We start from the raw sequence: 57,671 nt of genomic DNA, 5'->3' as shown, positions 1-57,671 counted from the left end.
ATATATTTATGACTATTTTAGTGATTTCTGTGTTTGTTTTCTTTGGAGCTCATACTATACTTTGGTGCTTGCGTTTAATTGCTATGCGTATAAAATATCCTAAAGAATGGAAAGAAGCAAGAAAAGCAGCACATGAAGATAAAGTAAGAGTAAGAAGATTTAGCACTTTCCATAGAATTCAGCATTTCTTTATGGCAGCTAGCTTTTTGGGTCTTGCATTCTCAGGCTTACCGCAAAAATTCTATGATTCAGCGTGGGCTAAACCTATGATTGATTTAATGGGTGGAGATATCATTAATGCAGCAACCATACATCATATTTCAGCCATAGTAATGTTTGCAGTATTTTTCTCTCACATTGGAGAAATCATCATTGTAAATTGGAAACGCCGTGATGTAGCAAGGGATCCAATCACTGGTAAAATAAGCTTTATGAAAGTTTTAAAAGCTACTTTTGGGCCTGATTCTTTAATGCCAAATTGGCAAGATTTTAAAGATATGAAAGATCATTTTAAATGGTTCTTTGGTTTTGGGCCAAGACCACAATTTGACCGCTGGACTTATTGGGAAAAATTTGATTATCTAGCAGTATTTTGGGGTATGTTTATCATTGGTATTTCAGGGTTTATTTTATGGTTTCCTGCTTTCTTTGGTAAATTTTTACCAGGTGAAGCAATCAACTTAGCAACCCTACTTCACTCTGATGAAGCTTTACTTGCTACAGGATTTATTTTTGCAATTCACTTCTTTAATACACATTTTAGAGCAGATCGCTTCCCTATGGATATGGTGATTTTCTCAGGAAATGTTAGTGAAGAAGAGATTAAACAAGAAAGAAGCGTATGGTATAAACGCTTAAAAGAAAGTGGAAAATTAAACACTTTATATGAAAATAAAAGTAATTTCAAAGCATATCAATGGCTAGCTAAACTTGCAGGATTTGCAATGCTAATCACTGGTTTGGTGTTTTTATTTTTAATGCTTTATACTTTCTTTAACACTATCTTATAACCTTATTCGCTATAATAGCGAATAAGGACTTTTCCTAACTTTTTCAAGGATTTTAAATGTTTAAAACAATACTCACACTTAGTTTTTTAAGTATTTTTTTTATAGCATGTTCTAATGAAGAAAAACTTGATTCTAATTTAATCTCAAATGGCACACAATTTTCTAAAGAAAATTTGCAAAAAGCAAATGATTTAGATAAAAAATCTTATGAAGAAATAGCTCATTTATTTAAAGATAATACAAATATAAAAAGTGATGATAAAAATATTTTAATCATTTTTAGCGCAAATCACTGCTTATATTGTGATAAATTAAAAGAAGAAATTAAAAATGATAAAAAAATACAAGAACTTATAAAAGACAAATACAGCTCATATTATATAAATATAAGCTATAAAAAAATTCATACATTTTATAAAAACCATAAAAGTGACTTAAGCACAGCTGAACTTTCTAGTATTTATGATATAGTGGCCACCCCTACTATTGTAATTTTAAACAAAAACAGCCAAACTTTGTTAAATTACCCTGGTTTTATTAGCGCAAAAAGATTAAGCGCTACAATGGAGTTTTTAAACCAAAAAGAAAATCAAAATTTAGATGAAGCAGCCATAGCGCAAAAACTTATACATTTTTATAAAGAAAATAATATTTAAAGGTTAAAAATGCAGTATTTTTTTTCTTTTGCGATGAGTTTTTTACTAATGAGCATATACGCCATAGCTTGTGCTGTGGCGACCTTTATAGAAAATGATTTTGGTATTAGCGCAGCTAAAGCTTTGATTTATAATAATGCTTGGTTTGATATGTTGCATTTATTACTAGGTTTAAATTTAATCGGAGTGATATTTTATAACAAGCTTTTTCAAAAGAAAAAATACTCTATCTTGCTTTTGCATTTATCTTTTATAGTGATTTTAATCGGTGCTGGACTTACTAGATATTTTGGCTTAGAAGGAGGAATGCATATAAGAGAAAATGAAAGCTCTAACACCATAGTTACTAGAGAAGAATTTATAAAAATTACTGATTTTGATACTAATGCTAGTTTTGAATTTCCTATTAGCTTTACCCCACTAACTCAAAAGCATTTTGAAAAAACTATTGACTTAAATGGCGAAAAATTAATCATAAGCTCCATCAAATACACTCCGCAAAAAGATTCTATTACACCTGCTAGCTTAAAATTAAACATTAATTATCAAAAAGCAAATACACAAATAATCTTAAATCCAAATTTTACAAATAAACAAGCAGTGCATTTTAACTTGCAGGGAAAAAATTTTACTATCAATTGGGGGCCCAAAGAAATCAAACTTCCTTTTGCGTTACACTTAAAAGATTTTATACTTGAGCGTTATTTAGGCTCTATGAGTCCATCTTCTTATACTTCAAAAATTCAAATTATAGATGAGCAAAATAATATTAACTTAGATTATGATATTTTTATGAATAATGTTCTTGATTATGGTGGATATAGATTTTTTCAAAGCTCTTATGATCAAGATGAGCAAGGCACTATACTTTCAGTCAATAAAGATCCTGGTAAAATTCCTACTTATATAGGTTATACTTTATTGATTTTAGGATTTTTATGGGTTTTATTTGACAAAAACTCAAGATTTCATCGTTTAAGCATTTATTTAAAAAAAGGCCAAAGTTTTGTATTGTTTATTTTGCTTTTTGCAAATTTACAAACCCCGCTTTTTGCACAAGAAAATAAAAATGAAATTTTAAATTTAATCTCAAATTTGCAAAAAAATTCCTATGAACATTCTTTAAATTTTGCAAGATTACTTGTGCAAGATCATAATGGTAGAATCAAACCTTTAGATACTTTGGCAATGGAATTTGTTTATAAAATCACTCAAAAAGAAAAATTTTTAAATCTTCACTATGATCAAATTTTTCTAGCAATGATGATTTATCCTAAAGAATTTAGAAAAATCAAAATGATAGCTACAAAAACAAGCAAGCTAAGAGAATTAATAGGCGCAGATATAAATGAAAAATATATAGCATTTGATGATGTGTTTGATAATGGAGTATATAAACTTAGTAATTATGTTGAGGAAGCTAACCGCAAAAAGCCCTCGCTAAGAACTAGCTTTGATAAAGATTTGCTAGCCTTAGATGAAAAAATAAATCATGCATATTATATTTATAGTGGTCAAGCTTTAACTATTTTTCCTGATATTAATGAGCAAAGTTTAAAGTGGTATTCTCCGGTGCAAATTTTACCTTTTGCGAAAGAAGATGTAGAGCGTTTACAAATGCTTTTAGTTAGCTATTTTTTACAAGTTCGTAATGGTGTTGAAAATAATCAATGGCAAGATGCAAATGAAATTTTACAATCCTTAAAAGACTTTCAAAATCATTATGGAAGCAGTGTTTTACCGTCAAAAGAAAGATTAGATCTTGAAATACTGCTTAATCATTATAATATCTTTGATAATCTAACTTTTGTTTATATTAGCTTTGCATTAGTGTTTTTCTTTTTAAGTTTTTATACTATATTAAAAAATATTTCTTTATCTGTCTTTGTATATAGATTTTTTTACATCATTTTAAGCATGTGTGTAATCATACATGCACTAGCTTTAATCATTCGTTGGTATGTAGGTGGGCACGCTCCTTGGAGTAATGCTTATGAAAGCATGATTTACATAGCTTTTGCTTGTGTGATAAGTGCTGTGATATTTTTTAAAAAATCACTTTTGGCTTTATGTAGTGCGAGCTTTTTAGCAGGTATTTCACTTTTTGTAGCTCATCTTGGCTTTATGGATCCTCAAATTGGAAATCTAATACCTGTTTTAAAATCATATTGGCTTAATATTCATGTATCGATTATAACAGCAAGTTATGGATTTTTAGCACTTTGTTTTATTATAGGGATTTTGAGTTTAATTCTTTTTGCTTTAAGGGGTAAAAATAAAAATATAGATTTAAATATCACTAAACTACACTGCGTTAATGAAATGTCCATGATAATAGGGCTTGCAATGCTTACAATAGGAAATTTTTTAGGCGGAGTTTGGGCTAATGAAAGCTGGGGAAGATATTGGGGTTGGGATCCAAAAGAAACTTGGGCTTTGATTTCTATTGTAGTTTATACCATGGTATTACATTTAAGATTTATTTTCAAAACTTATTTTATTTTTGTTTTTGCAAGTGCTAGTGTTTTAGCCTTTTATAGTATATTAATGACTTATTTTGGAGTAAATTTTTACCTTTCTGGGCTTCATTCTTATGCAAATGGCGACGCCTTCCCTATACCAACTTTTATATATGTTTTGATTGTGCTTAATTTTGTTTTAATTATTAGCGCAGGAAGAAAACGGGATTTAAATACGCCTAGTTTCTAAACTAGGCTTTGCTTTTTTCTATTTCTTGAAGTGCTAGGATAAGATCTTTTAAATTTTCATAAGGAATATGAACTTTCCAATCTATTCCATTTTCCTTTTTTAAAGCCACACCTATACTTAAGACATCATTGCTTCCTATACCATAAGGATTAGAAAGATTACAAAGGCTTATTTCTCCACTTTTACTACCATGTAATTCTATAGTTTTAAATACTTTTTTACTCATGTTTATCCCTAAAAGCTGTGATAATTTTTGCTTGAAATTTTAGCCAATCTTTTTGAAGCATGATAGGAAAACCACCATAAACCCTAGCACCTTCTAAATTTTTAGTGACCCCGCCTCTTGCGGCTATGGTAGCAAAATCTCCTATTTCTAAATGCCCGCTTGTAGCACTTTGTCCACCCATAGTAACATTTTTACCTAAAATACTTGAGCCTGAAATTCCACTTTGAGCTACTATAAGACAATTCTCCCCTATTTCACAATTATGTCCTACTTGAACGAGGTTATCAATCTTTGTACCTTGCTTTATGATAGTACTTTCAAAAACTGCTCTATCAATAGTCGTACAAGCTCCAACTTCTACAAAATCTTCTAAAATAACATTTCCATTATGATAAATCTTATAATGCTCGCCATTTTTTGTATGCGCATAACCAAAACCATCACTACCTATAACACAATTTGCCAGCAAATGGCATTTTTTACCTATTTTAGTGTCATTATAAATCACAACATTTGGATGGATTATAGTATATTCACCTATACTTACATTATCGCCTATATAAGCACCTGCCATTATCACTACATGATCAGCTATTTGGACATTTTCGCCTATATAAACATTTGGCATAATCTTAGCACTTTTGGCAATATTAGATTGTTTTTTTTCACTAGAGATTAAAGGTTTAGCAAAAAGCTTACTTAAAAGTGCAAAAGATAAATGTGGATTATCAACGACTAACTTAATGCAATCTTTTGAAACTAAATTTTCAAATTCTTTTGAGATTAATATAGCCCCAGCTCCACTACTTGCGATTTTTTTAGAGTTTTTTTCTCCATCACAATAACTAAGTTCAGTAAAACTTGCATTATTTAATGAATTTAAAGCTGTAATTTCTATATCTTCTCCGCAATATTCTATACCTAAAAATTTAGCAATTTCACTAATTTTCATTTTACCTCCATTAAAATAGAACCACTTCTAACTACACTAATAGGATTATACTTTTTCATAGTTTTTAAAAAGTTATCAATATTTTTTGCATCATCACTTGCCATTACTATAATAAACTCACCATCACTATAAGTTACACTGCCATTATAAGCTTTTAATATAGCATCTAAGCCTGCAAAATTTTCATTTAAAGCAATCTTTACCAAAGCTGTTTCTTTTTCTATAAAATCACTAGAATCAATTACCTTATAAGTAGGTATGAGTTTATGAAGTTGCTTTATGATTTGCTCAAAAACTTTTTCATCGCCTAAAGTAACGATATTTATCCTTGAGAATTCTTTATCATCAAGTGGAGCAACCGTAAGAGATTCTATATTATAACCGCGTCCTGAAAAAAGCCCAACAACGCGTGATAATACCCCATGCTCATTTAACACAATGACAGAAATTACTCTTCTTTTCATTTTTTATCCTTGTTTTTATAGCTAGGTAAAATCATATTATAAATAGCTCCGCCCGCAGGCACCATAGGTAATACATCTTCATAACGATCTATAGCTACATTTAAAATGTAAGTTTTTTTAGATTCTAAGGCTGCTTTAAAAGCTTTTTGAAATTCTTCTTTATTAAAAACATTATAACCCTCACAATGAAAACCTTTAGCAATAGTAACAAAATCAGGCTGGCTTGTTAAATCTGTATTAGAAAATCTTTCTTTATAAAACATACTTTGCCATTGTCTTACCATACCTAAAAAAGAATTATTTAAAATGATATTAATCACTTTGATTCCATAAGCACTTGCTGTCATTAGCTCTTGTATATTCATTAAAAAAGAACCATCGCCTACAAAATTTATCACCACTTCTTCATCTACAGCTAATTTAGCTCCAAGTGCAGCTGGTAAAGAATAACCCATAGTCCCTTGCCCACCACTTGTTGCAAGTTGTCTTGCATAATTAAAAGGATAAAATTGTGCTACCCACATTTGATGTTGCCCTACATCAGTAATTATCCTTGCATCAGGAGCTAATCTAGCGCATTCTTCTATAACCCATTGAGGTTTTAAAACTTCATCACTATCTTCATAGATTAAAGGATATAACTGCTGATATCTTTGTAAAGTTTTAAACCATTCTTGGTATTTTGTATTATCAAAACTTTCTTTTTTTAATTCTTCTAAGGTATCTAAAATAACACTCTTAATATCCCCAACTATAGGAAAATGCGCTTCGATGATTTTAGAAATAGAGCTTGGATCTATATCAATATGAACGATTTTTGCACCCTTGGCAAACTCACTTGTTTTACCAGTAATCCTATCATCAAACCTAGCACCCACAGCAATGAGCAAATCACACTCACTTAAAGCAATATTTGCACAATAACTCCCATGCATACCTGCCATTTTTAAATTAAGCTTATCATCACTTCTTAAAGTCCCTAGAGCCATCAAAGTTTCAACTGCAGGAATTTGACAAAAATGAATTAATTCTCTTAATTCATCACTAGCATTAGAAGCTACACAACCTCCACCTAGGTAAAATAAAGGTTTTTGAGCATTTTTAATCAAACTTACCAATTTTTTAATTTGCTTAATATTTCCTTTATAGGTTGGCTTGTAAGTTTTCATAGAAATTTCTTTAGGATAATGCCATTTACCTATAGCTGCAGTAACATCTTTAGGTATATCAATATGCACAGGCCCTTTTCTACCTGTGGTTGCAATATAAAAAGCTTCTTTTAAAATTTTAGGTAATTCTTCAATATTTTTTACTAAATAATTATGTTTTACGCAAGGTCTTGAAATACCTATAGCATCGATTTCTTGAAAAGCATCGGTTCCTATTAAAGAATTTGCAACTTGAGCTGAAATTAAAACCAAAGGTATAGAGTCACTATAAGCAGTAGCTAAACCTGTAACTGTATTAGTAAAACCAGGTCCACTTGTAACTACTGCCACACCAACCTCACCACTCATTCTAGCATAAGCATCAGCACTATGTAAGGCTGCTTGCTCGTGTCTAACTAGGATATGTTTAAAATGAGTTTGCTTATAAATTTCATCATAAATATTTAAAGCCGCGCCACCAGGATAACCAAAAACTACTTTAACATTTTCTTCTTTTAATGCTTCACAAATCATTTGCGAGCCATTTAGCTCTTTCATTATTTTACCTTTTTGCTTAAAATGGAAAATATTATAACGATAATTTAATAAATATTATTTTATAAGGAGAGTTTCTTGAAAAATCAAGAAACTACTTGTGCTTTTTTAGCGTATTCTATACCTAAATCAAAAGCTTTTGCATTTGCTTCTTTAGTTTTTGCAGGTACCATATCAAGCATAGTTTGTTTTAATGCATCAATATCAATACATTTGCTCATATAAGCAGCTATAGCTAAAGCGACAACTGATTGAGTAGCTACATTACCTACTTCTTCTTTAGCTATAGTAATAATAGGAATTTCAAAAATTTTCCATCTAGCATAATCTTCTTTGCTTGGGTGAACTAAATTTGGCTCTACAACTATAACTCCACTATCACAAACACCATCTTTGAAACTATGATAACCCTTATCAGCAGTTGAAAGCATAAAACTAACTTCACCTTCTACTGCATAAGGAAAAAAGATTTCACTTTCATCAATGATAATATCAACCTTAGTTGGTCCGCCTCTAACTTGAGAAGTATAAGTAGAAGCTTTAAAAGCATTGCGCCCTTCTTTAATGGCAGCTTTAGCTAAAATTTCACCTGCAGTGATAACCCCTTGTCCACCTTCACCGCAAAATCTTAATTGATATTTCATTTTAATGCTCCTAAATCAACCATTCTTTTTTCTTTCAAGGCTCTTCTAACTTCCTCATAAGCTTCACAATATTCTGTTTTACTTTCATCTTGGTGTAAAATTCCTGTAGGGAATTTATCCGCTCTTTGCTCATAGTCTAATTGTTCAAATTTAGACTTTTCAACACAACGATTTTTAATCCAATCAAGCATGCTTACAGCTTCGCCCATTTTATTTTTTCTACCAAGATTAATATGGCAGTTTGAAAATACATCTACAAAACTATAACCTTTGTGTGATAAAGCTTTAAAAATGATATTTTCAAGTTTATTTGCTTCAATAACATTTGTTCTTGCTACAAAAGAAGCCCCAGCAGCTTTAGTAAGCTCACAAGCGTCAAAATTTGGATCTATATTACCTGCTTGAGCTGTAACAGTGTAAAAGCCTTGTGGGGTAGTTGGTGAAGTTTGTGAATTTGTAAGACCATAAATAAAATTATTAATTAAAATATGAGTTAAATCTATATTTCTTCTACATCCATGGATGGTATGATTTCCACCAATTGCTAAAGTATCACCATCCCCACTTACTACGATTACATGTTTTTTAGGGTTTGCCAGTTTAATCCCTGTTGCATAAGCAATAGCTCTACCATGGGTAGTATGCACTGTATTACAATTTACATAAGAACTCATTCTACCACTACAACCTATACCTGAAACTAAGCAAACATCATCCATATTCCAGCCAAGTTTTTGAATGGCCCTAATAATAGCTTTTAAAACAACTCCATCCCCACAACCCCAGCACCATTGTGTTGGAAGTTTATCCACTCTTAAATATTCATCGTAATTAAAAGCCATTTTACATATTCTCCTTTACTTTAGCAATAATTTCACTTGGGGTTATAGGGCGACCATTTGCACGGTGTAAGCTAATAAAATCATTTCTTTTGCTTACTCTTTGAATTTCTTCTAAATATTGCCCCATATTAAGCTCGCTAACCATAACTTTTTCAAATTTAGATACCACTTGAGCTATTTTTTTCTCAGCTACTGGATAAAGTGTGATAGGTCTAAAAAGCCCTACTTTTAAACCCTCTTCTCTAAGTCTTAAGATAGCTTCTTTAGCAGATCTTGCAACACTACCATAAGCAATGATTAAAAACTGCGCATCATCACACATAAACTCTTCATAAGTGCAAATTTCATCGGTATTATTTTTAATCTTACCAAACAATCTTTTCATATTTTTATCTACTATCGCTCCATCTTCAGTTGGAAAACCTATATCTCCATGATGAAGTCCTGTGATATGATAACGATAACCTTCAAAGAAAGGATTTAGTGTAGCAGCTTCATTTTCCCCTGCCGCATAAGGTTTATAATCTTTTTTATCTCCTGTAAATTTTTTACGGTTAATAATTTCTAATTCTTCTAAATCAGGTAATTTAGCCTTACCATTCATATGTCCTATGGTTTCATCTAAAAGCAAAAATACCGGGGTCATGTATTTTTCAGCTAAATTAAAAGCTCTAATAGTTTCAGTGTAAGCTTCCTCTAATGAAGCAGGAGCTAAAGCTATACTTGCATAATCTCCATGTGTTGGAGCTTTTGCTTGAAACAAATCTCCTTGTGCAACTCTTGTTGGAAGACCAGTGGATGGACCACCTCTCATAACATTTACAATTACTAGTGGAATTTCAGCTATAAAACCCAAACCAATTTGCTCAGCTTTTAAAGAAATTCCAGGTCCACTACTTGCTGTCATAGACTTAACACCACTCATAGAAGCACCCAAAGCCACACTAATACCTGAAATTTCATCTTCCATTTGTATAAAAGTACCATCATTTTTTGGTAGCATATGGCTTAATTCATGTGCTATTTCAGAACTTGGGGTAATTGGATAACCACCAAAAAATTTACAGCCACAATCAATCGCAGCTTTTGCTACTAAAACATTACCTGTTGATATCACTTCTCTCATTGTTTTTCCTATGCGTTTAATTTTTTATATTTATTTTCTTTAACAGCTTGTGCTCTTTCTTTGGCTTCTGGCGTAAGCTTTGCAAATTTAAACTCATCTCTTTTTGCAACAAAAATTGCAAAATCAGGGCAGTGACTTTCACATTCACTACAGCCTATACAAGAATCAGGATGAACCACTTCTATCATCTGTCCTAAAACTGCACTGATTTCATCTCTCATTGCTAAAACTCCAGCTGGACAATAGCTAACACAGATATTACAAGCTTTACATCTTGCTTCATCAACCCAAACCGGTGTATTTTCTGGGGCTACCATTAAAATTCCTTTCTAATTTTTTGTTATTTTTAATGATTTTTTATCAAAAGTTATTTTTAAAACAAACTTTTTATTATAGCGAATTTATAGCATGAGTAAATATTATTTAAGATATAAAGTAAAACAAATAGGTATTTATAACGCAAAGTAACATTAGGAGTAAAAAACTCCTAAAAATTATTTATAATTATATTGAATGAGAGAATTTTCTAATGCAATTTGTTCTTGATCGTCTAATTTTAACTCCAAAATTTCAAGCACCCCATCAAGACTTATCCTTGCCATAGCACCAAAAGCTTTTTCTTTTATGCCGTATTCTCCATCTAAAATCACACATATTGGTAAAAATTCTCCACTTTTTAAAGCCTCTATCATCCTCACACAAGCACTTGCAGGGGCTAAATATGCTGAAGTTTTTAAATATTTTATAATTTTAGCACCACCTGTTTTAACTTCTTGTTCTATTTGAGCAAGATCATATTCATTTAAAACCTTATTTAATGCTTTGTTTTGAACTTTACTTTGAGATTTTACTAAAACCATGCTATCATTGTGAAAACCTATAAGTTTGGTATCTATACAAGAAGTTTTTATATTTAATTTTTTACCAACTTCATATTTAAATCTAGCATTATCCAAAACGCCTGCCATAGCAATGATTTTCTTTGATGAGAATAATTTACTTTCATAAAGAGTATCCAGTAAAAAATCTACAGGATTACTTACTATGATAAACAAAGGATCGTTGTTAAATTTTTTGATATTATTAGCACACTCAAGCATAATTTTAGCATTAATAGCAAAAAGCTCATCCCTGCTTTGACCTTCTTTTCTAGCTACACCTGCACTAAAAATAACCACTTGAGAATCTTTTGAGTGCACATAATCATCCGTGCAAGTTATTTTAGTATCAAAATTAAAAGCAGCTATGCTCTGACTTAATTCCAATTCTCTAGCAAAAAGCAAATCTTTATTAATATCAATTAAAACAATCTCATCAACCAACTCTCTTAAAATCAAAGCATAAGCAGTACTTACACCAACATTTCCTGCGCCTATGATAGTGATTTTCATTTTTTCTCCTTTTTGCGTTTATTTCACTAAATTAGCTGGTAATTCAAAAATATTTTTAATTAAATGATAAGGAAGTTGCAAGCTTTGTGCGATAAGCTGGGTCTTAAATTCAGGTTCATCCACTGTTCCGCTTAATTTAATTTGTGTACTAATTTGTCTATCTTTACCTAATATAATTTGATTGATAATTGGAACTTTGGAAATAACCGAACTGGCTGATTTTAGTGTTCTAAGTTCTAATAAACCATCCACTTGATTGCTTCTTAAATTGATTTTAACTCGACCTAACACATCTGCACTATCACCATTAAAATTAAGTGCGTCTATTTCAAAAAGATCTTTTTTACGATTAAAACTTATACCAGCATTTTCAACACTAAAGCCTTTTTCATTAAAGGTAGGCGCCTTAAATAAAATTAAACTAGGTATGGTATCAATAAAACTTAAAAGCTGTTGATGAAATTTCAAATCTTTTAAATAAGTATCTTTAAATAAGAACTTACCTTTGAAAAAATCAGTACTATTGCCATCTACATAAAGATTAAACTCACCTTTTTCAAAAACATTTTGGCGCATAAAGGTGTTTAGAAAATCATCATCCATTTTTAAAGCTCTAATTTGCATTTGATTGTCTTTAAACAAAAAATCAAATCTAGATTCATTTCTATTTGCCCAAGCTTTTACGGAATCTTTTTTAATTTTAGCGTCAAATTGATCAAAATCTAAGGTTTTATTAAAATCTTTTAAAATCAAATCTATATTTTTACCACTAATATTATAAGTTGAATTTTCAAGAGTATCTAAAGTATTTTCCGTATCTTGTTGAGAAATCAATAAATTAATATTATTTAAAGTAATATTTACATCATCATTGTCTTTTTGTGCAAAAATACTACCACTTGCACTAGTTAAATTAAAATCATTATCTTTTATTTTTATATTAAAACTATCATATTCATAAGGATTATTATCTTTATAGAGCAAAAATGATTCAAAAGTAGTATTATTAATATCTACATTAAAATCTTGGAAATTTAAAGTATTTAAAGATAATTCCCCATCATGCACTTTATTTTTTTGCATTAATTTAGAATAATTTTTATATTTTGCAAGTTTTTCAACATAAACAGACATACCTTGATCAAAATTTAAAGTTGTGGTAAATTCTTTATTATATAAACTAATATTTTTATCAAAATCAAGGCTTAAATCAAGAAATTTATTTTCCATTTTTAAGCTCTCTTGTGGTAGTTCTAAGTTTGTTATAAAGGTTTTAAAATCACCTTTTTTTTGCTTCAAATCAACACTTGCATTAAAATCACCATTAATCATACTACTTTGCACGCTTACATTTTGTATATCCAGCTTATCTTTTTTTAAAGTAAGATTTGCTTGAGTTATCTTAAAATCACTTATATTTATATTTGAATTAATAATATTAAAACTACCATTATAAGTAATTTTCTCAGGATGATCAAAAGGAATTTTCAGTGTTAAATCAGTCTTTGTGACACCATTATTTTGTAAAAATGGTAATTTTATATCATATAGAAGCAAAATTTTATTAACCCTATAATCAGCTCTAGCATTATCACTTTTAATACGTATATAAATTCCTGCTTTTTCATTTAACATATTATCTATATAAATTTGACTTTGAGTTAAATCATAATTATTAAAACGCAAATCATCATAAATAAAATCAAGTCTTTGTTTAGCAAATTCAAGTCTTACAAAAGGACTTACGATAGGATCTATGCCTTTATCTAAAACTACTTTTAAATTATTTACATAACCTTTGGCATTGATATCGTTTAAATAATATCTATGCTTTCCAAAGTCTGCAAAACCGCTTAATTTTTCTATAAAATAAAAATCAGCCTTTACCTTACCACCCACCCAAAGAGCAAGATTAGAAGGCAAATGTACTCCATTTTCTACTAAAATATCAAAAATTTGCGAAATATTATTTGAACTGATATTTTCTAATTCATAAGCAATCTCTTCTCTTTTGAGTGAAAATTTAACATCACTTTTTAAAAAATCACTATCGATTTTACCTTTAAAAGTATAAAATTTTGTCTTAGGATTAATAAGCAAGGAGCCAATTATGCTAAGATTATGATCTTTTAAAAGAAAATTATCAATATTAGCTTGTATATTTTTATCACTAATTTTTAAATTCACTTTTACTAAAAGATTTTTGCTGTTTACAAAAAATAAATTATTTTTATAAATTAACTCCACAGGATAGTTATTGACAAACATTTCATCAATATTGATTTCTTGAAAAAACCAATAAATATATTTTACATCTTTAATAAGCTGCACAGCTTTACTTGCGCTAGTTTCATTTTGAGCACTTTGACTTTGAGAATTTACTACGACTTTTTTAGCATTTAAAATGAGTTTTTTATCTAATTTAATATATAATTTCTCTAAATTAATAGAAGAAAATTCTAATTTTTCTATATAAATTCCATTTTTGAGGTAAATAAACAAAGCAATGAAAAGTATCATAGGTAATGCTAAAAATTTAAGAATTTTTTTAATATGTTGTGACTTGATTTTAATTTTTCTTTTATCCATTTTTTATTATCTACTTTTACCTATAAAAACAAACTCTGTGGTTTTTATACCACAAGGTTCTGTTAGCAAGATTATAACGCAATTAGATAAAAATAACTATAAAATGAGCAGTATCGATAAATATACTTTATATTTTTTGGGCCATCCACAATCTGGCTGGATAAATATAGGCACAAAAGAACTAAATAGAGCTGAATTTTTACATAAGCTTACCGTCGCTAAGGCAGCGCTTGAAACTATTACTTTAATTCCTGGAGAAACGACTGAAATTTTCTTTGAAGAATTAGCACCGAAGTTAAATTTAAATGCTAAAATCTTAATGCAGGAATTTTACAAACAAAGTCCTTTTAAAGAAGGTATGCTTTTTCCTGAAACTTATAAAATTCCAAAAGGTATCACAGAAGAGCTTTTGGTAAAATATCTTTTGGCTTACTCTGTAAGTGAATTTAAAAAGCTTTCTTATAAAATTTTTAGAGAATATAATGAAAAAAAATGGCATGAGTATATCATCATAGCTTCCATTATACAAAAAGAAGCAGCGAGTAATGAAGAAATGCCTATAGTTTCATCTGTAATTAGAAATCGTTTAAGAAAAGGTATGAAGCTTCAAATGGATGGAACATTAAATTATGGAAAATACTCTCATGAAAAAATCACTCCACAAAGAATAAGATCAGATAATAGTTCTTACAATACTTATAAATTTAATGGCATACCAAAAGAAGCTGTATGCAATGTTTCATTTGAAGCTATCAAGGCAGCTATTTTTCCTGCTAAAACAGAATATTTATACTTTGTAAGAGATAAAAAAACTAATAAGCATATTTTTACCTCTACTTTAAAAGATCATAACAAGGCAATAAGAAATTGATTATAAAATTTCTCTTTGGCCTTTTGCATCAGGTTCGCTTAAAACACCTGTTTGTGAAAGTTGTTCTATGATATTTGCTGCGCGGTTATAGCCTATTTTTAAGCGTCTTTGCAAATAAGAAATACTAGTTTTTCTATCTTCTAAGATTACAGCCTTTGCTTCTTCATAAAGTTCATCTAAATCCCCATCATCAAATTCACTTCTTTTATAAACTCCATCTTGACTATCATCTTTTAAAAAACTCTCATCATATTCTACTACTTGTTGAGCTTTTAAAAACTCTACTATATTTTCAATTTCATTTTCGCTTGCAAAAGGTGCATGCAAACGCACTAAACCACTCATACCAGGAGGGGTAAATAAACAATCTCCACGCCCTAGTAAGCTTTCAGCTCCCATAGAATCTAAAATAACCTTAGAGTCTATCTTTTGCCCTACTTTATAAGAAATTCTACTTGGTAAATTTGCTTTTACAACCCCAGTAACAACATCCACTGAAGGGCGTTGTGTAGCTACGATTAAGTGAATTCCACTTGCTCTTGCCATTTGCGCTAAACGACCTATATAAAACTCTACATCCTTACCCGCAGTCATCATTAAATCAGCCAACTCATCAATAATCACTACAATAAATGGTAAGATTTCTCCACCTTGTTCTTTGATTTTTTCATTGTAATTTTCTATATTTTTAGTTTTTGCTTCAGCCATCAAACGATACCTGCGTTCCATTTCAGCTACCATATTTGATAAAGCATTTACCGCCTTTTTAGGATCAGTAATTACCGGTGTAAGCAAATGTGGTATATCATTATAAATACTAAATTCAAGCATTTTAGGATCTATCATCATAAGTCTTAAGGTTTTTGGTGAATTTCTATAAAGCAAAGATAAAAGCATAGAGTTAATTCCCACACTTTTACCACTTCCTGTAGTTCCTGCTATTAAAAGATGAGGAAGCTTTTTAAGATCTGTGATGAAAGGATCACCTACTATATCCTTACCTAAAGCTATAGTTAAAGGTGAGCTAGAATTTTTAAATACCTCACTTTCTAAAATTTCTCTTAAGTAAATCGTATCGATTTTTTCATTTGGGACTTCAATTCCCACTACATCTTTACCTGGGATTGGAGCTTGAATTCTTATAGTTTGAGCTTTTAAAGCCATAGCTAAATCATCTTGTAATGATAAAATTTTACTTACTTTAACATCTGCTGCTGGACGAAATTCAAAAGTAGTTACAACAGGACCTGTGTAAGTTCTAACTACATCGCCACCTATTTTAAAGCGTCTTAATTTTTCCAATAAATCATAAATTTTTCTATCGATTTCTTCTTCATTGATTTCACTTTTGCCTTCTTTTGGCATGGTTAAAAAATCTAAAGGTGGTAAAGAAAAATCTTTTGGTTTTTCAAAATTTCCAAAATCAAGATCTTTCAATAAAGCTTTATTTTCACTCACTTCATTAGTGATAGAATGGTGTGTTTTGTTTTCTACTACTTCCACTATAGGCTCTTGAGTAATTTCAAATGGAACTTTTTCTTCTTTAACTTCAATTTGTACTTCTTCTACCACAAAAGGACTTTCATAGTTTCTTTTACCTCTTAGTTCTTCTATACTAACAGGCTTAGCAAAATCATCTTCACTAAAATCAAGTTCTTTTACTTCATTTTGCGGAATAAAATCTTCATCTTTAAAATCTTTTACCCCTAAAAAGCTAGTTTTATTTTGAATTTTTTTAAACTCAGCTTCTTTTTGTGCTTCTATAGCATTTAATTCTTCAATTTTTTTAAAATCCTCATTAAGTTCTTCTAAAATTTTTTCTTTTTGTAAAGCTTTATACTCTTCTAGCAATTTAGCTTTTTGCAGCATTTGCTCACGCTCTTTAAGCTCTTTGGCAAATAAAGAATTTTCTTCTATCACTTCTTCTTTGTTTTCATTTAAGTCCATATTGCGTCTTTTATAACTTGGCTCATCTAAATTTTTACTTTTTAAAGTTTGAGTATAAATATCTTCACTATTATTTTTATATTTTGACAAATACTCTTCAGGGGTCATTTCATCTTCCTTTATATTTATTTGACTAGCTTTTTGAGCAAAACTTGCAATAGGCTCTGAAAGCTCATGAATATAACTTGAGCTTAATTTTTTATCCTCTTCACTAATTATCACTTCTTCTAATTCTTGATTTTTCAAATCTTCAAGATTGAATTTTTTATTTTCTTGAACCTCTTGTTTTGGCAACTCTTCTTTCTCAATGAGTTCTTCTTTTTTTTCTTTAATTAAAAGCTCTTGCTTAAGTTTTTCTTGCTCTTCTTTGGTTTCATTTTCATACTTATCACCACCAAAAAAGCCAAAAATTTTATTTTTAATTAAAGTTTCGAGTTTTAAATAAAAATCAAAATCAAGATCTATTTTAAACACTTCTTTGATAATTTGCGGAAAAGAAATACTAAAAGCAAAAGTTAAAAGCAAAATCACCAAGATTAAGCTACCTATTTTTCCAAAAAGTCCATCTAAAATCACAAACATAGCAGAAGCTATATAACCTTTATCTTGCAAAAATGCTGAAGCAAAAATAAGCGAAGCAAAAATGCAAGTAAAGATAGCTACACTAAATCTACGCTCAATAAGTTCAAAGTTATAATCATTTTTATATAAAAGATAATTAAACCAAAAAAAGACAAAAGGATAAAATTTAGTCAATGAGCCAAATAAAAAATAGCTAAGTTTTGCTAAAGAGTATCCTATAATACTTACTAAAGCTTGATCAGGTATCAAAGCACTTAAACAAAAATAAAAAATAAAAACATTAGAAATGATAAAAATAGCTTCTTTTTTTATAACACATCCTTTTATAAAGAAAAAAGCTATTATATCAAAAATTATAAGTAGTTTAATAAACTCATTTGAGAAATTTTAGAAGTAGCTGAAAGCATAGCTTGATAAGAAACCATAGTTTGCATAAACATCATATATGTTTGCCCATAATCAGCATCAGTCACTCCACTTTTTATAGAAGCAACATTAACATTTAAAAAAGTCATTCTTTTGTTTGTTTCTTCTATATTGTTAGTATAAGCTCCTATGGTTGTTTGCATTTTTCTAACATGATCTTGTAAATGATCAATCCTTTCTAATGCTCCTTGTAAACCTGTATTTCTAGGATCACTTCCTTCTGAATCAGCCCTCATACTACCATTTAAAACTGCATCTATCATCTCATCTAAATCTTTAATCAAATCAATATTTGGATCATCGATAGTTAAAGAATTATTTGCACTAAATACAAAACCTGAACCATTGCTTACTTCTCCTGCTGGGGGAAAGCCGCTATTTGAATTTGAATCTTTAATGGTAAGACCTATATTTGTATTAGTTGAAAATTTATCAGTAATACTTATACGACCTTTATAGTCCATACTAACTTCAACAAAACCCTTAGAATCAGCTATGTCTTGCTGAATAGTTTGAAAATCATTATTATTAATAGTTCCGTTTGCATTTGGAGTAATAGTTGCTGTAGGAACATTATCGCTTGCAAACATACCTATAATATCATTTAACTGACCATAAGTAATATCTTCAGGTCTTGTTTGCATACCCACTGAGGTTCCAGTTGCTTCATTATATTGAGAATGAGTAATAGGAAAACTTATGGTTTGACCCGGATTATTTGGATCAGGATAACTTACAGTAGAATTTTCTAAATCAATAGTTACATTATATTTTTGACCGCTTCTAGAAGTGATTTCCATTTGAAGTTGTTGGCCATCCATACTGCCATTAGCATTTGCAACGACTTCACTTAATTTTGTACTATCGGTAGCATACTCACTAGTGCCTTTAATCACTTGAGAAACATTTCCAAAAACAGTATTGCCATCTTTTTCAAAAGGCACATCAAAATCAGCTCCATTGGTTTTATTACCATTGATATTGCTTTTTATAAAGTCTGTTTTGTAAATATCAACAGTAAATTGCTTTCCATCTACTGTAATAGTTACTGGACTTTTAGTATTATTTAAATCTCCATTATGTGCTGCTTGCATAATACGATTAGTTACATCCTCCATGCTGATACCTTCAGCTTTAGCAGCATCACTTAAATCTTTAATTTGCTCTGCGTCTTGAAGTTGTGGTGTCATGGCAACTGCGTGAAAATCTAAAGAACTACTTCCTTCTTTTAAACTCTTTATTTCTATTTGGCCACTATCATTCAATGCGACCTTAACAACCTCATTTCCCTCTGTGTTGCCATATAGCTTTCCAATATTTTCTAAAACATCTTCAATTTTAGCATCAGGATCTATATCCAAAGTGGCTTTAAAACTTGTTCCATCGGGTCTAACGCCTTGAATATACATTGATGAGTGTGGAAAAGGAAGTTTATCATCATAATTATCGCCAAAATGCTCGTCCGGTTTAAGTTCTCCATTTTGCACATAATTTTGTCCTATTAAATGCGAAAATTTAGACTCTCCTGTTAAATATTCTTTTTTATCCGGATAACGAGCATCAGTAAAAGAAACATTTGTTGAAATGATTTTATTTATATTTGAATCAGGCTTAAAAAATAAATCCCAACCAGGTATATTATAAGGAATTTGCGTGCCAGCACCACTAACTACAAAAATATTATCTTTATTGCCAGTATAGTTTCCATATTTATCAAAAGGCATATTAGCACTATTTGATCCTGCAAACAAGTACTGCCCATTAATGCTAGTATTGGCAATATTTACAATAGAATCTCTCACAAGTTTAAGTTCTTTTGCTATAGCTTCTCTTGATTCTTGAGAGTTACCATCGCTTGCAGCTTTTGTTAAGAGTGTTTTAAATTTTTCCAAAAGTTCAGTGATATTTTTTAAAGCCGTATCTGTGTTTTTTGCTAATTCCATAGCTGATTGAGTTCCTTCAATTACCTGACCTATATTAGCTAGTTCATATTCTAATCTTGAACCATTAATATAAGTATTGGCATTTTCCCAAGAGTGCTGTATAAGTTGACCTGTTTGTAATTGCAAATTATATTTATTAAGTAAAGACTGACCATCCGTGTAGTTTTGTATAGAAGTGTAGTAAGTATACTGGTTACTAATTCTCATTATCTTGCTCCGCAAATAAATTTTTTAATTATTTACAAGCAAAAAAAGTTCCAATTTTAAAGATATTTTAATTTACTATATAAATATTTTTATATTGCTTTAATTTTTTTTTAGTATAATTTTACATTCTATATTTTTAATCTAAAATCTTAAAAAAAGCCCGAGTGGTGAAACTGGTAGACGCGCCAGACTCAAAATCTGGTAAGGGCAACCTTGTGTCGGTTCGAGTCCGACCTCGGGCACCATTTGTTTTTTTACTCCCAAGTGTTATTTTTCAATAAATTATCTTTAAAATACTATATTTAAGGGATTATATAAACATTCTTTTTTATTCTATTTTGTTATTTTTTGTGTTAAAATATTGCAAAAAAAGTGGGTTACTTTTAAAAAAGTGGGCTACTAAATGGGTTACTTTTTACAATAATACAAAGAATAAAAATGGCAAAAATTAATAAACTTACAGATAGTTTCTTGAAAAGCGTAAAATGCGATAATGGTAAAAAATTTATAAAATTTAGCGATCCTAGTATAAAAGGATTATATGTTTTTGTTTATCCTAGTGGTAGAAAACTATTTAAAACAAGACAAGCTAATGATACTTATATAACACTTGGGGAATATCCCTTGCTTTCCCTAGCAGAACTTAGAGAAATAGCTATAAATTCACACAAACTAAAAGCCAAGGGTCAAAACATAAGCAATGCAAAAAGATTGAAATTTGGCGTATTATATGATGAAGTATTAGAAAATGCAAGAAAGAGTAATTTAGCAGCGAAAACAATCCAAAGAGGACTAAGCTACAAAGAAGGTATTTTTAAATCTTTAGAATATAAAAATATTAATGATATAAAAAGAGTAGATATTGTTAATATTTTAAAGACCATAGAGCATAAAAGCGCTACGCTTCAAAAAGCAAAGATATGGATAAATAAAGTATTTGAATATGCTTTGCAACTTGAGATCATAGAAAACAATCCCGTAGCTTCTATCAAAAATAATATTGTATTTAAAAAACCAAATCAGGTTATACACCAACCTACCCTATTAGATGAATCTGATATTAAAGAATATATAAATACTCTAATACATTCAGATATCAAACAAAGTCATAAAAATTTAATGCTTTTTGTGCTTTTAACAGCCCAAAGACCTGGCAATGTTATAAAAGCTACTTGGGATGAGATAGACTTTAAAAATGAAATTTGGACTATATCAGCTCAAAAAATGAAAATGCGTAAAGAGCATAATATAGCATTAAGCAAACAAGCCATAAGTATATTAAAAAATCAATATGCGATTAAAGTCAATGATTATGTTTTTGCTGGTTCTTCTAAAAAAGGATGTAATAGTGAAAATATCACATGCAATACCAATAAACGCTTAGGATATAAAGGAATTCAAAGCGCGCATGGATTTCGTGCTATGTTTAGAAGCATTGCAAACGAAAAGCAATTAGAACATGGAATAAGTATGGATATAGCAGAGCAATGCTTAGCTCATGAGCAAAAAAATGCAATATTGAAAGCTTACAATAGAAGTAAAAATATAGAATTAAAAAGAAGATTAATGCAGTGGTGGGGAGATTATATAGAAAAACTTGCAGGAAAGCTTAGCTAACCTTGCAATATTTTATCCAATCATCGATTTCTTTCTTTTCATACATTAAAACTTTTCCCACTCTAACACCCTTTGGAAAGTTATAAATGGCTTGATTTTTTCTCATTCTCATTTTTCTTATCCTATCAACGCTAAAACCCAAATACTGTGCAACTTCTTTTGTACTTAATAATTTCATATCAATCCTTTTTAATGTTTGTTTCTAAATTGAGTGATTTTATAATGGCTTTTTGCTCTTCATAACTTAAAGTATGCGCTAATAATACTTTGACATTCTCAAAATCAAAACTATTATAAGAAACTCTTGTATCTATAAGCTTTATACATATTCTTTTAAGCTCTACATCAAGCCAAGCCTCTATCTTCCAATAATGTCTAATTTCTTCTTCTAAAGAGTTACATCCATTAGAAAACGAAAGATCATTTCTTATAGAAAGAAATTCTTTAAGCATTTTTGATAATTGTTGTTTTATTTCTCCTAAGTGTTTTTCTATCAAATTTCTTTGATCTAAAAAATCTTTCATCATTTGTAACATGTAATATCCTTTTGTTTATTCCTCTTTATTTTCTTGATTGAAAAGATTAGGTTCTTTCATTTGCTCAAGCTCTCTTATAGCTGTTTTTAAATCTTCTTTATACTCTTTAATGGCTGAATTTAAAGCACTTCTTTCATACTCTGCATGCTCTATAGCTTTATGTAAAGATACAATTTTCATAGATAGCTCTTTTAGATTATTTTGATTATCTATGTTTTCCATTTTTACTCCTTTTTATAATATTTTCAAGCATATCTATACCCCTTTGAAGTATTTGTTTTTCTTCTGTTGTTCTTGATTTAAGCTCATTAGTGTTTTTTGAGCAAATATCGTAAAATACAAAATCAATGCGTTTATAAAGTTTGATTTTTTTCTTGTATTCACATCTTAAGTCATTTTTGATACTTTCTTTGTTTCTTTCAAACAAATCTATAGCAAAAGGATTATCAAAATAAAAACACAACATTCTTTCATTTGCACTATTGATAATCCTTGCTTCTTTCAAACTATATTTTAAGTCATTTTTTAAACATGCACGAGCTATTTCATTAGCTTCAATTATATGTGTTATGATACTCATGCAACATCCTTTAATGCGTATGGTTTTATATCTTTTGTCCATCTTGGATTGATTAAATATTTTGTTTGTTTAATAAGTAATAATTCTTTTGTAAAGCTATATGTTTTACCTAGTAAAGCTATAAAATCATATATAAAATCCAAAGCATCGTGAATGTGTTTATGCTGTATGTATTTTAAAAATTTATAGTTTAGTTTGAAAGTTAATTCTAATCTTTTCCAGTCTTTAAATTCTTCTTTGATTTTTTCTTTGTGATAACTAGTCTGCTTTTCATACTTATCATAAATCAAAATTCTATCAAGATCAAAAAAATTACTATGCACCCCATTTACATAAAGAGATTTTTTATAAAAAACCATTTCGCCTTTGATTTTTTTATTTAAAGACAACTCATGCAAATGTTCTTCATATTTTCTCATAGAAGCACTTTCATCACAAAAATCACAAGCTATATCAAAACTATAAGCCTTAAACCTCTTAACCATTTTACTTAACACCTTATACACATCAGCTACCACACTTTTGCTAGGCTGAAAAAGACCATTAAACTGTACTTCTACATAAAAGTCTTTTTTCTTTTTATTTTTTCTAGCAACTTCATGGGTGTCTTTTGAATTTTCTATCACTATTATGGTATTTGATAAACTTTTATTTCTAGGTTTGATGTTTATGTACCTAACCTTAAACTCATAAAACTTATCTTTTGTTTTGATATTTTTAAACTTCTCTTTTGTGTATTTTTCTATAGCTTTATTGCGGTTTGTTTTTCTAAGCTTTGTGTGTAAATCATGTTTTTTAAGAAATTTATAAAATGCAAATTTTGGGATTACAAATTTGATACTATCATAGCCTATGTTTTGCATTTTATTCCTTTCTTTTTTGTTATTTTGCTACCTTATCAAAACCTTTTTTCATAACTAAAGATTTTGAATTTGCCTTTGTAAGTTTAAATCCCTTTGAGCTAAGCTCACTTATTAAACTTTCTATTTCTCTTGCTTTTTTAAATGCATCATTTTCTTTTTGTATAGGCTTAAAATTCATTACTATCCTTTCAATGATTCTTTTGCTTTTATCAAGAGTTTTTTTAAGTCATCTAAGTTAGATCTTAATTCATCCTCATCGCACTCTTCCATGTAGTCAATTAAATCTAAGCATTCTTTGTTAATTAAAGCCAAAGCTCTTGCGTGCTCTATGGCTGTATTAATTTTTTCTTTAAAAGACATTTTCTTCCTTTTTATAGTGCATAAATGGAAGTTAAAAACCACCATAAAGGTGGTTACTCAAAATAAAGAAAGCTAATATGGCTTATAAGGGAGTTTAACTCCCATTTAAACACTACTTATGTCAAAACATAGAACCTGCATTCAAAGTTATTTAAACTTTTGGTATTTTGACCATTTAACAAAGCTTTTTAAAAAAGCCCACTTTCCCACCCGTCGCCGTGGAGTGTGATAAATAAAGAACACGCTAGCTTGATCATCAAGCTAGCTATAAGGAAATTCACTTAAAACCTAGTTTCAAGCTTTTAAAAACCTTTTAAGCACACTTAGAAAATGTGCTTAATGAGGTTTTCAAGCTACCTCATCAATTTCTTTTAAAAGTTCAGAAATCTCCTGTATGGTTTTTGTTTTTTCTTCTACTAAAGCTGTAAATTTTTTATGCTTTAGTTTTAAATCTTTCAATCTCTTAGATAATCTCAGATCCTCATTCAAAAAACCAAGTCTTAAAAGTGCTTTTTCTACTTTAGAATTTGTTTTGCTTTTATTGCTAAGCCAAACCTTTAAAGTTTGATTTTTCAAATTGAGTTTTCTTTCCATTTCATCAAAAGTTTTTAACCCTAACTTTTCTTGAATTTTCTCTTTAATGCACATTCAATTACCCTCATAATGAACTATAATGGTTTCAAATAAACCATCACTAATAGCTTCTAGTTTTACAAAATTATGATCAAGTAAAAAATTCAAAGCTTCATTAAATTCGCTTTCTTTTATGTTCATTCTTTTAAAAAGCGTGTCTTTTTTTATAGATTTTTCATTGCTGAGTATATTTGATATGGTGTTTGCATATGCTCTTATCATTTTGTTTCCTTTATCTTTGTGATTACAAACATAACCGATAAGATAGCTATAATCACACCAGCTATAATCCAATCTTGCATTATGTATCCTTTTTTATACTTAAGCAAAAAGTTGGTATTCTTTTTGCTAAAAAATAATTATTTTTATGTTTTAAAATTAATTATTTTGTGAAATTATAAAAAAAATATACTCATTTGTCAAGTTATATTTTACATTTGAAAGGTATCTTTTTATGGAAGTAAAAGAAATATTGAAAAAATGGATGCTAGAACAAAATTTGAAAACCTATAAAGAACTAGCAGATTACCTAGGTGTTGCCGCAAATACCATAGATGTTTGGAAACAAAGAGGTTATATACCTGAAAAAAATATACTTAAATATACTCAAATGAATATAAATAACACAAACGACATAGAAAATACAGTTAAAATCAGATATTTTCCTAATGTTTATGCTAGTGCAGGTTTTGGAAACGATAACAGCGATGAAAACTTTCAAACTATATATCTTGATAAAAATTTTTTAGTAGAAATATTAGGTATTCCTTACAAAACACAATATGATATGATAAAAATATTTGGCGATAGCATGGAACCTTTTATACAAAATGGAAGTTTTGTTATAGTTGATACTAGTAAAAATTCTCTCGATAAGATCAAAAATGCTGATGTGGCTATTTTTAGATACGATGGTGAATTATTTTGCAAACGCATAAGAAAAAATGTCCTTGATGATGAAATTATCATAAGTAGTGATAATATAGGTTTTGAAGACAAAAAAATTAAAAAATCTGCATTAAAAGACTATGTATTTTTAGGTGTTGTAATTTGCTCGTGTAACACTAAAATATTCTTAAATCAAATAGAAAGGGTTTAAAATAAAATATTATATTCCTTCTAAACTATCAAAATTTATAGATGACAATCTAGGTTATCATGTTCTTTATTTGATAGGAATTGTTTTTATTTTGTGTTTTAAACTACATTCTTTCTTGCTTATTTTGGGTTTTATATTAATTACTATTGTAACAATTATAGATTTATATCATATTATTAAAAAAATTAATCTTACCAAACTATATAATATCTTGGTATTTTTTGGGTTGTATTATATAGCTGAATTTTTTTCAAGAAATGTAGTTTATATAGTTGTAGATAATGTACCAGATAGCTATAGCTATGCTATTAATATTTTAAATATTATACATATTATTTCAATATTGATTTTTTTTATATCACTCCCTTTGATAGTTATTTTATTAATATCTACACTAATATATATATTGCAAACTATACTTAGCACTATAGGTATAAAATTTAATTTTATAAATCAAATAATTTTTAGTTTTATACTTAAGCGAACTCATTTTAAAAACGAACTCCATGTTATTTATTTTGCATTTTTTGGTACTTTATCCATGCTGTATTTTTTAATTTTTTTAACGAATGTGTATTTTAATGCACTTAGTTTTACTCCTAATATTATTCATATAAGTTCATATTATCAAAATAATAAAATATGCTCAAAAATATCACCTGATTCATATATACATATACTAGGAGATAATAAAGTATCTATATCCCCTTTTAACACTAAATTTGCATTTAACTTAATTACAAACAAGCCTAATTTCACAACCCAAGAATGCAATTAAAAAAATAATGATTTTAAAATATATAAATAATATCTTTTTAAATATAGCTATAATATAATTACCAAAATTTTATTTGGTAATTATATTAAGGGGTAAAATATGGATTTTGAAAATTCTATAAATTCTATAGCGGAAACAATAGCAGAAAGAAAAAATTTAGTAAATACTGAAGAATCAACCAAAATGACTTTCATCATGCCGTTTTTAAAAGCATTGGGGTATGATGTGTTTGATCCAAGCGTAGTAGTCCCTGAATACATAGCCGATATTGGAACAAAAAAAGGTGAAAAAGTAGATTATGCTATTTTCAAAGATGGAAAACCTTTTATATACATAGAAGCTAAAAATCACACTGAAAATTTAAGCAATCACAATAACCAACTAACTAGATATTTTAACACATCACCTAGTGTTAAATTTGCTATTTTAACAAATGGAATAGAATATAGATTTTTTACAGATCTTGATCAAATAAATATAATGGATCAAATTCCTTTTTTAACAATTAATCTTGAAAAATTAAAAGCTAGAGATATTAAAGATTTAAAAAAATTTATATGTTCAGATTTAAATCTAGATGAGATACTAAACACAGCAAAAGAAAAAAAATATTATCAAAGTATACAAGATATCTTCAAAAGAGAGATAGAAAACCCAAGTGATGATTTTGTTGTTCTTTTTGCAAAACAACTCACAGACAAAAGAATGACCGCCTCAACTATTGAGGAATTTAGAACTTATATAAAAAAATCTTTTAAAGAACTTATAAATGATATAGCATATGATAAAATCACTAGTATAAAAAACAATCTTCAAGAAATTAACAACGATGAAGATGAAGAAAGCAGCGATGATGAAAAAGAAATTATAACAACAGAAGAAGAACTTCAAGGCTTTTACATAGTAAAATCTATTCTTGCTAGCGCGGGTGCTAACTTGCAAGATATATCCTACAAAGATACTTTAAGCTACTTTGCAATCTTGTATCAAAATAGAGTAACAAAATGGATATGTAGGTTAAATTTTACAAAAACAAAAAAATGGGTAAGTTTCCCAGATGACACATACGAACAAATAGAAAAACTAGAAGATTTGTATAAATTGCAAGATAAGATCATCAAGTCATATAATGATAGAAAGTAATTTCTATCATTAAGATAAAATACAATGTATATCATAGGTGCTGTTTTATATTGGATATTTATTATATGCTTAATAATATACATGATTCAAAGTGTATATAAAAAAGAACTGTATTTTACTAACAATAAAATTATCAATTATTTAATATCAAAAGAAAAACAATGTTTGGTTATTTTGGGGTCTTGGGGCTGTGGAAAAACATATTTTTGGAAACAAATAGAAAAAGAAATTACTTTAAATTTTAATAATAAAAAAGTTATCTATATAGATCTTTTTGGCAAAGAAAGCTATAAGCAAGTAATAGAAGAAATAGTAGTAAGTTTACATGGAAATTATAATAATATTACAAAAAAAACTTTTAAAGGATTAGAAGGTTTAATTAAAGGTGCAAGTGGTGGTTTAATAAATATAGATAGTGATGTTATTTTTTCCTTTTTAAAAAAAGAAGATTTTAAAAAAATCATTGTATGTCTTGATAACATAGAAAGAAAATCTGACAATCTTCCTTTGAAAGAAATTTTAGGACTTGTAAATTTACTTAAAGAAGAAAAAGAATGTAATGTTGTTATGATTCTCAATAAAGATGGGTTAAAGAAACAAGATGACAATTCAGATAATAATAAAGAGGATAAACAAGATACTAAAGACTGGTATCAAGAATACAAAGAAAAAGTTATTGATTGTGAATATACTATAAAAGACAATAACGAAATTGCCAAAGATATTATTATAGAAAAATTAAAAGTACAAGATAAAGCCTTAAAAGATGATTTAAAAAATATTATTTTTACATATTATAAAGAGCATTTAAATAACAACTTAAGGCTTTTACTAAAATCATTAGAACATATAAACCATTTCAACGATATATGTTTCATGAAATTTTACAATAAAGAAAATCATGATAATTTTATACATATTTTAAAAAATCACTACTATTCAAATATACTACAAGCTATATCAGATTATTATATACCAACAGAAAACATATTTGAAAATACTGACGATATGTATATCATAACATCAGATTATATGAAAAACTTTTTTACTATAGATAAAGCAGATATAGAAAAAATAAATTATGATTTCACTAATCGTCTTCAAAACCTAATAGATAAGCATTTTCATACTGTTTATAATATGCTTTATACGTACAATAGCAATGACATAGAGTGTGGTAAAACAATAGAAGATCTTGTGAAAATGTTTTTACCTATTAAAGATAAATATTCTTGGGATAATTTTAAAGGAGAATTTTATTGTGAAAGATTTTTACAAATTGCTTATTCATATAAAAGGATAACTAATAAAAAACTAGATATTACAGATGAAATCATAAAATTTTTTATTAAAAGCAATGGCAATTCAATTCCTTTCAAAAGCAATAGTAATTTAACTTCTTTTAAAAGATTACGAACACTGATTGCTATTCAGCCTAAATATGCAGAATTTTACGAAAATACTAGAAAATTTCACAAAATAGATCATAGAAAAGAAATAATATTTGAATATTATAAAGAACCTAGCCTTAAAATCTTTCATAATTCCCAAATAGATAATTTTAATAAATATAAACTTGAATCTATCATTGATTGTTTTAAAAATAACAATCAATTTTACATGGATTTTATTTATTTTTTTAGCATACCGCCTAGTAATTCCAAGGCAAATATAGAATATTTTCAAGATCGCTACGACATATTTGATTATGAAGAATACTTAAAAAAAATCAAATCAAATAATCTATTTCGAGCATTTAATGATTTTATTAATCAAAATGAATATAAATTTAAAAAGAAACAATTAATAAAAACTACTACCAGATATGATAAAAATATCTTATCAGAACTATTACTCACTCATTCAACTCCTTAATTTTATCTATATTGATCTCACATTGCTTATAGTGGTAAAAAAGCTCGCTATAAGCTTTTAATATATCTTTTTCATTTTGCACTATAGGTTTATGCGCTCTATCAAATTCTAAAAGCTCATTTGGTATTTGCACTTTTTGAATTTGTATTTTGGTTAATACTTGTGTTTTGCTCCCACAACCTATCAAGCATAGCATTAAAAAGCTTAGTGGTATTAGTTTCATTGCTTTTGGATATATAGTTTTTAACATCATCAACCCTCGTTTTGATTTGATTTTTTTGAGTATTTGCATGAAATAGTGCTTTTAGCTCTTGTTCGTGTCTTATTTTAAGCTCCTGAGTAATACTCGTGAGTTCATTATTTACACCCAAAGCTAAATTTAAATCACTTTGACTTTTTTCTAATTTTGCGTTTGTGCTATCTAGCTTAAGATATAAAAATACATTAAGCATAAGCATTAGAGCTAAAGCAATATAAAGCTTTGTATTTTTAAATAAAAGATTTATCATTTCTTATTTTAGAAGTTTAAGTAAGATTTGAGTATAATTTCAAAGGGTGGAACACCAAAGGTGGCCGCCTTTGGTGTTAATCAACACTCAGTTAGGTGGTGATTAAATTGAACCATAAAATTCTAGTAATAATTATACTACTTTGTATAATTATAGTCAAGGCTTATTAGCTTTGATTTCCCCTTTAAAAAGGGGAGCTAGAATACCACCTTTGGCCTACTTAAACTTTTATCTCCTTTCTAAAATTTATTTGTAATTTCTAATTTTATATTTGATAAATCTTGCTGATATAACAAATCATATAATTTTTTACAAGCTTGTCTGCTTTGTCCGACACTTTCATCGCTCTTAGTTAAACCTAGTAAAATACAACCTTTTGTATCTTTGTCAGTATTTCCCCAATGTATTAAAATGTGTCTATCAAAAGGCACATCATCGTTGTAGATATTTACAACGCTATCATCATCGTTTAAAACTTTAACTCCTGCTACTACCCTTTTACCTTTATCATTAAAACTAGATAGCGTATGTCTTTTTAGATTATAAACTCCCGCAGGAACTCTTAAGTCTTTTTCTCTTTCAATCCCTTCTTTATCTTCTTCCAAAGAAAAACACTCAAAAAGAATATTTTCTTTTTCATCTAAAACTTTAAACTCTCCTATGACACAAGTATTTCTTAAATACTTTCTAGTTAATTTTAATTTCATTTATTCTCCTTTTGGTGTAATTAAAAACAAATTTGCATATCTCCCATAATCTTTATAAAGATTATTTTCATCATTATTTGTATTTGTTTGATTATTGAACTCAGCTTGAGTTGCATTTTCAAAAATATACCCAGCGTGATTTTCATTTTCTTTGGCAGTGCCAAAAGGTGGTAAAACTTGAACTTCATAAGGAATAATCTCTTTAATTACATCAGCTTTTGCGATAATCTTTTCAACACTTAAACTATGTATATAAACTTGTCCATAATACCCAGTGCCTCTTGCAAAAAATTTATTAGGAACTTCATCGTTAAAAAGCATGATTTCTACCTCATACTCTCCATTTGAATTCCATAAGCTACAAGTTGTCCAAGATTGACCACTTGCAGCAGTATTGTCAAAATTAAAATAACGCATTAAAGATTGATGGATATTATGAGTAGATCTATAAATACCAGTTGTTTTAATTTTTCCTAAAACTTCATCTTTAGTTAATACTTGAGAAAGACAATCTATTCTTTGTGGTTGTGCGGCATTAGAAGTTCCACCTAAACCACTTTTTTGTATAATAAAATTACCTTCATCATAATTTGTGCTTAAACTCTCATCAAGTTTTACAGTATGAGCAAAGCCGTTAGAAAAAGCAAATAACACATCACTCAAACAACCACCATATTGCCCTGATAAAGTTCGGACTTTAAATTTTATTTTTGTATATTCTTCATTAGCTAACTTTTTCTTAGAAAACAAATCAAGCCATACTGAACCTTTTCCTTGATTTCTTATGCATAAATAAATAGTAGAGCTTTCCTCGTTAACATAATTTATTAGTGTTCCAACTTCAGCTTTTATATCAGGATTTGGCAACTCATAAGAAGTGATAAAACCTGCATCTTTTTGTGGTAGATTACTTACAATTTCTTCCACTATAGGCTGTAATTCTTCTTTGGAAACACCTTCGCCTTTTAAAGAAGCTAAAAACTCATCTTCACTTTTTCCTGCATTACCTTCTTTGTTAAGCCAAAGTTCATAAGCACTCTGTCCATCATCTCCGGTATCGCCTTTTTCGCCTTTATAATTGCCATTTTCTAAAATTTCTAATATATTTTTTTTAACTTGCTCATCATCTAATTTCACTCCATTTTTATAAAGCTCTTTTAAAACTTTCAAACTCTCATCAAAATCTTTATTTAGTTCTTTTGTGTTTTTGCTAATTTCTTCTAATATATTGTGCATTTAAATTCCTTTCAAAAAACATTTAACCACATGGAATGTATTACACGCATGATAAAAAATAAAAGTCTTTACTTTAGAGCAACCAAGCTCACTCATAGCTTCTTTTAAAACTTTATCTGCTAACTTATAATCATCTTTTGAATATGCTTTTTGGCATAAATAATCATGCACGATGCTAGCACTAAAATACTCACTTTTATATGGAGGATAAATACTCCAAAAAATGCGTGGCACTGAAGCACCATCACTAATAAAGCCTTTTGGCACGATAAAATTTAAACCACACAAACTAACTTCAAATTCTTTTACAACTTCAAATCTATCTTTACCAAAAGGTTTAACTATAACTCTTTTAAGTGTTTTTCTTATCATCTTGCCTACCCTTTTCTTCTTCTTTTATATAAGTATTTGTTTTTAAAAAACCGCTTGAAAAATTCTTTATTTTCTCAACTGCAATATTGTAAATGTCTACTTCAGCTATTGCCTTTCTTGTTTTTATACATTGAATATTAATCATTACAGAAAGGATTTCTCCTAAAATCAAGAAGCTAAAACTATAATCTACAAAATAATATAAAGCATCTATTTGCTTTGCACCCAAAGCAAACATAAAAGGTATTCCTAACATTAAAAACTTTGACAAAAGATCAGAAAAGGTATAAACTTTAGTACTCTCATTTAAAGCTAAAGTTCTGCAAAAACCTACTATTGCTGAAAATATAAAAATAATAAACAAAGTAAAAGCTTGAGCTTCTTTAATACCAGTATATGCTAAAAACTGAAAGAAAAAAGCTAAGATAAAAGAACCTCCAAATAAAGCTATATTGGCTGAATTTTCTAAATGTGACATATTAATCCTCCCAAACAATAGCTTCTAAATCTTGCTCAGATTCAGCTTGTTCTATTCTTTCTTTTAAAATATTTGCTTTAAAGGTAATTTCTTGGGTATGAAAAGCTACCATTGAAGCAAATTTTAAAAAATCTTGTGGTGTAAAAGTTACTTTTTCATCATTTATATCAATCCAAATGATTTCAGAAATTGAGTTAGTTCCACTTTGCATATCAAGCATTAAATTAGTTACAGCTCCATTGATGTTGAGTTTGTCTTTTTCTCTTGTTTGGAAAGCATGCTCATTATAAATAAGTCCGCCTTCTAAAGCTTCATCTCTTTTAGCTCTTATTTCATCAAGCTTGATTGTTTTTAGTTCTTCTAAGCTTTTTTGGCGTACTTCGTATTTTATATGAAAGATATTACTTAGCTCATCAAATTCTTCTTTTCTAACAAGCTCTTGGCTTTTTTCATCAAAACTTGGCAATTCTTGCTCACTCACTCTAGCAAAACCAAGAGCTTTAAGCTCATCATCATTTAATTTACTTAAAAAATAAGTATCTTCTCCTTCTAATTCTTCCTCATCTACTTTAATAATAACTTTTTTTAAATACACATCTTCATTAAAAAAAGCCTTATCATCTATCTTGTAAAACATCTTTCCTCCTTAGTTATAATAAAATGTCAAGTTTCCACGACATTGCAAATTACAATCGCTAGTATTCCACCCTGCTTGTGCGTTGTGACTACCTGTTTGATATGAAGAAAATCTAATTTTATTTGAGTTTATAGCTCCAAATTTTATTTTTGCTTTCACTGGTATTTTTTTATTAGCTGTGTATGATCTTGATGGACCATAAAAACGATGCGAATTAGCATAATTATTCCAAGTTATATCAATAGAATTTGCTGAAGTTTTATTATTCATGTTGTTTGCAGTCCAAACTTCTCCTACAACTAAAACTTCTTTATTTGCTAAATTAGCAGGCACAACATATTCATTAGGTCTTACTAGATTATTTAAACTAAACATATAATTATAATTAGCCACGCCTCCGCCAAGTTCTGGAGGTAAATTAACTTGAAATATTGAATTTGCAAGCATTAGAGTATTCATATTAAGACCTTACTAATCTGATGTTATTTGCTGCTATGCAAAAATAAGCAAAGGTCTCAGTTCCACTAAAACCACTTTGTGCTATTCTAAATTTAAATGGTGCTTTAAAAGATTTTATGTTTTGACAATTATTTATGGTTATGGTTCCACTTTTACCTGCCCCACCCCAATTAGCTATACCCAACTCTGTATTTGCATTTGCTGTTAAAATAAAATGTTGAGCTTGTCTTAAGTCTATGTTTGTTGAACCTACTGTTCCTAAATTTTTAATACCACCACCATAATCTACATACCACTTTCTAGCTAAATGATTATCAGCTGTTGGATTAACTGCACAATTTGGAATAAGCTTAAAAGTAGTATTTCCATTTAAATTAGTAGTTCCATTTGCCGTTAAAGCACCACTTAAAGTTATATTTCCGTTTATTGTCTTGTTTCCTTCTATAGAAACTTTTGTTTTCAAAGCCTCATCTAACATTTTTTTATTTACAAGTCTTTTTTCTTCTAATATAGCCTCCAATTCCTCTTTTTTTTCATCTAAATCTTTTTGAATTTGATTAATCTCTTCTTCAAGTCTTGCTTTTTCTTCTTCTAAAGAAGATACATCGCCAGGTGGAACTTTGTTAAGCTCTTCTTGAATTTGATTTTTTATATTTTCTAATTCATCTTTTTTACTATTTAATTCTTGTTCTTTTTCTAATACTTCATTCTCATGTTTTTCTTGAACATCATCTTTATTTTGCAAATCACCAAGCAAAGAAAGTATATATTTAATATTTTCATCTTTTTGATCAACCCAAATATATGGCTCTATCTTTAAATCATGCTTTAAAATCCAAGCATTATCATCTGTTGTTCTTATATGTATAAAATACTCTCCGGTGCTTTGTTTTTTCCAAATATCACCCAAGTTAGCCTTACTTGGTTCTTCTTCGCTGGTGTGAGTTGGAATATAAACACTTGGATTTTCAGGACTTGTCCAAGTTTTACCGCTACTAGTTTGTACATATACAAAATATTCTCCGGTGCTTTGTTTTTTCCAAATATCACCCAAGTTAGCCTTACTTGGTTCTTCTTCGCTGATAAAAGCAGGTTTTAATTCTTTTGGCAAAGCAGGATTAACCCAAGCTTTATTATCTAAAACTTTCTCACAAACATAAATCTCCCCTTGCATAATGTTTTCATCATCAAGAGGTTTAAACCAAACACTTCCTTCTTTTTTTTGACTTGGTGGTGTTTTTTGAATAAAGTTTATTGTCGGATTTTGTAAAAATTGCAATATTTGTGCTGTTGATTTTTTAAACCATATTTGGTTTAATTTAGGATTAACCGGCTCATTATCACTACTTGCAAAATCAAAAGGATAAACCACTTGCTTATAAAGTTCTTCAAGAATTTCAAGCTTTTCTTTGCTTAAAGCTTCATAAGAAGCTATAGCTTCTTTTACCTTTTCTTCAAATTTATCAATATGTTCTAATATATGTTCATCTATTTTTTCTTTGCTATTGTACAAGTATTCTCTTATAGCTATGATATCTTTACTTGCTTGTTCTAAAATTGTATAAAGCATAAGAGGTGTAGGCTTTTGATTCATTATTCTTCTCCTTTAAAAATTTGATTTATTTCATTTTGCATATTAAGCAGATCTAATAAGTCTTTTAAAATTTTTATAGTATGTTTAGTATCTTCTTTGTTGTTTAAAACTTCAATGATTAATTGCTCATTGTTAGGTATTTCTTTTTGGCTAAGCTTTATCATATTGCTTTCCCATAAAAAACGCTCAATAGAAATATTATGAGCTAAAGATTGACTTAAAGCAGTGTAATCAGCCCCTAAGTAATTATCATTTATTCTTTCTATAATTTCAAAACCCTTTTCATCTATCAAACTTAGCAATTCTTCTGTTTTATTTTGTGTATGTAAAAATAAGGCTTGCTCTAATTCTTTTGCATATTTTAAGAGTTTTAATTTTTCTTCATTTGCCTCTAAATCAATCTCTTCTAGTTTTAAGTTTATAAAAGACACCAATTCATCTGATTTTTGAGAAATAAATTCACTAAGCTCATTAATTTCTTTTGACAAGCTATTTAATTCTTTTCCAAAAGGGTTTAAAGATCTTACAAAGGCATCTGCTTGCTTATCGAAATCTATAGGATTTTCTAAATCTGGTGGTGATGGTAATTGACTGATTTTAGTTGTAATCATCTATTTTTCTCGCTTTTATTTTTAAAAATCTTTTACTCATACCCTCATCTTGTATGCTTAAAATTTCATATCTATCACCTTCAAACTCGATCAGATAAGACATGTCAAGCTCTAAAAATCTAACTTCGAACTCGCAAAAAGAAGTTTTGTTTGTTATGTTGCCTTGTTCTTTATTTTCAACGATTAAATTTTTACAACTTGCAAATATTTCTTTTATAAAAACTACCTCATCATAATCTAGCTCTTGAAATTCATTTTTACTTTGCATTTTTTTATATATTTTTAAACGATGTTTAAGTTCTTTTGCTTTCATTTAACAACCTTAGAAGAAGGATATTTTATATCTATTGATAAGAGCTTTACTTATATTAGGAAAACTTGTGTTTTCAAAAGCGTGCAAACAATAGTTTTTAAGCCAAAGCTTTATATCTTCTGGAAGCTCTTCATAACCTAAATTAACAATCATTCTTCCACTACCTTCACAATACAAAACATTGGAATTTGTTTTAAATTCTGCTTTGAATTGTGCATTCTCTAAAGAATTAAATGGGGCTAACACAACTCTTTCATTGAAAAAAGATATTTCATAATTATTCTTAACCAATATGCGATTAGTTCTGTTTTCAAATTCTGTTATGGCAGCTTTTAAAGACTGCTTTATGCTTTCATCAAAAACTTCACTATCTATTCTTAGAAATTCTCTTAATTCTTTTATGTTTATAAGAGTTTTTTCAGGTGCATTTAATTCTTTAATAATCATTTTTTGCCCTTACCTTTTTGTTTTTGCTGAGCTTCATCTACTTGCTCATCTACTTGCTCATCTACTTGTTCATCTACTTGTTCATCTACTTGCTCATCTACTTGCTCATCTACTTGTTCTATAAGTATCTTTACAATATTTCTCTTTTGAAGTTGTAGAGCTTCTTTATCATTAAGCTCTACCACATCACCTTTTCTATAAAAAACATCACCACTTAAACAAAATAAAAATTCAACTTTTTTCATGACTTAGACTTTAAGAAGGAGTTACTATTTTACAAACTGCTTCATCTGTGATTAATTTAGCATCAAGTCTTGATCTAACTTTAATTCCAACTAAATCATTTTGAGCATACAATTCATTTAATCTCGTAAAGCTCATAGTTTCTCTATCCCAAATTTCATAAAAACTAAAATCACCGAAGATAGCAGGAATTTTATTAGCACCAAAACCATCTAATGAAGAACAATAGATTACTTTTTTACCTAAAATAGTGTCATATCCACCAGAACTAAGCGCTGGCATCCATAAAGGTCTACCATCTCCATCGACTAATTTATAAAGAGCTTTCATAAAATCATCTCCAACAAGCCAACATGCATTAGATCTATATGCACTTTTTAATGTAAAAAATGCATCAATTACATCATTGCTTGTAATGCCACTATTACTTGCTAATTCATATTTTGTTTTTGTATTTACAATACCTGTTGGTTTTTTATTTCCATCGCCTTTTATAAATGCTTCTTCCTCTGCTTGTGCAATTTTTTCGGCACTCTTTCTAATTAAAAAACTTTCTAAATTTGAGATATTATCATTTAGTAATTCTTCACTAATTTTAATAATACCTCCCAATTTGTATGCTCCAATAGTTAATTTTGAAAAAGAAGCACTTGCCTCATTAAAACTAGCCATTTCATCAATCCAACCAAAACCACTTATATCTTCAAGTATAGGTATATCTTGATTTGTGGATGATTTTTGCACAGTAGCTATTTTCCTAATTACACTAAGATCTGTCAATTTTGATCTAATTTTTGATTGCAATGTTGTAGGAACTAAAACACCGCCTTTATCACCTGAAGCTTCGTTTAATGCATCTCTTTGCAAAGATGTGTCTATAACTCCACTTCTTAAGTATTTAACAAAAGATCTCATAGAGTCTCTTTCTTCTTCTTTTTGTGGATGTGGATTTTGTTCTAATCTTATACTTGTAACTTCATTTAAAAATTTTTCTCTTTTTTGCTCTTCTTCAAGTCTTAAAAGCTCGCTGCGTTTGCTTTCAAAATCTTTAAGCATTTCATTATATTTTTGTTCTTCATCTGTGCTAAATGCTCTTTTTTCATTTTTTGCTTTATTAGAAAGCTCTAACATCTGCTTATGTAAAGCACCTATTTCTTCTCTTATTTTTTGCATTATCTCTCCTTTAAAGTGTTTTAATCATAAGCTCTAGCTCGCGTTCTCTTGCTTGAGCTAAAGCTTTAGCTTCTTTTTGTGTTTGCTCATCAAAAAAGCGTTTTTTTGCATTTTTATCTGCACCTTTCCAAACAGCACTAAGTTCAAAAATTTCAAACTCATTTACAAGTACTTTCTTGGGATTGCTGTCTTTATCTATAGTTTGTTTTAAGATTTTATATCCGATAGATACATCACTTAAAATTCCATCTTTGTATTTTTTAAAAATATTTTGACTTCTCTCATCTTTTGCAAAAATACAGTCACAAACTAATTCGTTATTTTCAACTCTTATATTCTCAATTTTTGCTATAGCATTATCTACGCTCGGATTATGATCTGTAAAAAGCGTTCTTAATTCGTTATATCTTGCACCGGAGATATCTAATTCCTCAAGGTATTCACCCATATCCCAATCCCAACGCTTACAAGCATTAGAATTTGAAATCATGACAAAACTTAATATATTATTATCATTGTCTATATTTCTTATTTTTGCAGTATCTGATCTAACAAAGTTCATATTTTTCCTTAAAATATGTTTTGTATAGATTTTATAAATTTTTTGAGGCGTTTAAATGCGTGTTAGCTTGATATAAAAATTTTATATCAAACCTTGTATATTTAATTTAATTTGTAAAAAGTCATAGTCTTCAATAGGAGCTGAATAATCTTTTAAAATACCAAAAGTGGTCAGTTTTTTAAACCCATTTTCACTTTCATCTGCAATAAATAGTGTCTTTTTATTATAAATGCTTTCAATTAAATCATCATAGTAATCAAAATGAGCTTTTTCTAAGGCAACTATAAATTCTAAAAATTTCGCTTTTTTACCATCTACTACAGTAGTATGCCCCCATTCATTTGTGTTTGTTTTAGAATAATTAAGATAAGTAAGATTAGCAGGGTGTATAGTAATACCTAATTTTTCTTTTTTACCCAAAAGTATATGTCCAACATTAGCAATATCATTTAGAGCATAGAATGTTATTTTTATTTTAGAATTAATGGGATATTTAAAAAATATAAAATCATCTTTGTTGATCTTAAATCTACCAAAAAAATATTCCCACCATGTGCGAGATTTTCTGTAAAATAGTGATTTTTCATAAATAACCCTTTTATCCAATGTTTGTATTTTAATCTTGGATAAATTGGCATTTAATACAGCTAAGGCATCAAAACTTTCTATAACATCTATAATAACACTCCAAGTTTTATTGTCTTTACTTTGCGTATTTACCTCATCATCAAAACATGCATTTTCATTTGTAGGACGCATTTTTACCCATTTATCGAAATAAACATCTGGTTCTTCATGTTTGTCTTCATCGCTAGCACTTTTATAAATATATCCCTTAAAAGAAACCTCATCGTTGATCTTATATGTTTTATCTTTATCCCAAATAGCTGTATTATCTTTGCTTATGGTATTTTGCTCTATGATAAACTCCAAAGGTCTTACTATAATCATTTCTCAATCCTTTCTACAATTTCTCTTGTTTGTTTTGTAAGAATTGACATATCCATACAAAGTCTTTTAATGCCTTTATCTACATTGTCTACTTTTGTAATTAATCCATCAAATTTAGAATTTAATTGCTTAAAGCCATTATCTATACCTTTAGAAAGAGCTGTTTCTAATCTTTCAAATATATTAGAAACATCAACCTTTAATCCCTTACCATCTTTTAACGGAATAACTGCCTCAGGATATCCATTTTCTCCTATAATAGCATTTGTTTTTTGTGTTATTATTCCACCATCTGCAAAAGCGAGCGCTTTTTTATTAGGGTTTTTTATTTCTTGATTTAATTCACTATCTACTTTATTAGAATTGTTTTGATACGCAAGCAAAGCATATTTTAAATTTTCTATAGCAGCCACACTTAAAGTACTACCATTTTTTAATTCTTTAATCATACCTTCTAAGTATTTTGCTATAGGTGAATCTTTTCCAAGATACTTAATCATTTCCTGAACTTCTTTTTGGCTTTGCTCTAAAAGAGTTTCTCTATATTTTTTTAATTCTTCTAAAGTCATAGAAGATGTATCTTTTATAGTTTCTTGAAGTTTTTCATTTAATTTTTCATTTTCTAATGTGATTTTGGCAATCTCATCTTGTATTGTATTTAAATCAGCTTCACCTCCTAAATCCTTCATATCATTAGCCATTTTTAACATTTGAAATTGATATTCTTCATAAGATGATGAATTTCTTAAGTCATTTGCTTTGGCACTTGCTGCCTGCTTTAGTTCTTCAAAGGAAGATGAATTAAAATTATTATTTTTAAAATCATCGCTAGCTTTTTTTAGTAATTTTTCATAGTTTTTACTTATCATTTGAGGTGTTTGAATAGTTTGCTTAATCAAATTATCACTAAAGCTAGCAAGAGATGATAAAATATTTTTTTGATTGTTTAAATTTTCTAAAAGTTTATTGTTTTCATTAATTTTAATTTTGGCATATTCTTTTGAATTCTCATCTTCATATGCTTTTATAAGCTCATCAACCTTAGCTAACTCATTCAAATGCTCTGATGAAAAAACTAAACCACCTTGCTCTTTCATTATTTGTTCAAAGGAAGTGATAATGGCTATTAATTGTTTTCTAAGTTCAGTATTACCAGTGCTTAAAAAATCATTTATTCCTTCATATCCAAGCTCTAACAACTTATCATTAGCACTAAAAATATCTTTAAAAATATCTTGTTCTTCTTTACTTAGATCATCTTTTAATCCACCCATTATAGTAGCATACTGATTAAGCAAATCATTAACTTTAAAAACACTAGTATCCAATCCATTAACACCTGCAAAACTTTGATTTATCTGCATTAATTCACTTGTTTTATTAATAATGGTTTGCAAGATGTTATTTACTTGCTCATTTGCACTTGCTAAAGCTTGTAATAATTGCTCCCAAGCTTCTACATTTTCAGTTGAGAAATCATTTCTTAAGCTTTCATTATAAGCCTCATTAAGTTTATCTAGTGAAATTTGTGAAATATTTTTAAATTCATCTTCTTTTAACCCTAAGATATCAAAACCACCACTTACATTTCTAATGGCAGTTTTTAGTGCATACATGGTATCATCTAGAGTAATTTTTGCCACCTTCACAGGATCATTTTTATATATTTGACTTAAAATATTACTTTGCATACTCATAAACTGACCAAATTGCTTAGAAAGTTGCTGTGCATAAGATATATTTGCTTCTTTAGCAGCTTGCTGTATGGCTTTGATTTGTTCGTTAATTAATTCATTATCATCAGTATTTAAAAAACTTTTTAATAAAGCATTTGGAACGGCTGTATCTATAAGAGAATTGCCACTATATTTCCCTGCGTTTATTTCGTATTTGTCTAAATTTGCCCCTAACCTTTCTAATAATGCATATTGATTATCCAAAAATAGATTAAGTTCTTTTATCTTTCTATCATTTATATTTTGATATTCAGTCCAACTTTTTTTACTAAACCACCCTTTCTTTTGATAATCAATATAGCTTTGCAAATTTCCTTGTGAAAAATGATCTTTAAAATTTATATCTTGCCAAAGTCTTAGACCACTTCCGGTAGCTTTAGTTTTTCCAAAAATTCCACCTATAACACTACCTAAAAGACCACCTACCAAAGTACCTATACCAGGTGCTATTAAAGAACCCAAAACTCCTCCTATAGCACCACCACTTCCAGCATGAGTATCAGCTTTAAATAACATATCTCCAAGCTTTCCTATACCATAACCCAAAAGACCACCACTTAATGCATTAGTAGCTAAACCACCAACAAAACCCAAAGTAGAACCAATACCACCGGCTAAAGCTCCATTTATACCACCAATACCTAAAGAACTCCATAAAGCACCAGAACTAAAAGAAGTTAAAGCAGTCCCTCCAAAAAAACTACCAAGATATGCACTTCCTAAACTTAAAATATTGCTTCCTAGTGTTCCTATATTTTTTATTAAATTAGAAAAATTTTGAAACACAGAAGTAAAACTATCACCAATACTGCTAAAATTAAAACTGCTAAAACTTTGTATTTTTTCAAATGTAGAGCCACTTAAAATACCTTCTAATGCATTAAATCCACTTAGCACATTAGATACACCATTTAACACATCTTGTCCTTTTTTAACCTCTCCATTAGAAGATATAATAACTTCTTTACCATCTATAACACCGGTAAAATTTCCATTATTATCTTTTTTTAAACCTAAATCTTGAGAAATTAAACTAACATTTTGATAAGAATTGTTCGCACCCGTTAATGAATTTGTAAAAATGCCTGATATTGATCCGCTAATAGAACTAATAGCAGGTGATAGCATATCCATAACTAAAGATTTGCCTAAACCTATGAATAATTCTTTTAAATTTTTTATTTTTCCTTCTATAAAATCAAAAAAACGACTTTCTATGGTTCTTTGCATATTTGCTATCATCTTAAGATAATCATTTTCTACATTTTTAAATGTTTTTGATGCATTTTTTTCTACATTTAGAAAAGCTTCTTTTTGCGTCTTTATAAGTTTTTGGAGATCTTCTTTATCTAAAATATCTACAAATTTCTCTCTTAATTCTATTTCTTTCAAAGCCCAAGCTTCTTGTTTTTTACCAACACTTTCATAAAATTCAAGCATTAAACTCTTATAGGATTGAAATTCTTTTTCACTCTCTTTTAAATCAAGATCTATAATCATTTCTTCTTTAGCTTTTTGTATAGTTTTACTATCAAAACCTATTTCTTTGAAATGTTTTAATTTTTCATTGATAGATTCCAAGCTTTTTTCATACTCACTCATAGTGATTTGTGAAAGTTCTTTGAGTGCTTGATTTTGCTCTTTTATGATTTGAGTATGCTTTTCTTGAGCAAGTTTTGCTTTTTCTTCTTGATCTAGTATTCTTTTAACCTCATCAGCTTTAACAGCATGAGCTAATGCATTAGATATAGTGTTTACCTGCTCTACTAAAGCATTATTTTGCTCCCAATTATTAATACTGACAAGTTCTAATAATTTTTTATTTAAATCATCTAAAGCTTTGTTTGTTTTTTCTAACTCTTGGCTTTCTATTTTTGGAATTTGAATTTTTGTTATTAATTCAACTGCATCCTTTAACTCCTTATTGAGCTTTTCTACACTCTTTAGTTTTACTTCCTCTTTTGCATTTTGCTTAATTTTATCATCTAAAAATGCTATTTTTTGAGCAATATTTGCTATCTCTCTTGCATCTTCAACACTTTGTTCTCTAATAGCCCCCATAAAAGAAAAATCTATTTTTTGTAGATAAGAGATTGCTTTTTTATAATCATCTCCTATGATTTCAAATGAATATTCTTTTAAAAAATTTCCTATTGTGTTTTGAAAGCTTCCAATATCTGATATACTTTCCAACTCTTTTTCTAATTGCTCTTTTTGTTTTTTCAAATCTTCTATATCTAAAATTTCAATTCTTCTTTTAAAAGAAGAATTTAACTTTTCTGTTTTCTCATACGCTTTATCCAAAGCATCTTCTATAGCAAACAACCTTTCTATTAAAACTAAAGGTATAGCATTCTTGGCAACATTTGATAACGCTTTAAATCCACTAGATAAAACAATAGTTCTTTTATTTATTTCATTTATACTTTGAGTATTAGAAAGCAACCCGACTCTTTGTAGATATAAAGCATTTTTAGTATCTAGTATCGAAGCTTTTAGTTCTAAAAATCCTTTAGATAAAATCGGAGCTATTTTAGAGTATGCCTTTAAGCTAGCAAAAGCCAAAGAAACATTAATAAGTATAGGTGTTAAACTCTGAAAAGTTTTAATAAAACTAGAAATACTATCTTTATTTTCTTCCATGTAAATATTTAGCTTTAACAAGCTTTCATTTACACTTTCAAATATAGGCTTACTCAGCTCTCTTTTTAATTTATCTATATTTGACTTTAGAAGTCTAACATTATCTTCATATCCTCCAAGAGCTAGCTGAGCAACCTTAACATTTTCACTTGTTTTTTGAATAATTAAATTATATAGATTACCACTTGCATTAGCTTCTTTAATAGCTTCGTTAGTAAGTCCGATTTGTTTTAAAAACCTACCAAGATCAGAACTTGATAATACAGCTCCATCTCCAAGACCATCTATTGTCATTTTCAGCTGTTCTACTCCAAGACCTGATATTTTAAGAGTTTGCATTAAATTTTCAAAAGATTTTATACTTTCATCAAAATTCATATTTTTTGAAGCACCTGCATAAAAACTAGAAAAAATATCCGCTAAATCTGATACAGCATATCCTGACTTAGCAGATAAATTATTAAACTGCTCTAGTGTTTTAGCACTTTGTTTTAATGACAATTGATATTTTTCTTGTATATTTAGTGTCTTACCAAAAGATGTGACATTGGATGAATTTACAGCTATTAAGGAAGCTATATTCTTCTTTGTTTTTTCATATTGAGCATTTAATTCTATAAAAGATTTGGCATAATTACTCACGCTATCAAACATAGCTTTATAACCATGATAGCTTTGCACAAAATGTGCATTCATATCTAGTATCGCTTTAGATAGACCCAAAAAGCTTTCTTTGGTATCTTTTGTTTTTTGATTTAGATTAACAAAGCTTTGGTTTAACTTATTAACACTAACCACTCCTTTATTTGTATCAACACTTATACTAACTTTTACATTTTTTGCCACTTTAATTTCCTTTTATATATAATTTAGCTAGAATGAAAACAAAAAAAGGTATTAGAATGTTTTTTTACTCTTATGAGCCACTTACTTTTATAACTTTGCTGTTTTTGCTTGTGGTGTTTTTTATGGCTAAAACTAAGAGTAAAAAAGAATTTCAAGAAAAGATTATTGATGAGGAACTTGCTAGCTTTACTAAAGCTGTTGATATTTTTCTTAAAGAAAACAAACCCCAAATTGTTCTGCTTAGTGCAAAAGCTATGCAATTTGGTATAAAAAACAATCTTTTTAATCACGATATAAAAGTTCAGTTTTGTCAAATTTTGCAAGAAAACCCAAATGAAAAAGAATTTATCGTGGAGATTGATCATAGTTTATTATCCTAAAAGTTCTAAAAAATCTAAACCTAATTTTTTTAAATCTATATTTTGATTTGTATTAGCACTTTGCTTAATTGATGGCTTCAAATGCTCACTTAGTAAAAAATCTTCACATTTGTTTTTAACTCCCATAAAAGATGCAATCATACTAAGCAAAATACTAATTTGTATTTCATTTCTATCGCAAGCTAAAGGCTCATTAGACAAAAACTCCATCCACTCATTAAATTCTGCCTGGGTAATGCTTTGTTCTAGTTCGCCTATTGTTTTTCCTAATGCAAGGGCTAGGCGATATTTTAATCGCCCTTGCTCTCTTGCTTTGGGACTTCTACACTAAAGGTTAAAATTTCATCAGCTATTTTAGAAATAACAGCGAGTGCAGCTTGATTAAGCTGTGTAATTTCTTTTTTGCTTAATCTTGGCTCTACAAGTCCTTTTAAGACAACTTCGGTTCTAAAATTAGAGTTGTTGCTTATGGCTTCTATATTGATTTCATTAATATCATCACCATCTTTACTATCTTTTTTAAACTCTATTTTATGATTTTTCATAAGCTCATATTGCTCTAACATAGAAAGTTGTTTTATGGTTATTTTTTCATCAATGCCATCAATATTAATTTCCTTTGTTTTAAGAGAATTGTTTTGTAAAAAATCTTTTAAATTCATTTTTTTCTTCCTTTTTGTGTAAATTTGTTAATGTTGAATTCTTCTTCAGTGGCAGATGAAGCCACACCACTGCTTCCATCGCATGTGTATTTTTTTCTTATATCTTTATTTGCTGGATATGTAAGAGATAAAGGATTTGGATAAAAATAAATTGTCTTGCCTTTTAATTCTTCATAGGTTTGACCTTGAGTTGGCTCATTTTTGATTTCATGAATGATGTTTTCATTATCTTCTTTTACCCATTTATCCTCATGTTCTTGCTCACTATCTATAAATTCTTTACTTTCATTAAAAATCTGCTTATTAGCATATGGACACACACCCCTAACGCTATCAAAGATATATACAAGTCTTTCATCATTAGTTTGTGGCGTTTTTAGTGTGCTTGGATTTGGATAGTAATAGATCGTTTTTGATTTTTTATCCGCATAAACATCACCTACATTTAACGCATCGCTAGTATGCTCTATATTATCTCCTTCTTCAAATCTAAAAGGAGTAATATCTTTTGCTTCTCCTATTTTTTCTGCTGTAATATTTGCGCTAAATTTATTATTAGCTTCGCTGGTAACTTCAAAACCCGTTATTTTCATTTTGATTTTTAAAGTTGTTTTTCTTTCATCATTAACCTCAACAATAATAAAAACTTCTTCATTTTCTTCAAAAGCCTTTTCAAGATAATTTACACCTTCAAAATCTTGCGTTTTTCCATCTTTTACAAATTTATAAAGCAAAGACATATTCACAGTGGCACTTGTTTTTTTACCTACTGCATTTATTTCTTCATAATCTCTGTCATTAATTGGGCTTAATTTTTGACTTTCCCTACTTCCTCCTTTAAGTCCTGAAATGCTAGTTAAAAAACCTGCTTGTACTGGTGTAGATCCAGCTGTTTCCATAGCACGAGATAAAACTAATACTCTAAGACCTTGAACATCTGGTGCTTCTGAAATTATTTTTTCTTTTGGCATTGGTTCTCCTTGCAATAAAATACAAATAGATTTTAAGAAAACTTTGAGGCGTTAGAAAGCGTATTAAAATTTAAAAGTCAAAAACATATTACTTTGAAAAAAACCATTTTCTTCATCTTCTCCGGCTATGAGTATATCTGTTGGCTTTTTATCTATACTAAACAATAAATTTTCCAAATCTTCTTTTATATTTCTTAACTTTTGATACTTTTTGCTATATATGGTAAGGGATATTTCTATTTCTTTTACTAATAATTTATTATCAATACTTAAAACTATTTCTTCATTGCTTATTTCATAAACTATAAAATTTTCTTTACTTTCTATAGTTGCTTTTATAGGATAAATATCTAGTTTTAATTCATTTTCTAAATTTTGTAGAAAGCGGACTAAAAATTCTTTGTACATTTTCATTTAAAACCCTAATTTTTTTAATTCTTTTTCTAATTCGTTTTGAACTAAAATATCTACCTTTGGTTCTATTTTTTTTGTAGCATTTTCCATAGTTTTATATCCTTTTGCAAAACTTGTTTTACCTTTTTTGTTTTTTCCTCCTCTATGCCAAAATCCATGCTCTAAAAAATGTGCATAATAAGCACTAGAAAAATACTCTATTTTATTTTTCTTTTTATTCTTTTTCTCTAAAGTCCATTTTTTAAAACCTTTTAGTTTTTCATATCTTTTTTGGCTTACTTTTTTCTTTTTAAATACAACAGCAGCTGCCCTATAAACACCTTTTTCTAAATTTCTACTTGTAACAGCCCTAACACTTGATCTTAAAAGACCACTTTCTTTAGGTGCTGTTTTTTTATAAACCTTAGCTATTTCCTTGCTTACACTCATAGCGCCTTTTCTAGCAGCTTTTGATAATGATGAATTACTCAGTGTGTTTAAATCTTTCATTAATTCTACAAGACCTTCTACTTCTATTTCTCCCAAACCTCATCCTTTAGTGCATTTAACTTTCCTAAATTTAATGCTATAAGATGTTCATTTCCATTGCTAATTGGGTTCATCTCCTCTAATGCCCTAACCTCATTAATACTCATAACTCCATTGTTTAAAGCTTTTGTATAGCTTTCCCATCTTGAAGCACTATCGGCTCTTAAAATAGCGTTGATATTAAATTTAAAATAATATTTTCCCCATTCGCTTTTAGTAAGCAAAAAGCGATTAAATGCTTGTTCTATTTTTGTAGTAAGAGGCGTGATTGTTTGAACCATGTAGTTTGTTTCTTGTTGTTCTATGTTAGAAAATGTTGCTCTAGAAAGATCTCCTAGCTTATGCGGGGGTATGTTAAATAATCTTGCAATTTCTATAATCTGAAATTGTTTGCTTTCTATAAATTGACTATCTTTATTTGCGCTTGTAGTTTGAGTAAATGTAGAGCCACTTTCTAAAATGGATATGTTGTAAGCTTTCTTTTGACTATAGTTTTCTTTAAATGATTTTTTCAATCTATCATATGCTTGATCACTAAGCTCATTTGGAACAGTAATAACACCACTTGTAAAAGCACCATTTTGAAAAAAGCTAAGCCCATGTTGTTCTATGGCTGTAGCTAACTTTGCTGTGGTTTTACTTTTTCTTAAAGGTGCTATTCCATTGACACCATCTTTTGTGTGGTATGGAACATTGACTATTTCATCATAGCTTAAAACAACACTGCCATTGCTAGAGTATGCACTATAAAAGTATTTTCCACTTTGTTTAAACAATGAAATATCTTTGTTTTCTATAAGTTCTATGGAGCAAATTTGCCCATTTCTTTTTCGCATAGGATATAAAAAACCATTTCCATAAATAAGCATTTGCACCATAAAAGCTTCTATAAGTGTAAATGGTGTCATGGTTTCATTTGGTGCAATTTTTATAAGATTAAACAAAGGATGATTAATGGCTAACACAGAGCCATTTTTTTCTTTTTTGTATAGATTTAATGGCAAAGAAGCTATAGTTTCGCTTATGTTTGATATAGCTGCAATTACAGCAGAAAGCTCATCAGAATTTACCTTTTCTTCTGAAAGGAACTCTAAGGTATGATAATCTTGATTTCTTTTTTGTGTTTTAAAAAATGATTTTATTTTATCTAGCATTCAAAGCCTCGTTTTTTTAAGTATTTTAAAAAAACTTTGAGGCGTTAGAAATCGTATTTAATATAAAAATAAAAAATCTTACATTACAGATTATAAAATACTTACTATTTTTTTATGCTTATTTAAAATTATTTATATAATTTTCACATCTAATTTTAACAATTTAAGTTTTTCAACACCCAAAGGATTAAAATGATAAGAGTGTGATAGTAAAGAAAATACCCAAAATACTCAATCAAAGTATTTAGGGTAATGTTTTTTAAATATTTGAAGCACTTCAGAAATTGTTTGTTCTTTACTATCTAAATTTTTATAAAGGATATCTTGTAGATCCATAACTAAAGGACCTAATAATTTTCTTTGAATCTTAACGCTTATAAATGAGATATCTTGAAGTTTTGATTTTCGTTTATCTCCTTTTGACTTATAAGCATACCTTATTTCCTCGCATAAACTTTCTAATTTATCTTTAATTTGTTGTTCATGCTGTTCTTTTTCGTTTTTTTTATGATAAAAATGAGTAACAAGCCAACCACCTATTATTCCGCCTAAAGAATAACCAAGATTTGTTATAAAATCCATCATAATTTATTTCCTTGCTAATACTTCTTTAATTGTATTAAGTAAGTCTTTTTCGTCATCTGTCTTATCATCTATTTTAATATATTTATAAAACAACTCCTTGTTTTGACGAATTAATTTACAAAAACTTGCATCAACAAAAGAATCAGAAAACGGCAATTCAAGATTATCAACCTTAATTAAAGTTTCTTGTTTTTCATCAATCCATTTTGAGAGATAATTTTTCTCAAAATCTTCACCATTTTTTTCTTTATCGTGTTCTATATTTCTTGCGTAAGGTGTTGATGTATATTCTTTTTCAAAATTAAATATTATCATTTAAGCTCCTATTTAAAAGTTCTTTTATAGGCAATTCAAAACTTACCAATGTTCCAATTGCTCCATGTTTTTCAACCTTATAGTTATTTGAACTATATTTTGTTATACTTTTCTCATCATAATATAGTTCATAAAAATCTTGTTTAGATATAATTTGCATTTTTGCTCCTTTACATTTTTTTATACTCTCTTCCAATCTTTTTGTTCCATTACCCCTTCTAATATTTTCTCCAGAGTAGCTTCTATGTCTTTCAATATTAGATTCAAATATAACTTTTACATAATTTCCATTATGGCGTTTTAATCTATCTAAAAATTTATCCGTTAATTTACTACGCTTTTCAATAGAACCAGCAAAACCTATTCCTTTATCTAAAATTGCAAATTTTATCACATCTTCTTGAATTTCACCAGCTAAATATATTAACTCATTAGTATCAGCATGAGATTGCACATTAAGCAAAAGCTCATCAAATATTTTATTTAAATGTTTCTTCATATAAGTGTTGTCAGAAATATTAATTTTTTTGAGAGAAAACTCTATTATTTCTTTAGAAATTTTCAAAAGAATTTGCTTTAATTCTTCTTGATTATTGATAGAAACTTTTAAAATACACATTTTACCTTTTTGATCTGGAGCAGATTTATTACATAAAATTTGAAAAATACCAGTTTGAATAAACATATTTCTTATATTTTTATCTCTAGGCATTAAATACTTTTTGAAGTAAAAATTAATCTCTTTTGTTTTACTAAAATATTCTAAAAGGCTCGTAAAAATTAGACATAATCCTAAATCAAATTTTACTAATTTTCTAAAACTGATCACAAAATCTTTTGGATTTTTTGAAAGTTTTATAGTATCACTTATGATTTTGTTTATATCTTTTTTATTAAGTTCTAATGATTGATATTCAAATAGCTTGTTTTTTTTACAAAGACTATTTCTTATTGTTTTTTTCTTATTTTTATTTTTCAAATATTTTTTTACTTGATATTTTGCCCTAATGACATTGCAATAATAACAATATTTTTTTAAACTATAAACTTTCCTCATGTAAATTATTATATCATTAATTAAAATAAAATTATATTAATTATCCATCATATTCGAAGTGAAATTATCTTTAATAAGCTGTTGTTAAAATATGGTTATATTATTTAAATCTCCTAAAAAATATATAAAAGATTATATAAATAGAAAATGTTAATTAGCGACTGAAAATTAACCTTTCAAAATAAAATCTTTTCATTGCTTTTTGCAATTTTTTGTTAAATTCTTTTAAATTAAAATAAAAGGATTGATTATGCAAATGCAAGAAGTAATCGAGAAGTTAAAAGATATACTTGCAAGTGAAGGCAAGTGTGAATTAAAAACAAAAGATATAGCTAAAGAATTGGGAATCAATCCTGATACATTTAATTCTATGAAATTTAGAAACTCTATTCCTTACGCACATATTTTAAATTTCTTAGAAAAAAGAAATATCAGTATTAATTACTTCTTTTATGGAAGCTCTCCAAAAGATCAATTAGAATGTGAATACAAATATAAAATTTTAAAACTATATAAAACCAATGCTAGCTTAGGTGGAGGTGGTATTAATGATATTTTAGATTTTGAAAACATATTAATAGATCAAAAGATATTAGATTTTTTTAAAACAAAAGATTGTGAGTTTATTACTTGCTATGGTGAGAGTATGGAGCCAATTATCAAAGATAGAAGTATTTGCGTAATAGATAGAAATAAAACTTTTAAAAACAAAAGCATTTGTGTGGTCAATACTAAAGATGGACTTTTTATCAAACAAGTTTTAAAACAAGATAATGGAGTAATTTTACACTCTTTAAACCCTTTATATAAAGACATATTTTATAAAAATGGAGATTTTTTATTAGTTGGTGTGGTAGTTGGAGAGCTTTCTAAAATATGACAGCACACAATAAGCTAAGCCAAGCTATTGTGTGCTTAATCAACAAAAGGAGAAAAAATGAAAGAGATTAAAAACTATACTGATGAAGAATTAAAAGAAAAAATTATGCAGGATTTAGAAGATGAATTTAAATTTTTGTATAAAAGACTTTTAAAAGAAAAAGATTATCTAGCAAGAGATAATATCTTAGAGCTTATGACTATTTATAATATGGGTATAAACTCTTACTCTATTGCAAAAATACTTGAAATAAATGAAGATAAAACCATTATACAAGTGCCTTTATTTGAAAGATATATTATAGGTAGGAAATTTGTAGTTCAATATAATAGCAAAAAACAAAGATATGAATTAAAAAGCACTTTTTGTGAATTTTAAGGGGTTAAAAATGAGTATAAAATATCCAAATATAAAAGTTAAATTAATCGGAGAAGATGGTAATGCTTTTTCAATTTTAGCTAGAGTTGATAGTGCTTTAAAAAAAGCTAAAATACACAAAGATATTAGAGATGAGTTTTTTAAAGAAGCTACAAGTAAAGACTATAATCACTTATTAAATGTCGTATCAAGCTGGGTTAAAACAATATAATTTACAACAGCACACATTCAGCTAAGCCAAGCTAATGTTGTCTTATCAAAACAAAGGGAGATAAGATGAATAGAATAATATCAGATATAAGACAAGGTATTGGCAAAAGATTTGTAAATGCAATTTGCAATGGCAACAATGATGTTGTATTAGAGTATCTTAAAAACGGTATGAGTGCCACAAAAGAATGTATGGGCGAACAACCTATGTTTTATGCTATTAATCATAATAATTTTGGAGCTATTTTACTCTTATTAAAATACGGAGCTATTTTAGAAAAAGATTATCTAGAAGAATGCAAAGAAAATTTTAGAAAAGAAGCTTTAGATTTTTTAGCTTCTATGCTTAAGTAAAAGAGAATATTAAAAATATTCTCTTAACTTTATTCTTAAAAGTTCATTATTAAAACCTCCTTGCTCTCTTTTCTTTTTAAAACATTGTTATTTAAAGAATATCTTACTTTTAACTCCTTAAAATTAAAATCTTTATAAAGTTCTCTTACAAGCTCACAATCATTATAAGAAAGCATAAATTTACCCTTGATGTTTTTTAATAACTCATTTAATAGTTTATGCTCTTTTATTCCAAAACCATTAGTGTTTTTATAATAATTTTCAGTCCCCACATAAGGTGGATCTAAATAAAACAAAGCTTCATTGTAATCATATTCTTTTAAAATATATTCAAAGCTTTTATTCTCAATACTAGCATGTTTAAGCCTTTGTGTGTGCAAGCTAAAATCTCTAAGCAATCTTTTTGGCGCTCTTTGTTTGCTCATAGCAAATTGACCCATGCTTGATCCAAAAGAAGCACTAATGAGATAAAAATAAAAAGCAGCTCTTTCTATATCATTCCTTGGCTTTATTTCTTTATTTTTTATCATTGCAAATATCTTTCTACTTACTAACATAGAATTAAGCATATTTGCTAAGCTTTGTGGTTTATTTCTAATACAAAGATGTAGATTAATAAGCTCGTTATTTATATCATTAATAACTTCTATTTTTGAAGGACTTTTTTGATAAAAAACACTCAAAGCTCCACCAAAAACTTCTATATAAGTTTTATGCTCTGGCATTAAAGCAATGATTTCTTTAGCTAAATAGTTTTTACCACCCACCCAAGCAAATGCAGCTTTTAATTTAGTTTGTGTAGGTTTAGTTTGTGTGCTAGTTTTTAGAAATTTGTTTATAGTGTTCATAACAAATTCCTTTTAAAATAAAATTTAATTAGCTAGCTTCTAAAAAGAGGGTTATAATGCTTTTGCTAGTTTTTAGAAAGGAGAGCTTATGGCTTTCCTAATGCTTACAAGCTCCTAATACCCCGTTTTTCATAAACACTTTCTTGAGGTTTTGCAAAGGTATTTTTAGTCGCTATGGCAGTTACTAAAGCTGAAATTGCATCTATTCTTTCGCTTGATTTTTTCTTATCAGGTTTTATATTTTCTCTTGCATCTTTATCTATTACCAAATTATTATTACACCATCTAAAAATAGGATTTGCATTGTGGTTTATAGTTTGTTTTAATACTCTTATTTGATACTCTTTTAGCGGTTCGCTTATACTTGCAAAACCTTGTCTAATTTGTACGCATTCTAAGTTTTCTTCACTAAGTTTTTTGGCTACTTCAGTGCTATTCCAAGGATCATAACCTATCATTTTGATATTAAGTGTTTTACTAAAACAAATAATATCTTCTATCAATATATCATAATCTACACTATTACCTGGTGTTAAAGTCAGATATCCAAGCCTAGCCCATTCTAAATATGGAACCTTATCTCTTCTACTTCTTTGCTCAGCGCACAGTCTAGGTGCATAAAATTTAAAATCAACATGTAAAATTTTATCAATTTCGCAGATTATAGCTAGTGCAGTCAAATCTGTCGTAGCTGAAAGATCTATTCCCATAAAAACATCAGAAGTTAAATTTATTTTTCCAAGATTACACTTCATAAAATCATCATCTTTTACAAAAGCACCAGCATTTGAAGTCCATATGTTTAAATGCTTTGTCTTAAAACTAACCTCATCGTTTGCATTTGATTTTGCTTTTTCAAAATATTCTCTTAATTTTTCTATCTTAACTCCATACCCTAAAGCAGGATTTACTTTAGCCCACACTTTTTCATCATGCCAATCATCATCTTCATTTGGTTCGTAAATTTTAGAGTATGTAGAAGGATCATTTATAATACCACAAGCAACCTTTTTACAATAATCATATTGTTTTTTCATCTCTGAATTTTGGTTATAACCTGCTGTCGATATTACTATACAAAGAGAATTAGAACGACTTGCCGTTCCTTCTTCTAAGACCTTGTATAATTTTCCATCTTTTGCAGCATGAAGCTCATCGTAAATAAAAACATAAGGTCTTAATCCATCTTTAGTTTCACTAGTAGCTGTCAAAACCTTTATAAAATCTTCAAACTTTGTATTTTTTTTACGAATTTCCCTATAAGTCTTATATTGATAGCACATATCATTCAAATGCTTTTCTTGACTTATCATAGATGAAGCTGCATTAAAAACTAACTTTGCTTGTTCAGTTTCATTTGCAGCACAATATATTTTCTTTCCTTTTTCTTTATCCACAAAAAGAAAGTAAAGCAAAATAGCTCCTATAAGCTCTGTTTTGCCGTTTTTTCGCGGAATAAATAATAATGCATAAGAATACCTCCTAGCATTTTTTTCTTTTGAATATGTAGCAATAATGTCTATTATAAACTCTATTTGAAAATTTAAAAGAGCAAATGGCTTTCCTGCTAATTCTCCATCGGTATGTTTTAATAAAGATACAAAAACAACTGCGTTTAAGGCTATTTTTTCATCTATATAAAATGGAGAATTTTGAAATTCTTCGTTTTTTATTTTGATATATTTTTTAGCATAATTTAAAATATCTTCTCTAGATCTTAACTCGATATCATTCATCTTCTTTCTCCAATAAAACATCAAAAGGAGAGCTTTCTTTTTTCTCTTTTGGATTTACTCTTGTTCTACTTGGAGCGCCTATGCCTAAAATTTTAGCCAAGCCTATTACATTTTTAGTTAGAGAGTTAAAAGCAACTAGCTCGGGAGTGATAATCTGCACTCCTTTATCACTTGTAGTGCAAAAACCTTTTTTCTCTACCTCTTTGCTTGAGCATTCTAGTAAAATAAGATTTTTAGCATATACTTTAATAATATCATCTTCAAGATCATCATAAATTCCTAAATTAATTAAGTCGTTTTTTACTTTTTGAGCCAATTCTTGTTCTATTGTTTGAAAATTTAAGCTAATTTCACTTATTTCTTTGTTTTTAACAATTTGCTTGTTTTTTGGTTTTTCTTTTATAATACTTTCATCTATAAAAAGTGCTATTTCATTTTGCTTTGAGTTATGGTGATTGTCATCTTGTCTTTTTTTAGCTAACTTTAGTATTTCTTCTTTTGGGTAAGGTTTAGCTTTTCCTCTTAAAACCTTAACTCCATTTTTCTTTAAATATCTACTCAAATACTCTTTAGAATTAATATTTAGTATTTGCAAAACCTCATCACAACTTAAAAATTCTTTTTGCATTAACACCTTTCTTTTTAGTGATTTTACACAAAACATAAGGCGTTAAAGTGCGTATTAGTTAATTGGGCGTTAAATATAAGGAAAACATGCAAAAGAAATTAAAACACAAGCCCCAATTATTCATATTTTAAACTTGGTATTTATTGGTTAATTAGTTAGTCAATTACACACGCAATAAAAAAAAATAGCTCGCATTTTTTCGCTACTAGCCGGTCGGTGACCAGAATATTGATTTTATAGAGATTTAACCCCCTACCCCTTTTAATTCTTCTTTGGTTTTTTTATTGTGACAAGTCATACATAAGCTTTGCAAATTTGTTACATTTAGTTTTTCTCCACCTTGTCTTATAGGGATAACATGATCAACAATTTTTGCAAATCTTCCACATTTAAAACAAAATGGATTGTCATTAATAAAACTAGAACGTAATTTCTTCCACTCTACACTATGATAAAAACTAGAGCTATCTCTATCTCTTTTGAAAGCATCATAGTGTTTATTTTGATTTCTAACAGTTGTTATCTTACACTCAGAACACTTACTCAAATGCGAGAGTATCTTCTTTCCGCATTTGCAAAATTTATACGTATTCATCTTTTATAAAAACCTATTTCGGTTTTCTTTGTAAGCGATACTTTAAATTCATATTCAAAATCATCATAAGCCTTAATAGCATAACAACTATAGCCAGCTTCAATTATCTTCATAAACCATTCAGGTAGCAAAATAAAGAAATTTCCACCAACTCTTTTAACTTTAAAACCACTTTTAATATCATTAACATTTCTATGAAAATTATCATATAATCCAAGATTATTTATAAAAATCTTTGCAGGTACAGCATTATTAATTATTTCATTTTTAAACATTTTTCTACTCTTATCAAATTAAAGCAAAAAAATAAGTGAAGTTCCTTATATTTTGTATTTTATCATAATTTCACACAAAAATAAAAAATACATAAGTTTGGAATGTTATTTGCTCTTACTAAGATACTAAATAGCAAAAAGTATTTATATCTTTTCTCCGCAATAAACAACCAAATAAAAGCTATTGCTCTTATTAAACATATGGCTTTTAATCGGAGCATTAGTCGACATCGTATTAATTTTAATCGGAAATATAAAAAATATACTAATATTGACTTTAATCGGATTAAAAGAAACTGTTGCTGTGCATATATTGAATTGTAAAGTAATGGGTTACTCAGTGGGTTACTAATAGAATAAAATATATCTAAAAATAGATATCAAATGAAATTTTTTAGTAGCTGACCTCGGG

The 57,671-nt window shown here is 28.4% G+C and carries 64 protein-coding genes and 1 tRNA gene (1 of these 65 running past the window's edge); 14 read left to right on the top strand and 51 right to left on the bottom strand.

Going from position 1 to position 57,671, the window contains the following annotated elements; all coding sequences use genetic code 11:
• The 3 genes in view from L8X24_RS01390 to ccsA are tightly spaced (at most 56 nt apart) and all read left to right on the top strand, a layout consistent with a single transcriptional unit that may run on beyond the window.
• A protein-coding gene (locus tag L8X24_RS01390; RefSeq protein WP_412175321.1) for a rhodanese-like domain-containing protein crosses the window boundary here: on the top strand, positions 1 to 1,010 show its 3' portion. It extends 1,009 nt beyond the left edge of the window; only the last 1,010 of its 2,019 coding nucleotides appear in the window; its start codon lies off the left edge, out of view; the stop codon is at positions 1,008 to 1,010.
• Positions 1,011 to 1,066: 56 nt separating this feature from the next.
• Complete coding sequence (locus L8X24_RS01385) at positions 1,067 to 1,666, top strand: SoxW family protein (RefSeq protein ID WP_263663281.1); 600 nt, start codon at positions 1,067 to 1,069, stop codon at positions 1,664 to 1,666.
• A 9-nt stretch (positions 1,667 to 1,675) separates the two neighbouring features.
• Entirely contained in the window at positions 1,676 to 4,375 is a 2,700-nt protein-coding gene (gene ccsA / locus L8X24_RS01380) for a cytochrome c biogenesis protein (protein ID WP_263663280.1), read from the top strand.
• A gap of 1 nt (position 4,376) precedes the next feature.
• On the opposite strand, the gene L8X24_RS01375 is transcribed toward ccsA, so the two are convergent.
• The 10 genes from L8X24_RS01375 to L8X24_RS01330 form a co-directional block, all read right to left on the bottom strand.
• Complete coding sequence (locus tag L8X24_RS01375) at positions 4,377 to 4,601, bottom strand: hypothetical protein (protein WP_039618362.1); 225 nt, start codon at positions 4,599 to 4,601, stop codon at positions 4,377 to 4,379.
• Positions 4,594 to 5,553, bottom strand: coding sequence for a UDP-3-O-(3-hydroxymyristoyl)glucosamine N-acyltransferase (gene lpxD, locus L8X24_RS01370; RefSeq protein ID WP_263663279.1), 960 nt, complete (start codon positions 5,551 to 5,553; stop codon positions 4,594 to 4,596). The genes L8X24_RS01375 and lpxD overlap by 8 nt, the downstream gene beginning before the upstream one ends.
• Positions 5,550 to 6,017, bottom strand: coding sequence for an acetolactate synthase small subunit (ilvN, locus tag L8X24_RS01365; protein ID WP_263662003.1), 468 nt, complete (start codon positions 6,015 to 6,017; stop codon positions 5,550 to 5,552). The genes lpxD and ilvN overlap by 4 nt, the downstream gene beginning before the upstream one ends.
• On the bottom strand, positions 6,014 to 7,723 hold the full coding sequence (locus L8X24_RS01360) for an acetolactate synthase large subunit (RefSeq protein ID WP_263663278.1): 1,710 nt from the start codon (positions 7,721 to 7,723) through the stop codon (positions 6,014 to 6,016). The genes ilvN and L8X24_RS01360 overlap by 4 nt, the downstream gene beginning before the upstream one ends.
• An 83-nt stretch (positions 7,724 to 7,806) precedes the next feature.
• Positions 7,807 to 8,364, bottom strand: a complete 558-nt coding sequence (locus L8X24_RS01355; RefSeq protein ID WP_263663277.1) for a 2-oxoacid:acceptor oxidoreductase family protein — start codon at positions 8,362 to 8,364, stop codon at positions 7,807 to 7,809.
• Positions 8,361 to 9,206, bottom strand: a complete 846-nt coding sequence (locus L8X24_RS01350) for a 2-oxoglutarate ferredoxin oxidoreductase subunit beta (protein ID WP_263663276.1) — start codon at positions 9,204 to 9,206, stop codon at positions 8,361 to 8,363. Before L8X24_RS01350 ends, L8X24_RS01355 begins: the two co-directional genes overlap by 4 nt.
• Position 9,207: 1 nt before the next feature.
• Positions 9,208 to 10,332 (bottom strand): 2-oxoglutarate synthase subunit alpha, encoded by a 1,125-nt coding sequence (locus L8X24_RS01345; RefSeq protein WP_263663275.1) that lies wholly within the window; start codon positions 10,330 to 10,332, stop codon positions 9,208 to 9,210.
• 8 nt (positions 10,333 to 10,340) lie between these two features.
• On the bottom strand, positions 10,341 to 10,655 hold the full coding sequence (locus L8X24_RS01340) for a 2-oxoglutarate:acceptor oxidoreductase, delta subunit (protein ID WP_039668439.1): 315 nt from the start codon (positions 10,653 to 10,655) through the stop codon (positions 10,341 to 10,343).
• Between the two features lie 171 nt (positions 10,656 to 10,826).
• Positions 10,827 to 11,723, bottom strand: a complete 897-nt coding sequence (locus L8X24_RS01335) for a malate dehydrogenase (protein WP_263663274.1) — start codon at positions 11,721 to 11,723, stop codon at positions 10,827 to 10,829.
• An 18-nt stretch (positions 11,724 to 11,741) separates the two neighbouring features.
• Entirely contained in the window at positions 11,742 to 14,243 is a 2,502-nt protein-coding gene (locus L8X24_RS01330) for an AsmA-like C-terminal domain-containing protein (RefSeq protein ID WP_263663273.1), read from the bottom strand.
• On the opposite strand from L8X24_RS01330, the gene mltG reads away from it, so the two are divergent.
• Positions 14,230 to 15,183: an endolytic transglycosylase MltG gene (mltG, locus tag L8X24_RS01325; RefSeq protein WP_263663272.1), complete on the top strand. Its 954-nt coding sequence runs from the start codon at positions 14,230 to 14,232 to the stop codon at positions 15,181 to 15,183. The two genes, L8X24_RS01330 and mltG, sit on opposite strands and share 14 nt — an antisense overlap.
• Here mltG and L8X24_RS01320 read toward each other — a convergent pair whose 3' ends face one another.
• On the bottom strand, positions 15,184 to 17,712 hold the full coding sequence (locus L8X24_RS01320; protein WP_412175320.1) for a DNA translocase FtsK: 2,529 nt from the start codon (positions 17,710 to 17,712) through the stop codon (positions 15,184 to 15,186). It lies immediately after the preceding gene.
• A gap of 353 nt (positions 17,713 to 18,065) precedes the next feature.
• Positions 18,066 to 20,288, bottom strand: a complete 2,223-nt coding sequence (gene flgL, locus L8X24_RS01315) for a flagellar hook-associated protein FlgL (protein ID WP_263663271.1) — start codon at positions 20,286 to 20,288, stop codon at positions 18,066 to 18,068.
• Between the two features lie 158 nt (positions 20,289 to 20,446).
• Between flgL and L8X24_RS01310 the strand changes: the two genes are divergently transcribed.
• Positions 20,447 to 20,533: transfer RNA gene (locus L8X24_RS01310), tRNA-Leu, on the top strand.
• Positions 20,534 to 20,726: 193 nt separating this feature from the next.
• Entirely contained in the window at positions 20,727 to 21,905 is a 1,179-nt protein-coding gene (locus L8X24_RS01305; RefSeq protein WP_257395782.1) for a tyrosine-type recombinase/integrase, read from the top strand.
• On the opposite strand, the gene L8X24_RS01300 is transcribed toward L8X24_RS01305, so the two are convergent.
• The 9 genes from L8X24_RS01300 to L8X24_RS01260 form a co-directional block, all read right to left on the bottom strand.
• Positions 21,898 to 22,083: a helix-turn-helix transcriptional regulator gene (locus L8X24_RS01300; RefSeq protein ID WP_012661534.1), complete on the bottom strand. Its 186-nt coding sequence runs from the start codon at positions 22,081 to 22,083 to the stop codon at positions 21,898 to 21,900. The two genes, L8X24_RS01305 and L8X24_RS01300, sit on opposite strands and share 8 nt — an antisense overlap.
• Before the next feature lies 1 nt (position 22,084).
• A complete protein-coding gene (locus L8X24_RS01295) occupies positions 22,085 to 22,441 on the bottom strand; it encodes a hypothetical protein (protein ID WP_263663270.1) in 357 nt (118 codons plus the stop codon).
• Positions 22,442 to 22,456: 15 nt separating this feature from the next.
• Positions 22,457 to 22,663: a hypothetical protein gene (locus L8X24_RS01290; RefSeq protein ID WP_240388396.1), complete on the bottom strand. Its 207-nt coding sequence runs from the start codon at positions 22,661 to 22,663 to the stop codon at positions 22,457 to 22,459.
• Complete coding sequence (locus L8X24_RS01285; protein ID WP_047208322.1) at positions 22,647 to 23,021, bottom strand: hypothetical protein; 375 nt, start codon at positions 23,019 to 23,021, stop codon at positions 22,647 to 22,649. The genes L8X24_RS01290 and L8X24_RS01285 overlap by 17 nt, the downstream gene beginning before the upstream one ends.
• A complete protein-coding gene (locus L8X24_RS01280; RefSeq protein ID WP_263663269.1) occupies positions 23,018 to 23,884 on the bottom strand; it encodes a hypothetical protein in 867 nt (288 codons plus the stop codon). Before L8X24_RS01280 ends, L8X24_RS01285 begins: the two co-directional genes overlap by 4 nt.
• Positions 23,885 to 23,903: 19 nt before the next feature.
• Positions 23,904 to 24,062: a hypothetical protein gene (locus L8X24_RS01275; RefSeq protein WP_012661539.1), complete on the bottom strand. Its 159-nt coding sequence runs from the start codon at positions 24,060 to 24,062 to the stop codon at positions 23,904 to 23,906.
• Between the two features lie 2 nt (positions 24,063 to 24,064).
• Positions 24,065 to 24,244: a hypothetical protein gene (locus tag L8X24_RS01270; protein ID WP_263663268.1), complete on the bottom strand. Its 180-nt coding sequence runs from the start codon at positions 24,242 to 24,244 to the stop codon at positions 24,065 to 24,067.
• A 348-nt stretch (positions 24,245 to 24,592) separates the two neighbouring features.
• Positions 24,593 to 24,892: a hypothetical protein gene (locus L8X24_RS01265; RefSeq protein ID WP_214098769.1), complete on the bottom strand. Its 300-nt coding sequence runs from the start codon at positions 24,890 to 24,892 to the stop codon at positions 24,593 to 24,595.
• Entirely contained in the window at positions 24,893 to 25,099 is a 207-nt protein-coding gene (locus L8X24_RS01260; protein WP_041570280.1) for a hypothetical protein, read from the bottom strand.
• A 232-nt stretch (positions 25,100 to 25,331) separates the two neighbouring features.
• Between L8X24_RS01260 and L8X24_RS01255 the strand changes: the two genes are divergently transcribed.
• The 3 genes from L8X24_RS01255 to L8X24_RS01245 all read left to right on the top strand — a co-directional run bounded on the left by L8X24_RS01255 (position 25,332) and on the right by L8X24_RS01245 (position 29,772).
• On the top strand, positions 25,332 to 25,976 hold the full coding sequence (locus tag L8X24_RS01255; RefSeq protein WP_263663267.1) for a S24 family peptidase: 645 nt from the start codon (positions 25,332 to 25,334) through the stop codon (positions 25,974 to 25,976).
• Positions 25,977 to 26,853: 877 nt separating this feature from the next.
• Positions 26,854 to 27,897, top strand: coding sequence for a type I restriction endonuclease (locus tag L8X24_RS01250; RefSeq protein ID WP_214098915.1), 1,044 nt, complete (start codon positions 26,854 to 26,856; stop codon positions 27,895 to 27,897).
• 81 nt (positions 27,898 to 27,978) lie between these two features.
• Positions 27,979 to 29,772: a KAP family NTPase gene (locus L8X24_RS01245; protein ID WP_263663266.1), complete on the top strand. Its 1,794-nt coding sequence runs from the start codon at positions 27,979 to 27,981 to the stop codon at positions 29,770 to 29,772.
• Positions 29,773 to 29,888: 116 nt separating this feature from the next.
• Here the strand turns inward: L8X24_RS01245 and L8X24_RS01240 are convergent, their stop codons facing one another.
• From L8X24_RS01240 to L8X24_RS01165, 16 genes are all read right to left on the bottom strand, one after another.
• Positions 29,889 to 30,281, bottom strand: a complete 393-nt coding sequence (locus L8X24_RS01240; protein WP_263663265.1) for a hypothetical protein — start codon at positions 30,279 to 30,281, stop codon at positions 29,889 to 29,891.
• A 239-nt stretch (positions 30,282 to 30,520) separates the two neighbouring features.
• A complete protein-coding gene (locus L8X24_RS01235) occupies positions 30,521 to 30,988 on the bottom strand; it encodes a DUF5675 family protein (RefSeq protein WP_257942472.1) in 468 nt (155 codons plus the stop codon).
• Positions 30,989 to 32,224 (bottom strand): hypothetical protein, encoded by a 1,236-nt coding sequence (locus L8X24_RS01230; protein ID WP_263663264.1) that lies wholly within the window; start codon positions 32,222 to 32,224, stop codon positions 30,989 to 30,991.
• Entirely contained in the window at positions 32,225 to 32,596 is a 372-nt protein-coding gene (locus L8X24_RS01225) for a DUF1353 domain-containing protein (RefSeq protein WP_214098826.1), read from the bottom strand.
• A complete protein-coding gene (locus tag L8X24_RS01220; protein WP_012661553.1) occupies positions 32,577 to 33,074 on the bottom strand; it encodes a hypothetical protein in 498 nt (165 codons plus the stop codon). Before L8X24_RS01220 ends, L8X24_RS01225 begins: the two co-directional genes overlap by 20 nt.
• Before the next feature lies 1 nt (position 33,075).
• Entirely contained in the window at positions 33,076 to 33,711 is a 636-nt protein-coding gene (locus L8X24_RS01215; protein WP_263663263.1) for a DUF4376 domain-containing protein, read from the bottom strand.
• 9 nt (positions 33,712 to 33,720) lie between these two features.
• Positions 33,721 to 34,170, bottom strand: a complete 450-nt coding sequence (locus L8X24_RS01210; protein WP_214126400.1) for a hypothetical protein — start codon at positions 34,168 to 34,170, stop codon at positions 33,721 to 33,723.
• A gap of 1 nt (position 34,171) precedes the next feature.
• Positions 34,172 to 35,764: a hypothetical protein gene (locus tag L8X24_RS01205; protein WP_263659922.1), complete on the bottom strand. Its 1,593-nt coding sequence runs from the start codon at positions 35,762 to 35,764 to the stop codon at positions 34,172 to 34,174.
• Entirely contained in the window at positions 35,764 to 36,375 is a 612-nt protein-coding gene (locus L8X24_RS01200) for a hypothetical protein (RefSeq protein WP_257395770.1), read from the bottom strand. The genes L8X24_RS01205 and L8X24_RS01200 overlap by 1 nt, the downstream gene beginning before the upstream one ends.
• A complete protein-coding gene (locus L8X24_RS01195; protein ID WP_066006885.1) occupies positions 36,362 to 36,688 on the bottom strand; it encodes a head-tail adaptor protein in 327 nt (108 codons plus the stop codon). The genes L8X24_RS01200 and L8X24_RS01195 overlap by 14 nt, the downstream gene beginning before the upstream one ends.
• Before the next feature lie 9 nt (positions 36,689 to 36,697).
• The gene (locus L8X24_RS01190) at positions 36,698 to 37,135 is read right to left on the bottom strand and encodes a head-tail connector protein (RefSeq protein ID WP_012661559.1); all 438 of its coding nucleotides are present in this window, start codon (positions 37,133 to 37,135) and stop codon (positions 36,698 to 36,700) included.
• Complete coding sequence (locus L8X24_RS01185; RefSeq protein ID WP_263663262.1) at positions 37,132 to 37,380, bottom strand: hypothetical protein; 249 nt, start codon at positions 37,378 to 37,380, stop codon at positions 37,132 to 37,134. The genes L8X24_RS01190 and L8X24_RS01185 overlap by 4 nt, the downstream gene beginning before the upstream one ends.
• Positions 37,381 to 37,390: 10 nt before the next feature.
• Positions 37,391 to 38,551 carry a phage major capsid protein gene (locus L8X24_RS01180; RefSeq protein ID WP_012661561.1) on the bottom strand — a complete coding sequence of 387 codons (1,161 nt, stop codon included), beginning with the start codon at positions 38,549 to 38,551 and terminating at the stop codon, positions 37,391 to 37,393.
• A 10-nt stretch (positions 38,552 to 38,561) separates the two neighbouring features.
• Positions 38,562 to 39,113, bottom strand: coding sequence for an HK97 family phage prohead protease (locus L8X24_RS01175; protein WP_066006888.1), 552 nt, complete (start codon positions 39,111 to 39,113; stop codon positions 38,562 to 38,564).
• Between the two features lie 81 nt (positions 39,114 to 39,194).
• A complete protein-coding gene (locus tag L8X24_RS01170; protein WP_263663261.1) occupies positions 39,195 to 40,064 on the bottom strand; it encodes a hypothetical protein in 870 nt (289 codons plus the stop codon).
• Positions 40,061 to 45,289, bottom strand: a complete 5,229-nt coding sequence (locus L8X24_RS01165; RefSeq protein WP_263663260.1) for a hypothetical protein — start codon at positions 45,287 to 45,289, stop codon at positions 40,061 to 40,063. The genes L8X24_RS01170 and L8X24_RS01165 overlap by 4 nt, the downstream gene beginning before the upstream one ends.
• A gap of 56 nt (positions 45,290 to 45,345) precedes the next feature.
• On the opposite strand from L8X24_RS01165, the gene L8X24_RS01160 reads away from it, so the two are divergent.
• Entirely contained in the window at positions 45,346 to 45,669 is a 324-nt protein-coding gene (locus tag L8X24_RS01160; RefSeq protein ID WP_139493090.1) for a hypothetical protein, read from the top strand.
• On the opposite strand, the gene L8X24_RS01155 is transcribed toward L8X24_RS01160, so the two are convergent.
• The 9 genes from L8X24_RS01155 to L8X24_RS01115 form a co-directional block, all read right to left on the bottom strand.
• Entirely contained in the window at positions 45,661 to 45,879 is a 219-nt protein-coding gene (locus L8X24_RS01155) for a hypothetical protein (RefSeq protein WP_214126405.1), read from the bottom strand. The two genes, L8X24_RS01160 and L8X24_RS01155, sit on opposite strands and share 9 nt — an antisense overlap.
• A gap of 80 nt (positions 45,880 to 45,959) precedes the next feature.
• On the bottom strand, positions 45,960 to 46,331 hold the full coding sequence (locus L8X24_RS01150; RefSeq protein WP_214098817.1) for a DNA repair protein: 372 nt from the start codon (positions 46,329 to 46,331) through the stop codon (positions 45,960 to 45,962).
• Complete coding sequence (locus tag L8X24_RS01145) at positions 46,328 to 47,302, bottom strand: hypothetical protein (RefSeq protein WP_257942467.1); 975 nt, start codon at positions 47,300 to 47,302, stop codon at positions 46,328 to 46,330. The genes L8X24_RS01150 and L8X24_RS01145 overlap by 4 nt, the downstream gene beginning before the upstream one ends.
• A 63-nt stretch (positions 47,303 to 47,365) precedes the next feature.
• Entirely contained in the window at positions 47,366 to 47,716 is a 351-nt protein-coding gene (locus L8X24_RS01140; RefSeq protein WP_257942466.1) for a hypothetical protein, read from the bottom strand.
• Positions 47,717 to 48,241: an HK97 gp10 family phage protein gene (locus L8X24_RS01135; RefSeq protein WP_263663259.1), complete on the bottom strand. Its 525-nt coding sequence runs from the start codon at positions 48,239 to 48,241 to the stop codon at positions 47,717 to 47,719. It abuts the gene before it with no gap.
• Positions 48,229 to 49,398, bottom strand: coding sequence for a phage portal protein (locus tag L8X24_RS01130; RefSeq protein ID WP_263663258.1), 1,170 nt, complete (start codon positions 49,396 to 49,398; stop codon positions 48,229 to 48,231). The genes L8X24_RS01135 and L8X24_RS01130 overlap by 13 nt, the downstream gene beginning before the upstream one ends.
• A gap of 231 nt (positions 49,399 to 49,629) precedes the next feature.
• Positions 49,630 to 49,983, bottom strand: a complete 354-nt coding sequence (locus tag L8X24_RS01125) for a hypothetical protein (protein WP_263663257.1) — start codon at positions 49,981 to 49,983, stop codon at positions 49,630 to 49,632.
• A gap of 3 nt (positions 49,984 to 49,986) precedes the next feature.
• Positions 49,987 to 50,298, bottom strand: a complete 312-nt coding sequence (locus tag L8X24_RS01120; protein WP_263663256.1) for a hypothetical protein — start codon at positions 50,296 to 50,298, stop codon at positions 49,987 to 49,989.
• Positions 50,285 to 51,277, bottom strand: coding sequence for a hypothetical protein (locus L8X24_RS01115; RefSeq protein WP_263663255.1), 993 nt, complete (start codon positions 51,275 to 51,277; stop codon positions 50,285 to 50,287). Before L8X24_RS01115 ends, L8X24_RS01120 begins: the two co-directional genes overlap by 14 nt.
• A gap of 328 nt (positions 51,278 to 51,605) precedes the next feature.
• Here L8X24_RS01115 and L8X24_RS01110 point away from each other — a divergent pair, with 328 nt between their 5' ends.
• The 4 genes from L8X24_RS01110 (at position 51,606) to L8X24_RS01095 (ending at position 53,177) form a co-directional block, all read left to right on the top strand.
• On the top strand, positions 51,606 to 52,235 hold the full coding sequence (locus tag L8X24_RS01110) for a helix-turn-helix transcriptional regulator (protein WP_263663254.1): 630 nt from the start codon (positions 51,606 to 51,608) through the stop codon (positions 52,233 to 52,235).
• Between the two features lie 57 nt (positions 52,236 to 52,292).
• Positions 52,293 to 52,613 carry a hypothetical protein gene (locus L8X24_RS01105; protein WP_263663253.1) on the top strand — a complete coding sequence of 107 codons (321 nt, stop codon included), beginning with the start codon at positions 52,293 to 52,295 and terminating at the stop codon, positions 52,611 to 52,613.
• A 16-nt stretch (positions 52,614 to 52,629) separates the two neighbouring features.
• A complete protein-coding gene (locus L8X24_RS01100) occupies positions 52,630 to 52,824 on the top strand; it encodes a hypothetical protein (protein WP_318529555.1) in 195 nt (64 codons plus the stop codon).
• 65 nt (positions 52,825 to 52,889) lie between these two features.
• Positions 52,890 to 53,177, top strand: a complete 288-nt coding sequence (locus L8X24_RS01095) for an ankyrin repeat domain-containing protein (protein ID WP_263663252.1) — start codon at positions 52,890 to 52,892, stop codon at positions 53,175 to 53,177.
• A 35-nt stretch (positions 53,178 to 53,212) separates the two neighbouring features.
• Here the strand turns inward: L8X24_RS01095 and L8X24_RS01090 are convergent, their stop codons facing one another.
• From L8X24_RS01090 to L8X24_RS01070, 5 genes are all read right to left on the bottom strand, one after another.
• Positions 53,213 to 54,025 carry a DNA adenine methylase gene (locus L8X24_RS01090; RefSeq protein ID WP_263663251.1) on the bottom strand — a complete coding sequence of 271 codons (813 nt, stop codon included), beginning with the start codon at positions 54,023 to 54,025 and terminating at the stop codon, positions 53,213 to 53,215.
• Positions 54,026 to 54,129: 104 nt separating this feature from the next.
• On the bottom strand, positions 54,130 to 55,761 hold the full coding sequence (locus L8X24_RS01085; protein WP_263663250.1) for a terminase large subunit: 1,632 nt from the start codon (positions 55,759 to 55,761) through the stop codon (positions 54,130 to 54,132).
• Entirely contained in the window at positions 55,754 to 56,389 is a 636-nt protein-coding gene (locus L8X24_RS01080; RefSeq protein ID WP_214098811.1) for a P27 family phage terminase small subunit, read from the bottom strand. The genes L8X24_RS01085 and L8X24_RS01080 overlap by 8 nt, the downstream gene beginning before the upstream one ends.
• A gap of 244 nt (positions 56,390 to 56,633) precedes the next feature.
• Complete coding sequence (locus L8X24_RS01075; RefSeq protein WP_066006913.1) at positions 56,634 to 56,984, bottom strand: HNH endonuclease; 351 nt, start codon at positions 56,982 to 56,984, stop codon at positions 56,634 to 56,636.
• Positions 56,981 to 57,259 (bottom strand): hypothetical protein, encoded by a 279-nt coding sequence (locus L8X24_RS01070; protein WP_012661579.1) that lies wholly within the window; start codon positions 57,257 to 57,259, stop codon positions 56,981 to 56,983. Before L8X24_RS01070 ends, L8X24_RS01075 begins: the two co-directional genes overlap by 4 nt.
• Positions 57,260 to 57,671 lie beyond the last annotated feature (412 nt).

The sequence above is a fragment of the Campylobacter sp. CNRCH_2015_0814 genome (assembly GCF_025772765.1).
Taxonomy (GTDB): Bacteria; Campylobacterota; Campylobacteria; order Campylobacterales; family Campylobacteraceae; genus Campylobacter_D.
Note: the sequence above shows the minus strand (reverse complement) of the source record. Positions and strands in the feature narration are given on the sequence as shown.

Bases quoted from the DNA above. Each gene is read 5' to 3' on its own strand.
- L8X24_RS01335 (WP_263663274.1), bottom strand. From the start codon at position 11,723: ATGAAAATCACTATCATAGGCGCAGGAAATGTTGGTGTAAGTACTGCT.
- L8X24_RS01085 (WP_263663250.1), bottom strand. From the start codon at position 55,761: ATGAATGATATCGAGTTAAGATCTAGAGAAGATATTTTAAATTATGCT.
- L8X24_RS01300 (WP_012661534.1), bottom strand. From the start codon at position 22,083: ATGAAATTATTAAGTACAAAAGAAGTTGCACAGTATTTGGGTTTTAGC.
- L8X24_RS01190 (WP_012661559.1), bottom strand. From the start codon at position 37,135: ATGATTATTAAAGAATTAAATGCACCTGAAAAAACTCTTATAAACATA.
- L8X24_RS01385 (WP_263663281.1), top strand. From the start codon at position 1,067: ATGTTTAAAACAATACTCACACTTAGTTTTTTAAGTATTTTTTTTATA.
- L8X24_RS01355 (WP_263663277.1), bottom strand. From the start codon at position 8,364: ATGAAATATCAATTAAGATTTTGCGGTGAAGGTGGACAAGGGGTTATC.
- L8X24_RS01285 (WP_047208322.1), bottom strand. From the start codon at position 23,021: ATGAGTATCATAACACATATAATTGAAGCTAATGAAATAGCTCGTGCA.
- L8X24_RS01295 (WP_263663270.1), bottom strand. From the start codon at position 22,441: ATGTTACAAATGATGAAAGATTTTTTAGATCAAAGAAATTTGATAGAA.
- L8X24_RS01120 (WP_263663256.1), bottom strand. From the start codon at position 50,298: ATGATAATATTTAATTTTGAAAAAGAATATACATCAACACCTTACGCA.
- L8X24_RS01180 (WP_012661561.1), bottom strand. From the start codon at position 38,551: ATGCAAAAAATAAGAGAAGAAATAGGTGCTTTACATAAGCAGATGTTA.
- L8X24_RS01265 (WP_214098769.1), bottom strand. From the start codon at position 24,892: ATGTGCATTAAAGAGAAAATTCAAGAAAAGTTAGGGTTAAAAACTTTT.
- L8X24_RS01140 (WP_257942466.1), bottom strand. From the start codon at position 47,716: ATGAAAATGTACAAAGAATTTTTAGTCCGCTTTCTACAAAATTTAGAA.
- L8X24_RS01375 (WP_039618362.1), bottom strand. From the start codon at position 4,601: ATGAGTAAAAAAGTATTTAAAACTATAGAATTACATGGTAGTAAAAGT.
- L8X24_RS01130 (WP_263663258.1), bottom strand. From the start codon at position 49,398: ATGCTAGATAAAATAAAATCATTTTTTAAAACACAAAAAAGAAATCAA.
- L8X24_RS01235 (WP_257942472.1), bottom strand. From the start codon at position 30,988: ATGAAATTAAAATTAACTAGAAAGTATTTAAGAAATACTTGTGTCATA.
- ilvN (WP_263662003.1), bottom strand. From the start codon at position 6,017: ATGAAAAGAAGAGTAATTTCTGTCATTGTGTTAAATGAGCATGGGGTA.
- L8X24_RS01360 (WP_263663278.1), bottom strand. From the start codon at position 7,723: ATGAAAGAGCTAAATGGCTCGCAAATGATTTGTGAAGCATTAAAAGAA.
- L8X24_RS01070 (WP_012661579.1), bottom strand. From the start codon at position 57,259: ATGTTTAAAAATGAAATAATTAATAATGCTGTACCTGCAAAGATTTTT.
- L8X24_RS01250 (WP_214098915.1), top strand. From the start codon at position 26,854: ATGGATTTTGAAAATTCTATAAATTCTATAGCGGAAACAATAGCAGAA.
- L8X24_RS01125 (WP_263663257.1), bottom strand. From the start codon at position 49,983: ATGATGGATTTTATAACAAATCTTGGTTATTCTTTAGGCGGAATAATA.
- flgL (WP_263663271.1), bottom strand. From the start codon at position 20,288: ATGAGAATTAGTAACCAGTATACTTACTACACTTCTATACAAAACTAC.
- L8X24_RS01195 (WP_066006885.1), bottom strand. From the start codon at position 36,688: ATGAAAGCAAAAGAACTTAAACATCGTTTAAAAATATATAAAAAAATG.
- L8X24_RS01240 (WP_263663265.1), bottom strand. From the start codon at position 30,281: ATGATAAATCTTTTATTTAAAAATACAAAGCTTTATATTGCTTTAGCT.
- L8X24_RS01320 (WP_412175320.1), bottom strand. From the start codon at position 17,712: ATGTTTGTGATTTTAGATGGACTTTTTGGAAAAATAGGTAGCTTAATC.
- L8X24_RS01255 (WP_263663267.1), top strand. From the start codon at position 25,332: ATGGAAGTAAAAGAAATATTGAAAAAATGGATGCTAGAACAAAATTTG.
- L8X24_RS01280 (WP_263663269.1), bottom strand. From the start codon at position 23,884: ATGCAAAACATAGGCTATGATAGTATCAAATTTGTAATCCCAAAATTT.
- L8X24_RS01185 (WP_263663262.1), bottom strand. From the start codon at position 37,380: ATGAAAAAAGTTGAATTTTTATTTTGTTTAAGTGGTGATGTTTTTTAT.
- L8X24_RS01155 (WP_214126405.1), bottom strand. From the start codon at position 45,879: ATGGAGTTTTTGTCTAATGAGCCTTTAGCTTGCGATAGAAATGAAATA.
- L8X24_RS01305 (WP_257395782.1), top strand. From the start codon at position 20,727: ATGGCAAAAATTAATAAACTTACAGATAGTTTCTTGAAAAGCGTAAAA.
- L8X24_RS01230 (WP_263663264.1), bottom strand. From the start codon at position 32,224: ATGCACAATATATTAGAAGAAATTAGCAAAAACACAAAAGAACTAAAT.
- mltG (WP_263663272.1), top strand. From the start codon at position 14,230: ATGAAAAGTATCATAGGTAATGCTAAAAATTTAAGAATTTTTTTAATA.
- L8X24_RS01210 (WP_214126400.1), bottom strand. From the start codon at position 34,170: ATGAATACTCTAATGCTTGCAAATTCAATATTTCAAGTTAATTTACCT.
- L8X24_RS01105 (WP_263663253.1), top strand. From the start codon at position 52,293: ATGAAAGAGATTAAAAACTATACTGATGAAGAATTAAAAGAAAAAATT.
- L8X24_RS01200 (WP_257395770.1), bottom strand. From the start codon at position 36,375: ATGATTACAACTAAAATCAGTCAATTACCATCACCACCAGATTTAGAA.
- L8X24_RS01145 (WP_257942467.1), bottom strand. From the start codon at position 47,302: ATGCCAAAAGAAAAAATAATTTCAGAAGCACCAGATGTTCAAGGTCTT.
- L8X24_RS01095 (WP_263663252.1), top strand. From the start codon at position 52,890: ATGAATAGAATAATATCAGATATAAGACAAGGTATTGGCAAAAGATTT.
- L8X24_RS01350 (WP_263663276.1), bottom strand. From the start codon at position 9,206: ATGGCTTTTAATTACGATGAATATTTAAGAGTGGATAAACTTCCAACA.
- L8X24_RS01075 (WP_066006913.1), bottom strand. From the start codon at position 56,984: ATGAATACGTATAAATTTTGCAAATGCGGAAAGAAGATACTCTCGCAT.
- L8X24_RS01290 (WP_240388396.1), bottom strand. From the start codon at position 22,663: ATGGAAAACATAGATAATCAAAATAATCTAAAAGAGCTATCTATGAAA.
- L8X24_RS01260 (WP_041570280.1), bottom strand. From the start codon at position 25,099: ATGATAAGAGCATATGCAAACACCATATCAAATATACTCAGCAATGAA.
- L8X24_RS01170 (WP_263663261.1), bottom strand. From the start codon at position 40,064: ATGATTATAGTAAGACCTTTGGAGTTTATCATAGAGCAAAATACCATA.
- L8X24_RS01245 (WP_263663266.1), top strand. From the start codon at position 27,979: ATGATTCAAAGTGTATATAAAAAAGAACTGTATTTTACTAACAATAAA.
- L8X24_RS01270 (WP_263663268.1), bottom strand. From the start codon at position 24,244: ATGTCTTTTAAAGAAAAAATTAATACAGCCATAGAGCACGCAAGAGCT.
- ccsA (WP_263663280.1), top strand. From the start codon at position 1,676: ATGCAGTATTTTTTTTCTTTTGCGATGAGTTTTTTACTAATGAGCATA.
- L8X24_RS01150 (WP_214098817.1), bottom strand. From the start codon at position 46,331: ATGAATTTAAAAGATTTTTTACAAAACAATTCTCTTAAAACAAAGGAA.
- L8X24_RS01110 (WP_263663254.1), top strand. From the start codon at position 51,606: ATGCAAATGCAAGAAGTAATCGAGAAGTTAAAAGATATACTTGCAAGT.
- L8X24_RS01090 (WP_263663251.1), bottom strand. From the start codon at position 54,025: ATGAACACTATAAACAAATTTCTAAAAACTAGCACACAAACTAAACCT.
- lpxD (WP_263663279.1), bottom strand. From the start codon at position 5,553: ATGAAAATTAGTGAAATTGCTAAATTTTTAGGTATAGAATATTGCGGA.
- L8X24_RS01205 (WP_263659922.1), bottom strand. From the start codon at position 35,764: ATGAATCAAAAGCCTACACCTCTTATGCTTTATACAATTTTAGAACAA.
- L8X24_RS01330 (WP_263663273.1), bottom strand. From the start codon at position 14,243: ATGATACTTTTCATTGCTTTGTTTATTTACCTCAAAAATGGAATTTAT.
- L8X24_RS01275 (WP_012661539.1), bottom strand. From the start codon at position 24,062: ATGAATTTTAAGCCTATACAAAAAGAAAATGATGCATTTAAAAAAGCA.
- L8X24_RS01225 (WP_214098826.1), bottom strand. From the start codon at position 32,596: ATGATAAGAAAAACACTTAAAAGAGTTATAGTTAAACCTTTTGGTAAA.
- L8X24_RS01220 (WP_012661553.1), bottom strand. From the start codon at position 33,074: ATGTCACATTTAGAAAATTCAGCCAATATAGCTTTATTTGGAGGTTCT.
- L8X24_RS01345 (WP_263663275.1), bottom strand. From the start codon at position 10,332: ATGAGAGAAGTGATATCAACAGGTAATGTTTTAGTAGCAAAAGCTGCG.
- L8X24_RS01080 (WP_214098811.1), bottom strand. From the start codon at position 56,389: ATGCAAAAAGAATTTTTAAGTTGTGATGAGGTTTTGCAAATACTAAAT.
- L8X24_RS01175 (WP_066006888.1), bottom strand. From the start codon at position 39,113: ATGAACTTTGTTAGATCAGATACTGCAAAAATAAGAAATATAGACAAT.
- L8X24_RS01160 (WP_139493090.1), top strand. From the start codon at position 45,346: ATGTTTTTTTACTCTTATGAGCCACTTACTTTTATAACTTTGCTGTTT.
- L8X24_RS01215 (WP_263663263.1), bottom strand. From the start codon at position 33,711: ATGTTTTACAAGATAGATGATAAGGCTTTTTTTAATGAAGATGTGTAT.